We start from the raw sequence: 55,617 nt of genomic DNA, 5'->3' as shown, positions 1-55,617 counted from the left end.
CCGGCTCGACGAGGACAACCCGTTCCTGATCGTCGACACCGGCGGCATCGCCGAGGAAGAGGAGGGCCTGGCCGGCGCCACCGCGCGGCAGGCGCGCGCCGCCGCCGCCGAGGCGGACCTGATCCTGTTCGTGGTCGATGCCCGCGATGGCACCTCGGCGCTGGACGACGAGATTCTGGCGTGGCTGCGCAAGCTGTCGCGGCCCACGCTGCTGCTGATCAACAAGATCGACGGCACCGACGAGCAGGACGTGCGCTCGGAATTCGCGCGCTACGGCTTCGGCGAGATGCTGACGGTCTCGGCCGCGCACCGCCAGGGCCTGGACGACCTGCTCGAGGAGATCGTCGAGCGCCTGCCGGAAGAGGGCACGACCGAGACTTTGGACGACGACCCGGCACGGGTCCGCATCGCCTTCGTCGGCCGCCCCAATGTCGGCAAATCGACGTTGGTGAACCGCCTGCTGGGCGAGGAGCGCATGATCGCCTCCGACGTGCCCGGCACCACCCGCGATTCGATTTCCGTGGATCTCGAGCGTGACGGACGCCTGTACCGGCTGATCGATACCGCGGGCCTGCGCCGCAAATCGCGCGTGGACGAAGTGGTCGAGAAGTTCTCGGTGGTCAAGACCCTGCGCTCGATCGAGGAGTGCCAGGTCGCGGTGCTGATGCTCGATGCCAGCGAAGGCGTCACCGACCAGGACGCCAGCGTGCTGGGCGCGGTGCTCGATGCCGGGCGCGCGCTGGTGATCGCGATCAACAAGTGGGACGGGCTGACCGACTACCAGCGCGAACAGGCCGAAACCCTGCTGTCGCTCAAGCTCGGCTTCGTGCCCTGGGCCGAGGTGGTGCGGATCTCCGCCAAGCACGGTTCGGGCCTGCGCGAGCTGTTCCGCGCGGTGCACCGCGCGCATGCCTCGGCCACCCACGAATTCAGCACCAGCGAAGTGAACAAGGCGCTGGAAATCGCCTACGAGAGCAACCCGCCGCCGAGCATCCGCGGCCATGTCTCCAAGCTGCGCTACGTACACCCGGGCGGCACCAACCCGCCGACCTTCATCGTGCACGGCACGCGCCTGAAGGAGCTGCCGGACTCGTACAAGCGCTACCTGGAGAACTTCTTCCGCAAGCGTTTCAAGCTGGTGGGCACGCCGGTGACGTTCCTGTTCCGCGAGGGCGCCAACCCCTACGAGGGCAAGAAGAACGTGCTGACCGAGCGCCAGGTCAAGGCCAAGCGGCGGCTGATGAAGCACGTTAAAGGCAGGAAGTGATCACGCAGGGGCGGCCGCAGGGCCGCCCTTTTCGTTTGGTAATTCCCCTCACTTCTGGACCAAAAGTGGGGAGAGTTTTGTGATTGGGATTTCGCGTAGAAGCTTGTATAGCAGGGTTTGCAGGTCTTCGTTGCGGTGATTGAAGCGGTAGCAAACCTCGCCCAGATAGAGGTGGAAGTATTTGCTGGGCACGCCACGGTACGGATACAGCCAGTTCTTGGCGTAGCTCCAGAAGCCCTCAATGCCGTTGATATGGTCACGCCCGACCGGTCGCCCCTTCTCCTTGCGGATGACCACATGGTCTCCGCGCAGTTTCAGGGTGGCGTAGGCCTGCCACTGGTCGGTGTAGTAGAGCGAGCCCTCGCGGGTGTGAGCGTCGATCTGCTGCATGACCGCCTTACGATCATGGGTGGCGATCGGCATCGCCTTGACCTGACCGTTGCGCTTGATGATCCCGAACACGATCACCTTGCCCAGGGCGCCCCAGCCGCGCGGGCCGTGGCGAGCACCTCCGAAGGTGGTTTCGTCGCATTCCAAGGCGCCGGTGAATGGCTCTCGCCACTACTCGGCATGTGCACAACAGGCTCGCAGTAGCCGGTACATCTTCTCGGCCGTGTTGGCCCCGCAGACTGACCGGAAACGCTGCCGATAGACCGGCACACCAAGCACGAAGCGCTCGATCAACTGGCGCTTCTGGGCATCGCTGAGCCACAGGCTATCCCACGCTGCCAGCGCGTCTCGCTGACGGCGACCGCAGGACCGGCACTTGTACCGGCCGTCGGCCAAGGCCCAGAACCGGGCACGTCCACAGGCAGTGCATTTGCGCATGAGAACCAGCCTAAGCTGGTCCAGAACCTAGGGGAATTACCTTTCGTTTGTGCCCTGCCGATGGCGGAATGAATCCCGGCGCGCGCCGGAGCCATGGCCGATAATCGCGCCATGAGCATCCGCGAGCTGACCCCGCAACAGGCCCGTGCCCGCCAACTGGCCGGCGCGGTGATGATCGACGTGCGCGAAGCGCACGAGCGCGCCGCCGGCATGGCCGAAGGCGCGCACGGGGTTGCCGCTGGCGAACTGCTGGCGGCGCCCGCCAGCGCCCTGCCGTCGCCGCAACAGGACATCATCCTGATCTGCCAGAGCGGCAGGCGTTCGCTGGATGCGGCGGTGGCCTTGCAGACGGCCGGCTACACGCAGCTGGCGTCGGTTGCCGGCGGAACGCTCGCGTGGCGGGCGGCGGGCCTGCCGCTGGTGCAGCCGCTGCTCGACGCGGGCGAACGCGACTTCTACGACCGCTATTCGCGGCACCTGCTGCTGCCGCAGGTGGGCGAGGCCGGGCAGCGGCGCCTGCAGCGCGCCCGCGTGCTGGTGGTCGGTGCCGGTGGGCTGGGCGCGCCGGCCGCGTTCTACCTGGCCGCGGCCGGGGTGGGGCGGCTGCGCATCGTCGACGACGACGTGGTCGAGCGCAGCAACCTGCAGCGCCAGATCATCCACACCGATGCCGCCATCGGCAGCGCCAAGGTGGAGTCGGCGCGCGCGCGGCTGCTGGCGTTGAATCCTTACATCGAGGTGGAGGCGATCGCGCAGCGGGTGACGTCGGCCAATGTCGACGCGTTGATGGAGGGCGTGGACGTGGTGCTGGACGGTTCGGACAACTTCCCGCTGCGCTACCTGCTCAACGACGCCTGCATCAAGCACGCGCGGCCACTGGTGTACGCCGCCATCGAGCGTTTCGACGGCCAGGTCGGGGTGTTCGATGCCGGCCGCCGGCGTGGCCAGGCGCCGTGCTACCGCTGCCTGTTTCCGGAGCCGCCGCCGCCCGCATTCGCGCCCAACTGCGCCCAGGCCGGGGTGCTCGGCGTGCTGCCGGGGCTGGCCGGGGTGATCCAGGCCACCGAAGTGCTCAAGCTGCTGCTGGAGATCGGCCAGCCCCTGGCCGGGCGGCTGCTGCGCTTCGACGCGCTGGGCATGCGCTTCCGCGAGACCCGGGTGCCGGCCGATCCGGACTGCGCGCTGTGCGCGCCGGGCCATGCGTTCCCGGGGTACGCCGATTACGCCGCATTCTGCGCCGATCGCGGGTGAGCGCGGGCGGGCCGCCGTGCGGGATGTCGCGCCGCGCCGAATCGGGGACAATAGCCGGCCCGTCCCCGCCTCCACGCCCATGACCCTGCCTGCCGACGCCTCCGCGGCCACTGCCCGCATCCTCGATGGCCGCCGCATCGCCGAAGAACTGCTCGACGACCTGAAGCTGCGCGTGGACGCGCGGATCGCGGCCGGGCGCTCGCGGCCGGGGCTGGCGGTGGTGCTGGTCGGCGGCGACCCGGCTTCGGCGGTGTACGTGCGCAACAAGCGTCGTGCCGCGCAGAAGGTCGGCATCGAGGCGTTCGACCATGACCTGCCCGAGGGCACGACCGAGGCGCAGCTGCTGGAGCTGATCGACCGGCTCAACGCCGACCCCAAGATCCACGGCATCCTGATCCAGCTGCCGCTGCCGGGCATCGCCGACGCCAACCGGCTGATCCAGCGCATCGACCCGCGCAAGGACGTGGACGGCTTCCATCCGCAGAACGTGGGGCACCTGGCGCTGCGCGAGTTCGGCCTGCGCCCGTGCACGCCGCGCGGCATCATCACCCTGCTGGCGCATACCGACCAGCCGGTGCGCGGCCGCAATGCCACCATCGTCGGGGTCAGCAATCACGTCGGCCGCCCGATGGGGCTGGAACTGCTGATTGCCGGCTGCACCGTCACCAGCTGCCACAAGTTCACCCCGCGCGAGGAGCTGGAGCGGGCGGTGCGCAACGCCGACATCCTGGTGGTGGCGGTGGGCATCCCGCAACTGGTGCCGGGCGAGTGGGTCAAGCCGGGGGCGGTGGTGATCGACGTCGGCATCAACCGCATGGACGATGGCCGCCTGGTCGGCGACGTCGGGTTCGAAGCGGCGTCGCGTCGCGCCAGCTGGATCACCCCGGTGCCGGGCGGCGTCGGCCCGATGACGGTGGCCACGCTCATGCAGAACACCATCGAGGCGGCCGACGCGGCCGGCTGAACGGCCACCGGCGGCGGCCATCGCCCTGCCGGTTCATACCGGTGCCTGCCGCGCGGGCGCAGGCCGGCCGTGGCCGCGGCCCTGAACCATCGGTGCCGGCGCGACACTGCGTCGCACCGGCCCCCTGCCATCGGCGCCCGAACAAGGGTAAAATGACGCGCTTCCCCACATCTCGGGTATGCCGATGCTGCGCATCCAGGCTGAAGCACTGACCTACGACGACGTCTCGCTCGTCCCCGCCCACTCCACGATCCTGCCCAAGGATGTCGACCTCGGCACGCGCCTGACCCGCGACCTGCGGCTGCGGCTGCCGATTGTCTCGGCGGCCATGGATACGGTCACCGAGGCGCGCCTGGCCATCGCCATGGCCCAGCTCGGCGGCATCGGCATCATCCACAAAAACCTGCCGCTGGAGCAGCAGGCGGCCGAAGTGGCCAAGGTCAAGAAATTCGAATCCGGGGTGATCCGCGACCCGATCACGGTCGGCCCCGAGACCAGCATCCGCGAAGTGCTGGCGCTGACCCGCGCTCACAACATCTCCGGCGTGCCGGTGGTGGGCAGCGACGGCCTGCTGGCCGGCATCGTCACCCACCGCGACATGCGCTTCGAGACCGAACTGGACGACCCGGTCCGCCACATCATGACCAAGAAGGACCGGCTGGTCACGGTGAAGGAGGGCGCGGCCTCGGACGAGGTGCTGTCGCTGCTGCACAAGAACCGCATCGAGAAGGTGCTGGTGGTCAACGACGCGTTCGAACTGCGCGGCCTGATCACGGTCAAGGACATCCAGAAGAAGACCGACAACCCCAACGCGGCCAAGGACGCGGCCACGCGCCTGCTGGTCGGTGCCGCGGTCGGCGTCGGTGGCGACACCGACCGCCGGGTCGAGGCGCTGGTCGCCGCCGGGGTGGACGTGCTGGTGGTGGATACCGCCCACGGCCACTCGCAGGGCGTGCTGGATCGCGTGCGCTGGGTCAAGAAGCACTTCCCGCAGGTACAGGTCGTCGGCGGCAACATCTGCACCGGCGAGGCGGCGCTGGCGCTGCTGGACTGCGGTGCGGACGCGGTCAAGGTCGGCATCGGCCCGGGCTCGATCTGCACCACGCGCGTGGTCGCCGGCGTCGGCGTGCCGCAGGTCACCGCGATCGATCTGGTCGCCGAGGCGCTGCAGGACCGCATCCCGCTGATCGCCGACGGCGGCATCCGCTATTCCGGCGACATCGGTAAGGCGCTGGCCGCCGGCGCGTCGACGGTGATGATCGGCGGCCTGCTGGCCGGCACCGAGGAATCGCCGGGCGAGACCGAGCTGTTCCAGGGTCGCTCCTACAAGAGCTACCGCGGCATGGGTTCGCTGGCGGCGATGGAGAAAGGCTCCAAGGACCGTTATTTCCAGGACGCGGCCACCGCCGACAAGCTGGTGCCGGAAGGCATCGAGGGCCGCGTGCCGTACCGTGGCCCGGTCGGCGGCATCATCCACCAGCTGGTCGGTGGCCTGCGCGCGACCATGGGCTACGTGGGCTGCGGCACCATCGAGGAGATGCGCAGCAAGCCGAAGTTCGTGAAGATCAGCGGCGCCGGCCAGCGCGAGAGCCACGTCCACGACGTGCAGATCACCAAGGAACCGCCGAACTACCGCGCCTGACGCGGAACGAGCGAAGAGGAACGAGGACCGCTGTCCCGTTCCTCTTTCTCTATACGCCGCCGGCATCCGCATCGCCCCGTTTTCCGACTCATCGTTCCAGGCCCCATGACCAACATCCACAACGACAAGATCCTCATCCTCGATTTCGGCGCGCAGTACACCCAGCTGATCGCGCGTCGCATCCGCGAGTTCGGCGTGTATTGCGAAATCTGGGCCTGGGACCACGATCCGGCCGAGATCGCCGCGTTCGGCGCCAAGGGCATCATCCTGTCCGGTGGCCCGGAATCGACCACGCAGGACGGCGCGCCGGCCGCGCCGCAGGAAGTGTTCGACAGCGGCCTGCCGCTGCTGGGCATCTGCTACGGCCTGCAGACCATGGCCAAGCAGCTGGGTGGTGGCACCGAGGCCGCCGACCAGCGCGAGTTCGGCCATGCCGAAGTGAAGCTGCTGGGCCACGACGGCCTGCTCGGCGGGCTGTCCGACCATAACGGCGAACCGCGCCTGGATGTGTGGATGAGCCATGGCGACCACGTCACCCACGTGCCGCCGGGCTTCGTCATCACCGCGGTGACCGACCGCATCCCGGTGGCGGCGATGGCCAACGAGGAAAAGCGCTGGTACGGCGTGCAGTTCCACCCGGAAGTGACCCACACCAGGCAGGGTTCGGCGCTGCTCAAGCGTTTCGTCACCGGCATCTGCGGCTGCGCCACGCTGTGGACCGCGGCCAACATCATCGACGACCAGATCGCCCGCGTGCGCGAGCAGGTCGGCAGCGACGAGGTGATCCTCGGCCTGTCCGGCGGCGTCGATTCGTCGGTGGTCGCCGCGCTGCTGCACAAGGCCATCGGCCCGCAGCTGACCTGCGTGTTCGTCGACACCGGCCTGCTGCGCTTCCAGGAAGGCGACCAGGTCATGCGCATGATGGCCGAGAACATGGGCGTGAAGGTGGTGCGGGTGAACGCCGCCGACCGCTATTTCAAGGCGCTCGAAGGGGTCAGCGACCCGGAAGCCAAGCGCAAGATCATCGGCAACCTGTTCGTCGAGATCTTCGACGAGGAATCGGCCAAGCTGAAGAACGCCAAGTGGCTGGCGCAGGGCACGATCTACCCCGACGTGATCGAGTCGGCCGGCAGCAAGACCGGCAAGGCGCACGTGATCAAGAGCCACCACAACGTGGGCGGCCTGCCGGAAGACATGAAGCTCAAGCTGGTCGAGCCGCTGCGCGAGCTGTTCAAGGACGAAGTGCGCCGCCTCGGCGTCGAGCTCGGCCTGCCGCGCGCCATGGTCTACCGCCACCCGTTCCCGGGCCCGGGCCTGGGCGTGCGCATCCTCGGCGAAGTGAAGCGCGAGTACGCCGAGCTGCTGGCCAGGGCCGATGCGATCTTCATCGAGGAACTGCGTGCGGCCGACCTGTACGACAGGACCTCGCAGGCGTTCGCGGTGTTCCTGCCGGTGAAGTCGGTCGGCGTGGTCGGCGATGCACGCGCCTACGAATGGGTGATCGCGCTGCGTGCGGTGGAAACCATCGACTTCATGACCGCGCACTGGGCGCACCTGCCGTACGACTTCCTCGGCCGCGTGTCCAACCGCATCATCAACGAACTGCGCGGCGTCTCGCGCGTGGTCTATGACATCTCCGGCAAGCCGCCGGCGACGATCGAGTGGGAGTGACGGGCACTGGCTGGCAATGTCTAGCAACGGCAGGCATTTCGGCTGAGGGTAAAAGAACTTTCCGCTAAGCGATAGACTGTATGTAAACACAGTATTGCAAGGACGCGGAACATGCCTCATGTGGCGGCCAGGACGGCCAGCCGGGATCGGGATACTGGTCGTTACCAGAGCCACCGACCCGAGCAAACCCTTCTCTATCAGATCGTTGACGAGTATTACCCGGCATTCGCTGCGCTTATGGCAGAGCAGGGAAAGGAATTGCCGGGCTATGTGCAACGGGAATTTGAAGAATTTCTCCAATGCGGGCGGCTGGAGCATGGCTTTCTACGGGTTCGCTGCGAGTCTTGCCACGCCGAGCACCTGGTCGCTTTCAGCTGTAAGCGTCGCGGTTTCTGCCCGAGCTGTGGGGCGCGGCGGATGGCCGAAAGTGCCGCCTTGCTGGTTGATGAAGTACTGCCTGAACAACCCATGCGTCAGTGGGTGTTGAGCTTCCCGTTTCAGCTGCGTTTCCTGTTTGCCAGCCGGCCCGAGATCATGGGGTGGGTGCTGGGCATCGTTTACCGCGTCATTGCCACGCACCTGGTCAAGAAAGCGGGCCATACCCACCAAGTGGCCAAGACGGGCGCGGTCACCCTGATCCAGCGTTTTGGATCGGCGCTCAATCTGAATGTTCACTTCCACATGCTGTTTCTCGACGGTGTGTATGTCGAGCAATCCCACGGCTCAGCGCGTTTCCGCTGGGTCAAGGCGCCGACCAGCCCAGAGCTCACCCAGCTGACGCACACCATCGCCCACCGGGTGGGTCGCTATCTGGAACGGCAAGGCCTGCTGGAACGGGATGTCGAAAACAGCTATCTGGCCTCGGATGCGGTGGATGACGACCCGATGACACCCCTGCTGGGGCACTCGATCACTTACCGTATCGCTGTCGGTTCACAGGCGGGGCGAAAGGTGTTCACTTTGCAAACTCTGCCGACCAGTGGTGATCCGTTCGGTGACGGGATTGGCAAGGTAGCCGGGTCCAGCCTGCACGCCGGCGTGGCGGCCAGGGCCGATGAACGCAAGAAGCTCGAACGGCTGTGCCGGTACATCAGCCGCCCGGCGGTATCCGAGAAGCGGCTGTCGTTAACACGAGGCGGCAACGTGCGCTACCAGCTCAAGACGCCGTACCGGGACGGCACCACGCACGTCATTTTCGAACCATTGGATTTCATTGCAAGGCTGGCCGCCCTGGTACCGAAGCCCAGAGTCAACCTAACCCGCTTCCACGGGGTGTTCGCACCCAACAGTCGGCACCGGGCGTTGGTCACGCCGGCAAAACGGGGCAGGGGCAACAAGGTCAGGGTGGCTGATGAACCGGCAACACCAGCACAACGGCGAGCGTCGATGACATGGGCGCAACGGCTCAAGCGTGTTTTCAATATCGACATCGAGACCTGCAGCGGCTGCGGCGGCGCCATGAAAGTCATCGCCTGCATTGAAGACCCTATAGTGATCAAGCAGATCCTTGATCACCTGAAGCACAAAGCCGAAACCAGCGGGACCAGGGCGTTACCCGAAAGCCGGGCGCCACCGGCTGAGCTGCTCCTGGGTCTGTTTGACTGACGAGCCTGAAGGCCAACGATACCAATCAAAATGCTGCGTTCACAGCGCCGCGGCAGGGATCCGCCGTGCTGGTTGTCGGAAAAGGAGCCGCTAGTGGGAAAGAGGAGGGTAAATTTTCAGCGTTGCTGGCTCCCCGTCAGCCGGATTGGGTTGCATCGCAGGGGTGTCGAAAGAGTCAACTGCGGTCCAAAGCTGTTGGACTTGGGTGAAAAGGGCGTTTATTCTTCCTATACGTGAAACCGAAGACCATTCATGTTGTTGCTCAGGTCGCAGACGTTTTGCAGCAGCAGTCGCTTCACGTTCGCTCGCGTATCGGTGATTCATTCTGCTAACCAGTAAGGCAACCCCGCCAGCCTAGCCGGGTCCTCAACGACAGGAGCACGATCATGCGCACCCGTGGCCAGGACCCAACGCTGCCCGAGATGCGCCGCGTGCGGCTGCTGGAGATGGCGGACGCGATGGATATGTTCTGCCAAGGGTTGGTTTGCGCATTCACAGTTCTCCGCAAGAATTGATTGGCTCCAATTCTTGGAGTGGTGAATCCGTTAGCGAGGTGCCGCCGGCTTCCATTCAGGTCGAGGTGGCCCGGCTCCATGCACCGCGACGCAACGCGGGGAGGCAGACAAGGTATAGGGCGGCGCCTACAATCCATGCCAACCCGTTCCATGTGCTCGCCGAGGCGGCATAAATCGCCGTGAAGATCAGCGGTCCAATGATCGAAGTTAGGCTGGTAAGAGCCGCGAGCGATCCTTGAAGCTGTCCCTGATGGTCGTCATCTACCTGCCTGGACAGCATGGCCTGCAACGCGGGCATCCCGATGCCGCCGGAAGCGAGAAGAATCATAATGGGGAAGGCCATCCAGCCTCGCGTCGCGAACGCCAGCAAGACGTAGCCCAGCGCGTCGGCCGCCATGCCGGCGATAATGGCCTGCTTCTCGCCGAAACGTTTGGTGGCGGGACCAGTGACGAAGGCTTGAGCGAGGGCGTGCAAGATTCCGAATACCGCAAGCGACAGGCCGATCATCGTCGCGCTCCAGCGAAAGCGGTCCTCGCCGAAAATGACCCAGAGCGCTGCCGGCACCTGTCCTACGAGTTGCATGATAAAGAAGACAGTCATAAGTGCGGCGACGATAGTCATGCCCCGCGCCCACCGGAAGGAGCTGACTGGGTTGAAGGCTCTCAAGGGCATCGGTCGACGCTCTCCCTTATGCGACTCCTGCATTAGGAAGCAGCCCAGTAGTAGGTTGAGGCCGTTGAGCACCGCCGCCGCAAGGAATGGTGCATGCAAGGAGATGGCGCCCAACAGTCCCCCGGCCACGGGGCCTGCCACCATACCCACGCCGAAACAAGCGCTCATGAGCCCGAAGTGGCGAGCCCGATCTTCCCCATCGGTGATGTCGGCGATATAGGCGCCAGCAACCGCACCTGTGGCGCCGGTGATGCCGGCCACGATGCGTCCGGCGTAGAGGATCCACAGGACGGGTGTGGTCGCCATGATCGCGTAGTCGATAGTGGCTCCAAGTAGCGAAGCGAGCAGGACTGGGCGGCGGCCAAAGCGGTCGGACAGTGCTCCGAGAACGGGTGCGCATAGAAATTGCATCAACGCATATAGCGCTAGCAGCACGCCATAGTGACTGGCGATGCTGTCGGAATGGACGATATCCCGCAAGAGGCCCGGCAGTACCGGCATAACCAAGCCTATGCCTACAGCATCCAGGGTGACGGTGCCGAGGATGACGATGAGCGCATTGTTAGATTTCATACACGGTGCCTGACTGCGTTAGCAATTTAACTGTGATAAACTACCGCATTAAAGCTTATCGATGATAAGCTGTCAAACATGAGAATTCGCGAATGAACAAGCTCCAACGCGAGGCCGTGATCCGAACCGCGCTCGAACTGCTTAACGACGTGGGCATGGAAGGTCTAACGACGCGCCGACTGGCTGAGCGCCTCGGGGTGCAACAGCCAGCGCTCTACTGGCATTTCAAGAACAAGCGTGCGTTGCTCGACGCACTTGCCGAAGCCATGCTGACGATAAATCACACGCATTCGACGCCAAGGGATGACGACGACTGGCGTTCGTTCCTGAAGGGCAATGCATGCAGTTTTCGACGGGCGTTGCTCGCTTATCGCGATGGCGCGCGTATTCATGCCGGGACGCGGCCAGCCGCGCCGCAGATGGAAAAAGCCGACGCGCAGCTTCGCTTCCTTTGCGATGCTGGCTTTTCGGCAGGTGACGCGACCTATGCGTTGATGGCAATCAGCTACTTCACCGTCGGCGCTGTTCTTGAGCAGCAAGCTAGCGAGGCAGACGCCGAGGAGCGGGGCGAAGATCAGTTGACCACCTCAGCGTCTACGATGCCGGCGCGCCTACAGAGCGCGATGAAAATCGTCTACGAAGGCGGTCCGGACGCGGCATTCGAGCGAGGCCTGGCTCTCATCATCGGCGGTCTTGAACGGAGTGCTTGCGCAATCTCGCTCCTTTAGGGGCGAGTCAAGCAAGTGGTTTCTACTCTTTTCTTTGCTTCAACGCTTGTGATGTCTTCATGGCTTTTTCGCTGGGCGGTTCGTTCTGGTTGTTGATGTACTCCCGAACAACATCGAGGGCAACCCCTCCGCAAGAAACCACACAGTAGCTTGGCGACCAGAAATGGTTGCCCCAAAGCATTGTTTTTACCCTGTCCCAATACTCTCGCCGGATCATGTAAGACGATTTACCTTTTAACTTGCTGACTAAATTTGAGATTGCCAATTTTGGATGTACGGACACCATCATATGGATGTGATCGTCCTCTCCACCAAACTCCAGTAGCTCACAATCCATCTGCTCACAAGTCTCTTTCATTATTGCCTCAGTCCGTTCAAGCATTTCTTTGGTAAAAACACCACGACGATACTTTGTAACAAAGACTAGATGAACGTTGTTTTTAAAAATGCAGCTTCTACCTGTTCTCCAATCGTACATTATAACCACATGCTAGATTGACAAAGTTTAAGTAAGTGTAATAATTTCAGGTGTAAATAGCAAATAAACGGACATCATGTTAACTGGCATCAAGCTACGCGCTAACCCGACATCTCACCAAAAACTGATCTTGAGTCAGTGGATGGGGTGCGCTCGTAGTATCTGGAATGCCAAGGTAGAAGAAGAGCGTTATTACCGAACCTATGCCCGTAAATATTGCACCATCGGAACTTACGCGCCCATCGACCAGACCACTTCACAATTCAAATCCAAAGAGCTTTCTCCGTGGCTAAGTGAATGCCCTAGTCAAATCTTGCGTAATAGCGCGGTTAACTGGTATCAAACTTATCAGAAATTCATGAGCGGGAAATGCGGCAGGCCAAAGCGAAAACCTAAAACGGACAAAGGAAGCATTTATCTTACCCGTGAAGTGTTCCGTTTCGACCATTGCGATGACGGCAACGTGCGCCTGTTTATTGGGACAAAGACAAGGGTTTTGTGTGCTTGTTTACAATCGAGTGGGAGTGACGGGCACTGGCTGGCAATGTCTAGCAACGGCAGGCATTTCGGCTGAGGGTAAAAGAACTTTCCGCTAAGCGATAGACTGTATGTAAACACAGTATTGCAAGGACGCGGAACATGCCTCATGTGGCGGCCAGGACGGCCAGCCGGGATCGGGATACTGGTCGTTACCAGAGCCACCGACCCGAGCAAACCCTTCTCTATCAGATCGTTGACGAGTATTACCCGGCATTCGCTGCGCTTATGGCAGAGCAGGGAAAGGAATTGCCGGGCTATGTGCAACGGGAATTTGAAGAATTTCTCCAATGCGGGCGGCTGGAGCATGGCTTTCTACGGGTTCGCTGCGAGTCTTGCCACGCCGAGCACCTGGTCGCTTTCAGCTGTAAGCGTCGCGGTTTCTGCCCGAGCTGTGGGGCGCGGCGGATGGCCGAAAGTGCCGCCTTGCTGGTTGATGAAGTACTGCCTGAACAACCCATGCGTCAGTGGGTGTTGAGCTTCCCGTTTCAGCTGCGTTTCCTGTTTGGGGTCGTTTGCGGGAAGGGGCGGAATCCTACGCTAAGGCTTTGGCCAGCGATATTCTCCGGTGAGATTGATGTGTTCCCAGGGGATAGGAGAAGTCGCTTGATATCTAGTATGACGTCTGTCGCACCTGCTTGATCGCGGCCGCGATAGCTAGATCGCGTTGCTCCTCTTCTCCATCCGCGTTCCAAGCTGCGGAAAGGCACCCATAAGCGTACGCCTGGTCGAGCAGGCGACGCGGATCGACGTCCAGCGCACGAGAGAATGCGTCCGCCATCTGTGCAATGCGTCTAGGATCGAGACAAAGGTCGTCTCTGTCAGCCGGATCGTAGAACATATTGGCGGCGCCAAAGCCCACTTCACCGACCAGACCGACGGGATCTATCACCAGCCAGCCGCGACTGGAGAACATGATGTTTTCATGATGCAGATCGCCATGTAGCCCACGCAGTTCCGAGGCATTGCTCATCATTTGATCGGCTATAATCGCCGCGTGGACGTAGTCAGTTTGACAACCTGCGTTTTGATCATCGCGCGCCCGCTGAAACAAAGCTGCAAAGCGATCCCGGATCGGGAGAAGGGCAGAAGGCAGGGGTTCCTCAGATGCGGCATACAGCTTCGCCATTAGTTCCGCTGCAATTTCGGTCGCCTGGTAGTCGCCGTGCTCGGCAACGATGTGAGAGAGCATTCGCTCCCCGGCATATTCGAGCAACATCAGATTGTTCTCACGACCGAGCAACCGGACTGCTCCCCTCCCATTGCGCCATACCAGATAGTCGGCCCCGCGCAGTTCATCAGCAATGTCTTCTATAGGTTTCAATCCCTTGACGATTGCAGGAGTCCCGTCTGGCAATGAAACTTTCCAAACGAGGCTGGAAAAGGTGTCCGCAATGAGAACAGGTTGCGAAACGTGCCAATGAGCAGGAAAAACAGGCGGCATGAACATCAACCCCAAGTCAGAGGGTCCAATCGCAGATAGAAGGCAAGGCGTTCGCGGTCGGGGGCTTCGATCCCCAATACATTGAATAGGACAGCGAAGGCGCGCTCTGCTTCATCTGGCGCTGCCCAGTTCTCTTCGGCGTTAGCAATCATGAGTGCCAAATCGGCATAGCGATCTGCTGTTCCGAGCCGCCCAAGGTCGATCAGACCCGTGCATTGAAGAGTTTTAGGGTCCACCATGAAGTTCGGCATGCAGGGATCACCATGGCAAACAACCATATCGGTGCGCTCTTGGTCGAGCCGCACCGGTAGCTCTCGTTCGACACGAGCCAAAAGATCGAGCTGCGGCGTACTCTTGTCCTCGTCCGGTAAGAAGTCGGGATTGACGGCATTGCGGGACACCACATCAACGGCGCGTCCGAACATTCGCGACAGCCTGCGCTCAAACGGACATTGATCAACCGATAGGCTGTGAACAGCGCCAAGTTGCTGCCCCATTGACGGCCACGCTTTGAGCAAATCCGCTCCAGACAGATCAGCCGCCGGTACTCCCGGAATTGCCGTTATCACCAAGCATGCACCCTCCTGTTCCTCCTGCCAGTTGATGACCTCGGGGCAAGCCACACCTCGACCTTTGAGCCAAATGAGGCGGTCACGCTCTCCAGCGAGCTCACCGCGGCGGGAAGCAGGTGCGATTTTCGCGAAGGCATGCCCGTCACCACGTCGAAAAACAAAATCACCAGATTCTCCGCCTCTGACAGGCAACCAGTCAGAATGCGATTCACCAAAAAAAATATTAGTTCGATTCAATGGAGGTTCCTTCAGTTTTCTGATGAAGCGCGAATATAGAGAAATATCCCGAATGTGCAGTTAACGAATTCTTGCGGTTTCTTTCAGCGCCGCCAATACCGCCAGCCCGTCGCGCAAGGGGCGCGGCTCGTGTGTGCGGATGAAGTCAGCTCCACCTGCGGCGGCGGCAAGCTCTGCAGCGAGTGTCGCGGCCCCGACATCCCCCGGACCACGGCCTGTGAGCGCGCGCAGAAAGGATTTGCGCGAAACAGACAGAAGCACCGGCAAATCGAAGCGCAGCCGCAATTCATCGAACCGCGCCAGCACCGAGAGCGAGGTTTCGGGAGCAGCCCCCAGAAAAAACCCCATGCCGGGATCAAGGACAAGGCGGTTGCGTTTGATACCGGCACCCGTCAGCGCCGCGATGCGCGCGTCAAAGAACGCCGCAATGTGATCCATGATGTCGCCAGCGGGTGCCTCGCGCCGATCTGCCTGCCCGTCTTGCACCGAATGCATAACGACGAGTTTGGCAGATGATTTCGCCAATTGCGGATAGAACGCAGCGTCTGGAAAACCGCGAATATCATTGAGATAGGCCACACCACGCGACAAGGCATAGGCTTGCGTCGCGGGTTGATAACTGTCGAGCGAGACGGGAATGCCATCTGCCTTGAGCGCGTCCAGCACCGGCGCGATACGCGCGATTTCTGTGTCGGACGAAACAGGCGCGGCGTCGGGATTGCTGGATGCCGGACCGAGGTCGATCACATCTGCCCCCTCGGCCATCAGCTTACGCGCCTGCGCAATGGCTGCGTCTGGCGCCAGATACCGGCCTCCATCGGAGAAACTGTCCGAGGTTATGTTGACGATGCCGAAAATGATGAGCGATTTATTCATGGGGGCTTCTATAATAATAATAATCGAGCATGAGTCTCATACGGATGCTCGGGTCGAAAGGGAATCCCCAGGCGAGTAACCTGTTTGCGGTGATCCATTAGCTGCAGGAGCAGAAGAGCATACATCTGGAAGCAAAGCCAGGAAAGCGGCCTATGGAGCTGTGCGGCAGCGCTCAGTAGGCAATTTTTCAAAATATTGTTAAGCCTTTTCTGAGCATGGTATTTTTCATGGTATTACCAATTAGCAGGAAAATAAGCCATTGAATATAAAAGATAAAAATGTCTTGTTTACAATAGAGTGGGAGTGATCCGCGGTTGAGGGTCTGTCCCGGGTAGTGCGCGGGACGGGTGAGCCGGGGCCAACGGCAGGCCCTGGCCTCCGCCCTGTATGGCAGTGCGTACCAACCCGATGCGCAGGGCCGCCTCCGGGGCGGCCACTCAGGGCGCCAGCTTGCGCCGCTGGCGCGCCAGCACCGCTTCGCGGTGGGCGATGTAGGCGTTGGCGGCGAGGATGATCGCCGCGCCGAGCAGGGTCCAGCGGTCCAGGGTTTCGCCGAACAGCAGCCAGCCCAGCAGTACCACCAGCGGCAGCTGGGTGAAGCTGATCGGGGTCAGTGCCGAGACTTCGCCCAGCCGCAGCGCGCGCGTCCACAGCAACTGCCCGATGGTGCCGAGGATGCCGGTGGCCAGCAGCCACAGCCAGGCGATGCCGGTCGGCCAGGTCCACACGAACAGCGCCGGCAGCAGCGACAGCGGCACCCAGAACACATAGGTGTAGAACACCACCGTATCCGGGCCGTCGATGCGGGTGAGCTGCTTGATCTGGATCGATACCAGCGCGCTGAGCATGGCCGCCGACACCGCGACCAGGCTGCCGGCCTGGAAGCCATGCGCGCCGGGACGCACGATCACCAGCACGCCGATGAAGCCGGCGATCACCGCCGCCCAGCGGCGCACGCGCACGGTCTCGCCCAGCCACAGTACCGCGGCGATGGTCACGAACAACGGCGTCGAATAGGACAGCGAGACCGCCTGCGACAGCGGCAGGTGGCCCAGTGCCCAGAAGCCGCACAGCATCGACGCCAGGCCGATCGCGCTGCGCAGCAGGTAGCGCGGCAGTTGCCGGGTGCGCAGCGGCGCGTGGCCCGGGCGCAGCAGCACCGGCAGCAGCGCGAGCAGGCCGAAGGCGTTGCGGAAGAACGCCACTTCCTGGGTGGGCACGTGGGCCGTCGCCAGGCGGATGGCGATGGCCATCAGGCCGAAGGCCATGGCGCTGCCGAACATCAGCAGCGCCGCGCGCAGCGGGGCAGGGCCGGGGGCGGCCGCGACGGCGTTCACCAGCGCGCGCCGACCAGCCGCGGTTCGGGCTCGATCGGCACGCCGAAAGTCTCCAGTACCGAAGCGGAGATGCGGCGGGCGAAGGCCAGCAGTTCGGCGCCACTGGCGTTGCCATGGTTGACCAGCACCAGTGCGTGGTCGGGCGAAACGCCGGCATCGCCCTCGCGCCGTCCCTTCCAGCCGCAGGCCTGGATCATCCATGCCGCCGACAGCTTGCGGTGGCCTTCGTCCTCCCCCGGGAACACCGGCAGCGCCGGGTGCTGGCGTGAGAGCAGTTCGGCCTGCTCGCGCGGCAGGATCGGGTTCTTGAAGAAGCTGCCGGCATTGCCGAGCACGTCCGGGTCGGGCAGCTTGCGGCGGCGGATGGCGATGACCGCGTTGGCGACGTCGGCCGCCACCGGCAGTTCCACGGCCATGGCCTTCAGTTCTTCACGGATGCCTGCGTAGTCCAGCCGCAGTTCGTGCAGCAGCGGCAGCCGGAACTGCACCGCGGTGATCAGGTAACGGTCGGCCTCGTGCTTGAACAGGCTGTCGCGGTAACCGAAGCGGCAGGCCGCCTGGTCCAGCTGCACCCATGCGTGCCGCACGGTGTCCCAGGCCTCGACCAACTGGATGAACTCGCCGACCTGGGCGCCGTAGGCGCCGATGTTCTGGATCGGCGCGGCGCCGACGGTGCCGGGAATCAGCGCCAGGTTCTCCAGCCCGGACAGGCCTTCGGCCAGCGACCACATCACCAGTTCGTGCCAGACCACGCCGGCCCCGGCGCGGACCACGGCATGGTCGGCGCGGTGCTCGAGGATCGCGATGTCGCGGTTGTCGAAGCACAGCACGGTGCCTTGCGGGTCGGCGGCGAGCAGCACGTTGCTGCCGCTGCCCAGCACCAGCAGCGGCGATGGCGCCACCGCGGCCAGGGCCTCGGGCAGCGCGGCCGTATCGTGCACGCGCAGCAGCCGTGGCGCGCGGGCAGCGACATGGAAGGTATTGAGGGATCGCAGCGGGGCGTCTGTGGTCAGCGACCAGGGTGCAGCGGTTGTCATAGCGGGGCGACGGCGCCTCGGGAAGGCGCCTCGCGGCGGCGGCGGATGGCATCGACGCACTCGCCGATCAGTGCCGGGCCGCGGAAAATCAGGCCGCTGTAGCACTGCACCAGGGTCGCGCCGGCGGACATCTTGGCCACCGCGTCGGCGCCGGACTGGATGCCGCCCACGCCGATCAGCGGGATGCGCTCGGGCAGGCGCGCGCGCAGCCGGCGCAGCACCAGGGTGGACTGCCCCAGCAGCGGCGCGCCGGACAGGCCGCCGGTCTCGGCCGCGCGCCGGTCATGCTCCACGCCTTCGCGGCCGATGGTGGTGTTGGTGGCGATCACGCCGTCCACTTCCAGTTCGCTCAGCACCCGGGCGGCGGCTTCGATGTCGCGGTCGCTCAGGTCCGGCGCCACTTTGACCAGCATCGGCACGCGCCGGCCGTGCTGGGAGGCCAGGCGTTCCTGCGCGTCGCGCAGGCCGCCGACCAGCCGCCGCAGCGCCTGCTCTTCCTGCAGCTCGCGCAGGCCGGCGGTGTTGGGCGAGGAGATGTTGACGGTGACGTAGTCGGCCAGCGGGTACACCTTCTCCAGGCACACCAGGTAGTCGGACAGCGCGTCCTCGTTGGGGGTGTCCTTGTTCTTGCCGATGTTGATGCCCAGCGGCCCGGTGCGCTGGCTGCTGCGCTCGACGTTGCGCACCAGCGCGTCGACGCCGGCATTGTTGAAGCCCATGCGGTTGATGATGGCCGCGTGCTGCGGCAGCCGGAACAGCCGCGGCTTCGGGTTGCCTGCCTGCGGCCGCGGGGTGACGGTGCCGATCTCGACGAAGCCGAAGCCCAGGCCGAACAGCGCGTCGATATGCTCGCCGTTCTTGTCCAGGCCGGCGGCCAGCCCCACCGGGTTGGGGAAGTCCAGGCCGAACACCGTGGTCGGCATCGGCGCCGGCCGCGCCGCGAGCAGCGGCGTGGTGCCGGTGCGCCACGCCAGCTCCAGCGCGGACAGCGCCAGGCCATGGGCGCGCTCGGCGTCGAAGGCGAACAGGAAGGGGCGTACGAGCGGATACATGGGGTTCAGTCCAGCGTGCCGACGAAGGCACGGGTTCGGTATTCGAAGGCGACCCGTCCGTCCACCGCATGGGTGTCGAACAGGGCGCGCAGGGCGCGCAGCATCGGCTCGTGGCGCGGATGGCCGGCCTGCGGTGCATAGGAGGAGGACAGCAGGCGGCCGCGCAGGCCGTCGAAGTCCAGGTGTTGCGTGTTGGGCAGCTGCAGCTGGCCGCGCAGGCCGCGGCCGAACCACGCGCGCATGGCGTCGTCGTCCGGGTAGCGTTCGGCCACCGCGTCGTAGTCGGTGCCGTAGTCGAGCAGCAACTGCTCATAACCGGACAGGAAGGGAGAGGCGTCGAGCAGGCGCGAGTTCCAGTACACCAGCGCCATGCCGCCCGGGCGCAGGATGCGGCGCCATTCCGGCCGCAGCGCGTCGGTGTCGAACCAGTGGAACGCCTGGGCGGCGCTGACCAGGCCGACGCTGGCGTCGGCCAGCGTGGTCGCTTCGGCGGTGCCGGCCACGAAGGTCAGCTGCGGATGATCGGCGGCCAGCCAGTGCTCGGCGGCCGCGCGCATCGCGGCGTTGGGTTCGACCGCGACTACCGGGTGGCCGGCGTCGAGCAGCAGGCGGGTGGAGATGCCGGTGCCGGCACCGATGTCGGCGACCGGCGTGGTGGCCGGGACGCCGATGTCGCGATGCAACCAGTCCAGCAGCGCCGGCGGGTAGCCGGGGCGGTAGCGGACGTAATCGGCCACCCGGCTGCTGAAACGCGCGGTTGGATCGTTCGGCTGCACGCCTGCCTCAGGCGTTCAGCGTGGCCAGCCAGGCCAGACCGCCGAAGAACAGGATGAAGGCGAGGATGGCGATCACCCACAGCGCCACCGACGCCCAGCCCAGCACCAGCCCGGTGATGGCCAGGCCGTCGCCGTCGAGCTGGCCGTTGCTGCGGCGGATCTCGCCGCGCGCCATGTGGCCGAAGATGATGCCGCCGAGGCTGCCCAGGAGCGGCAGCAGGGTCCAGCCGAGGATGCCGGCGACCAGGGCGATCACGGCATAGCTGCTGGTCTGTCGTGGTGCGGGAATGCTCATGGTTGGACTCCATTGCTGGGGTTGGGGTCGCTCTCCCGGTGGAAGAGGGAAGCAGCGGCGGGTGGCCCGCCGTTGCCTTTGTGCTGCCGTCTGCCGCCCCGATCCGGCGCGGCACCAGCCTGGTTCGGCTACCGGCAGTACCAGGCGCCGCGGCCATGCCGCCGCGGCGCCGTCGTCAGCAGCCGAAGGCCGACGCCATCACAGGTCGAACTTGATGCCTTGGGCCAGCGGCAGCGAGTCGGAGTAGTTGATGGTATTGGTCTGGCGGCGCATGTAGACCTTCCACGCGTCCGAACCGGACTCGCGGCCACCACCGGTTTCCTTCTCGCCGCCGAACGCGCCACCGATCTCGGCGCCGGAGGTGCCGATGTTGACGTTGGCGATGCCGCAGTCGCTGCCAGCCGCGGACAGGAACTTCTCGGCCGACTTCAGGTTGGTGGTGAAGATCGACGAGGACAGGCCCTGCGGCACGCCGTTCTGCATGTCGATGGCCTCGTCCAGGGTCGTGTACTTCATCACGTACAGGATCGGCGCGAAGGTCTCGTGCTGGACGATCTGGTCGCTGTTCTTCAGGCCGGTGACGATCGCCGGCAGCACGAAGTTGCCCGGGCGGTCGATGGCGGTGCCGCCGGTCTCCACGGTGCCGCCCGCGGCCTTGGCCTGCTCGATCGAGGCCAGGAACTGCTGCACGGCCTCGGGGCTGTTCAGCGGGCCCATCAGGTTGGCCGGGTCGGTCGGGTCGCCGATCTTGCCTTCCACCTGCTTGTACGCCTTGACCAGGGTGGCCAGCACGTTGTCGTAGATCGATTCGTGCACGATCAGGCGGCGGGTGGTGGTGCAGCGCTGGCCGGCGGTGCCGACGGCGCCGAACACGATGCCCGGCACGGCCAGCTTCAGGTCGGCGGTCTCGTCGAGGATGATGGCGTTGTTGCCGCCCAGTTCCAGCAGGCAGCGGCCCAGGCGATGGGCGACGCGCTCATTGACGATGCGCCCGATCTGGGTGGAACCGGTGAAGGAGATCAGCGGCACGCGCTTGTCGTCCACCAGCTTCTCCGACAGCGCGGTGCCGGCATCGTTGATCAGGAAGAAGATGTCCGGGAAGCCGCCTTCCTTGAGCGCCTCGTTGCAGATCCTCATCGTGGCGATGGCGGTCAGCGGGGTCTTGTTGGACGGCTTCCAGATGCAGACGTCGCCGCAGATCGCGGCCAGGAACGCGTTCCAGGCCCACACCGCGACCGGGAAATTGAACGCCGAGATGATGCCGACCAGGCCCAGCGGGTGGTACTGCTCGTACATGCGGTGGCCCGGGCGCTCGGAGTGCATGGTGTAGCCGTACAGCATGCGGCTCTGGCCCAGCGCGAAGTCGGCGATGTCGATCATCTCCTGTACTTCGCCGTCGCCCTCCGGCTTGGACTTGCCCATTTCCAGGGCGACCAGCGAACCCAGCGCGTCCTTGTGCCTGCGCAGTGCCTCGCCGCACAGGCGCACGGCCTCGCCACGGCGCGGGGCCGGGGTGGTCCGCCACGCCTTGAAGGCTTCCTGCGCGCGGGCGATCACGGTCTCGTAATCGGCTTCGGTGGTGGCCTGCACCTGTGCGATGACTTCACCGGTGGTCGGGTTGCGCGGCGAGAGCACGCCCGCGCCGGTGGCCGCTGACCACTGGCCATTGCCCAGGTAGGTGCCAGCGTTGGAAGCCTCGAGGCCGAGCGCCTTGAGCATTTCGAAGGACATGAAATCTCCTGATTGCTTTGCGTTGGGGGGGCGCAGCCGCTGGCAACGGTGGGGTGCGGCGTGCAGAACGGCGATTTTAGCAGAGCCGCGCACGCTTCTTGGCCCGGGTGGATGCCGGATGCGGGGGCGGCATGCCACAATACGCGTCCGCAGGCCCCGTAGCTCAGCTGGATAGAGCGGTCCCCTCCTAAGGGACAGGTCGCACGTTCGAATCGTGTCGGGGCCGCCATTGATCCGCCTGCCGCGCGATGCCCGCGGCGCTCCCTGCGCAGACCGCCCGCATGTCCGCCAGCGCCAGCACCCCCCACCTGCGTCGCTACCTCCGGCCCACCGGGCTGGAATGCCACGACCATGCGCAGTGGGTGTTGCCGGTGCGCGGCGAGTTGCCGTTCGAGGTGGGTGGCGCCGGTGGCCACCTCGACTGCTTGCTGGGCGCCTTCGTCGCGCCCGGGCAGGCCCACGACCTGGACGTGCTTGGCGACAACTGCTGTCTGGTCGTCGATTGTGCGCCCGGGGTGCTCGACGACGACACGCTCGAACATCTGTACCGCCGCCCCTGGCTGGCGCTGCCGGCGGCCATGCGCCAGCGCCTGCAGGGATTGCCTGGCAGCCGCACCCTGGGCGACCCGCTGCCGCACCTGCTGCGGCATTTCGCCCCGGCCGGCAGTGGCGCGCGGCTGCAGGGCGTGTGCGGCGCGGTGGTGGCCGCGCCGGGGCTGGACTGGTCGGTGGCGCGCATGGCGGCCCTGGCCGGGGTCGGTTGCAGTCGCCTGCACGCGCTGTTCGTGCGCGAGTTCGGGCTGCCGCCACTGGCCTGGGTCAGCGCCGCGCGGCTGCGCTGGGCCAGGCGGCAGCTGCTGTGCAGCGACGCCAGCATCAGCGACATCGCCCAGCGTGCCGGTTACTCGGAGCACAGTGCGTTCACCCGTGCGCTGCGTCGCGAGAGCGGGCGAACGCCACGGCAATGGCGGGCCCGGCAGTAGTCCGGGTCAAGACGCGGCCCGCCGCGGTGCCTACACTGCGCGCCGTTCTCCAGGGCAAGGGTGCGGCAGGCGTGAATCGTTCGATGAGTGTCGGGATCGCCAACGGCGTGGCTTCCGGGGCGCTGTGGGGCGTGGTGTTCCTGGCCCCGGCGGTGCTGTCCGGGTTCGCGCCGCTGCAGCTCGCGGCCGCGCGCTACCTGGTCTACGGCGCCCTGGCGCTGCTGTTGCTGGTGCCGCGCTGGCCGGCCCTGCGTTCGCGCATCGGGCTTACCGAATGGACCGCGCTGGCCTGGCTCAGCCTGCTGGGCAACCTGCTGTATTACGTGTTGCTGTCGGTTTCGGTGCAGTGGAGCGGTGGCGCGGCGGCATCGCTGATCGTGGGCATGGTGCCGGTGTTGGTGGCGGTCACCGCCGCGCGCGAACCGGGCGCGGTGCCGCTGTCGAAGTTGGCCCCGGCGCTGGCGCTGTGCGTGGCCGGGGTGGTGCTGATGGGCTGGGCGGCGATGGCGTCCTCGCACGTGCATGCCAGTACCGGGCGGCGCCTGGTCGGCCTGCTGTGCGCGGTGGGCGCGCTGCTGTCGTGGACGGTGTATTCGGTCGGCAATGCGCGCTGGCTGGCACGCTGCCCGGAGGTGTCCGGGCATGACTGGTCGTTGTTGACCGGGGTGGCCACCGGCGCGTTGGCTCTGCTGGTGGCGCCGCTGGCATTCGCGGGGGGCGGGCAGGGCCGTCCTGCCGCCGAGTGGGGCCTGTTCTGGCTGGTCGCCGCGGCGGTGGCGGTGCTGGCCTCGATCCTCGGCAATGCCTGCTGGAACCGCGCCAGTCGTGCGCTGCCGCTCAGCCTGGGCGGGCAGATGATCGTGTTCGAGACGCTGTTCGGCCTGCTTTACCGCTTTCTCTGGCAGCAGCGCTGGCCGTTGCCGCTGGAGCTGCTGGCCGCCGGCTGCCTCCTGGCCGGCGTGGTGCTGGCCGCGGCCGCGCACCGGCCCGCGGCCGAGGCGCTGGCACAGCACTGACGGCGCCGCGACCCGGGCGCAGGTGCGCGTTCCGCGCAGATCCGGCGGGCGCCGTGCCGGCGGGGGCGCCCCCCGGGCGCAGCCGTGCACCCGTCGCAGGGCAGGGCCGCTGCGGCCACTCCGGCGCCCGGGCGCGGCTTTTGCCGGTGCTTGCGGGCCTGATGGCCGATGATCGGCGTTGATGACATTTGCAACCGATGCATGCGTGTTCGCCGACGATCCTTGCAAGTCGTGTTTTGCATCGCAGCACTTGACAGCGCATTCATCGCTGGTGTCCTCTTGGTCGCATGCACATGCCGTCGCCCTTCTTCGCCATCGACCCGCCGCCCGCAGGCGCGCTGCCGGGCGATCGCTGCGGCCTGTCCATTACCACCACCACCATTACCGTCACCACTCGCCCGGTGCGGCCCGTCGTCTTCGCGTAATTTCCGAAAACCACGGCCCCGCACCCGGATCAGGATGCGGGGGCTCCCATCCTGATGCGTGTCGGGGCCTCCAGCCGAGGTCCATCCGATGTCGCCAGTTGCCGCTCCGCTCCCCGCTCCCGCTCCCGCCACCGACGCCGTCGTCCGCAGCGTGGTCCATAAATTCGGCGGCACCTCGGTGGCCGACGCCGACCGCTACCGCCATGTCGCGCGGCTGCTGCTGGCGCGCGACGAGGACCTGCAGGTCGCCGTGGTGTCGGCGATGAAGGGAGTGACCGACGCACTGATCGACCTGGCGCGGTCGGCAGCGGCCGCCGACGCCGGCTGGGACGAGCGCTGGCATGAGCTTCGCGCCCGCCACCGTGCCGCGGCGGTGTCGCTGCTGGCCGAGAACGCCGGGCCGACCATCGAGTGGCTGGATGCGCGCTTCAACCGCCTGCGCGAGATCCTGGCCGCGTTGGCGGTGATCGGGGAGCTGCCCCGGGAAGTGCTGGACCGCGTGCAGGGCCTGGGCGAGGTGTTCTCGGCGCACCTGCTCGGCCATCACCTGCAGGCGCTGGGCGAAGACGCCGACGTGCTGGACGCGCGCGAGGTGCTGGTGGTCGACCACGGCGAGCTCGGGGTCGACGTGGACTGGAAGGCCAGTGCCGCCAAGCTGGCGCTGTGGCGCGACGCGCACCCGGCGCGGCGGCTGGTGGTCACCGGCTTCGTCGCCCGCGACCGCCGGGGCAACATCACCACGCTCGGCCGCAACGGCAGCGATTTTTCCGGGGCGATCTTCGCCGCGCTGTTCGCCGCCGACGAGCTGCACATCTGGACCGACGTGGACGGTGTCCTGTCGGCCGACCCGCGGGTGGTGCCCGAGGCCGTGCAGCTGGAGGCGCTGAGCTACGACGAGGCCTGCGAGCTGGCCTATTTCGGCGCCAAGGTGGTGCACCCGCAGACCATGTCCCCGGCGATCGAACGCGGCCTGCCGATCATCATCCGCAACACGTTCCACCCCGAGCATCCGGGTACCCGCATCACCGCGGTCAGTGCCGGCAGGGGGCCGATCAAGGGGCTGACGCTCAGCCCCGAGCTGGCGGTACTGAACGTTGAAGGCACCGGCCTGATCGGCGTGCCGGGCACCGCCGAGCGCGTGTTCGCGGCCCTGCGCAACGCGCATGTATCGGTGGTGATGATCTCGCAGGGCTCGTCCGAGCATTCGATCTGCTGCGTGGTGCGCCAGGCCGAGGCGGCGCGCGCCCGCGATGCGCTGGTGCAGGCGTTCTCGCACGAACTGGCCGCCGGCCAGGTGCAGCGGGTGCAGCTGACCGAGGGCGTGAGCGTGCTGGCCGCGGTGGGCGACGGCATGGCCGGCCAGCCGGGCGTGGCCGCGCGCCTGTTCGAGGCGCTGGGGCGGGCGCAGGTCAATATCCTGGCCATCGCCCAGGGCTCGTCGGAGCGCAATATCTCCGTGGCCATCGATGCCGGCGACGCGACCAAGGCGCTGCGCGCCGCGCATGCCGGATTCTGGTTGTCGCCGCAGACCTTCTCGGTCGGGGTGATCGGCCCGGGCAACGTCGGCGCCGCGCTGCTGCAGCAGCTGCACCTGGCGCAGCCGCAGTTGCTGGCGCGGGCAAAGCTGGACCTGCGCCTGCGCGCGGTGCTGTCGCGCAACCGCATGCTGCTGGACGCACGCGGCGTGCAGGGCGACTGGAAGGCCGCGTTCGAGGCCAGCGCCGAGCCGGCCGACCTGGACCGCTTCACCGAGCACCTGCTGTCCGCGCGCCTGCCGCATACCCTGGTCATCGACTGCAGCGGCAGCGCGGACGTGGCCGACCGCTATGCCGGCTGGCTGGCCGCCGGCATCCACGTGGTCACGCCCAACAAGCAGGCCGGTTCCGGCCCGCTGGCGCGCTACCAGGCGATCCGCGAGGCGACCACCGCCACCGGCGCGCGTTTCCGTTACGAGGCGACCGTGGGGGCCGGGTTGCCGGTCATCACCACCCTGCGCGACCTGGTCGATACCGGCGACGAGGTGACGGCGATCGCCGGCATCTTCTCCGGCACCCTGGCCTGGCTGTTCAACAAATACGACGGCAGCGTGCCGTTCTCGCAGCTGGTCGCGCAGGCGCGGGCGATGGGCTACACCGAGCCGGATCCGCGCGACGACCTGTCCGGGGTGGACGTGGCGCGCAAGCTGGTGATCCTGGCGCGCGAGGCTGGGCACGCGCTCAGCCTGGAGGACGTGGCGGTGGAGGGCCTGGTGCCCGCGGACCTGCAGCAGGGCGGCGTGGAAGCCTTCATGGCGCGCCTGCACGAGGTCGATGCCGGCTTCGACCAGCGCCTGGCCGACGCCCGCGGGCGCGGCAATGTGTTGCGCTATGTCGCGCGTTTCGAGCCCGGGCAGCGGCCCACGGTCGGCCTGGTCGAACTGCCCGGCGATCATGCCTTCGCCAATCTGCGCCTGACCGACAACGTGGTGCAGTTCCGCACCCGCCGCTACTGTGACAATCCGCTGGTGGTGCAGGGGCCGGGCGCTGGCCCGGAAGTGACGGCCGCCGGGGTGTTCGCCGACGTGCTGCGGGTGGCTGCGGGGGAGGGGGCGCGACTGTGAGCAGGCAGGCAATGCAGTCCGCCGCCGGCCGGGACGAGGCGCGCGCCTTCGCCCCGGCCTCGGTGGCGAACGTGGCGGTCGGATTCGACCTGCTCGGCTATGCCGTGGCCGGTGTCGGCGATACGGTGACGGTGCGCCGCATCGACGCCCCGGAGGTCCGCATCGCGGCGATCCGCGGCACCGCCGTGGACCTGCCCAGACAGGCGGCGGCCAACACCGCCGGCGCGGCGCTGATCGCGCTGCGGCAGGCACTGGCGCTGCCGTTCGGGTTCGAGATCGAGATCGACAAGGGCATCCCGCTCAGTTCCGGCATGGGCGGCTCGGCGGCCTCGTGCGTGGCCGCGCTGGTCGCGGCCAATGCGCTGCTGGATGCGCCGTTGGGCCGGGACCAGCTGTACCTGCATGCGCTCGACGGCGAGGCCGTGGCCAGTGGCAGCCGCCATGGCGACAACCTCGGGCCGATGTTCCTGGGCGGACTGGTGCTGTCCACCCTGGAGCGGCTGGTGCCGGTGCCGGTGCCGCCAAACTGGCACAGCCTGCTGGTGCATCCGGATGCGCAGCTGGAAACCCGTCGCGCGCGCGCGGCGCTGCAGGGAAGCTATGCGCTCGGGGAATTCGTCGCGCAGAGCACCAACCTGGCGCTGGTGCTGGCCGGTTGCCATGCCGGCGACGCCGGGCTGGTCCGCGCGGGCCTGCGCGATGTGCTGGTCGAGCCGCGCCGCGCCCCGCTGATCGCCGGCTTCGCCGCCGCCCAGCAGGCGGCACTGGCGGCCGGCGCCATGGGCGCCAGCATCTCCGGCGCCGGCCCCAGCGTGTTCGCATGGTTCGAGACCGCCGAAGCCGCGCAGGCCGCCGCAGCGGAGGTGCGGGCCGCTTTCGCCGCTGCCGGCTTCGACAGCCAGAGCTGGGTGACGCCGCTGGACAGCCCGGGCGCGCGCCTGCTTTGAATCCCCGCCCTCCCGCGGGGCGCTTTCACGGAATCCTCTCCCAATGCACTTCATCTCCACCCGCAACAACGCACCCGCCGCCACGCTCAGCCAGGCCATCGCCGCCGGCCTTGCGCCCGATGGCGGTCTCTACGTGCCGCAGCAGATGCCGGCGCCCCGGACCCTGCAGGCGGGCGCTTCGCTGGCCGATACCGCATCCACGCTGCTGCAGCCATTCTTCGCCGGCGACGGACTGGAGCCGGAGCTGCCGCGGATCTGTGCCGAGGCGTTCGACTTCCCCGCGCCATTGCGCCGCCTGGTCACCCGCAACGATCACGTGCTCGAGCTGTTCCACGGCCCCACGGCCGCGTTCAAGGATTTCGGCGCGCGCTTCCTGGCCGCCAGCCTGTCGCGGCTGCGTGCCGGCCACGAGCGCCTGTTGACCATCGTGGTCGCGACCTCCGGCGACACCGGCGCGGCCGTCGCCGCCGCGTTCCATGGGCAGCCCGGGCTGGAGGTGGTGGTGCTGTACCCGGACGGACGGGTGTCGCCGCGCCAGGCGCACCAGCTGGGCTGCCTGGGCGGCAACATCCGCGCGCTGCGCGTGGCCGGCGCGTTCGACGATTGCCAGGCCATGGTCAAGCAGGCGTTGAACGACCCCGAGCTGCAGGCGCGGGTGCCATTGAGCTCGGCCAACAGCATCAGCCTCGGCCGCCTGCTGCCGCAGATGGCGTACTACGCCCACGCGGCGCTGGCCCACCAGGCCGCACAGGACACGCTGCTGAACGTCGTCGTCCCCACCGGCAACCTCGGCAACGCCATGGCCGCGGTCATGGCGCGTGCGCTGGGCGTGCCGTTGGGCCGCATCGTGCTGGCCACCAACGCCAACCGCGTGCTGCCGGACTACTTCGCCGGTGCCGCTTACCAGGCCCGTACCAGCGTGGCCACGCTGGCCAACGCCATGGATGTCGGCGCGCCCAGCAACTTCGAGCGGCTGCGCTGGCTGCATGCCGGCGACGACGCCGTGCTGCGTGCCCAGTTCGTCGCGCGCGCGGTCGATGACGACGCCATCGCCGACACCATCGCCACGCGCCACCAGCGGCATGGCGAGGTGCTGTGCCCGCACACCGCCACCGCGGTGCGGGTGCTCGAGCAGCTGCGCGCCAGCGGCGAGGCTGCCGCGCACGAGCACTGGGCGGTGGTGGCGACGGCGCATCCGGCCAAGTTCGAGGCCGTGGTCGAGCCGCTGATCGGCCGCGAGGTGGCGGTGCCGCCGGCGCTGGCCGAACTGCTGCGGCGCCCGGCCCAGGCCGAGCCCTGCGCGCCGGAGTACGCCGCGCTGCGCGACGCGCTGCTGCGCTGATGCATGCGGTCGCCGCGTTGTCCACAGCGGATGTGGAGCGTGGCGAGGAAAGCCTGTGGACAAGTGCCCGCCGCGCCAGCGGCGGCGGGCGTTGGCCCCGGCGTGGCGAAAATGGTGCCAGGCTGGCCCGTGGCCTCAGGCGGCGCGCGGACGCGGCAGGCGGCCGGCCGGCCGGTGCCGGTTGCGCCCCGACAGGCCCAGCAGCCAGGTCGCCACCGGCAGCGCGGCCAGCATCAGCAGCCAGCCGGCGATGACGAAGCCCCCGGCCGCGAACACCGGCAGCCCGGCCGCCGCCGTGAATGCGGTGGCGAACGTCAGCGTCGCCAGCGCGCAATGAAAGCGCAGCCGCCCGCGGCCCAGTCGCCGCAGCAGCCAGGCCGCGGGCAGCGCGAGCAGTACGTTGAGCACGAAGTCCTGCACGGTCAATGCGGCGTACCACGCGTTGCCGGACAGCCCGGCCTGTGCCAGCCGGCTGGGGAGCGTGTTATGGGCGGCGATGGCCGGCCAGGCATTGAGGACCAGCAGCATGAAACCAATGCCGATGGCGATCGAGAGCAGTGTGGCGATAGGGCGCGACATGAGGCCTCCCGGGTCAGCCGCCGGCGGTGGCGCGGCGGTCGCGCCCAGCTTGCAGGGCCGGGGCGGGGGACGTCAAACGCCGTCCGGGCTCAGCCCAGGTCGTCGTTGGCCAGCGTCTGCAGGCCGGTGAAATCGAGGATCTCGACCACGTTCAGCTGCGGCAGGGCGATCAGCCCCTGCTGGCGCAGCTTGGTGAAGGTGCGGCTGACCGTTTCCATGGTCAGGCCGAGGTGGTCGGCGATGTCGCCGCGGCCCATCGGCAGCGCCACGCGGTTGCCGACCTGGCCCAGCGCTGCCTCGCGCGCGGCCAGCCGCAGCAGGAAGTCGGCCAGCCGTTCCGGCGGCTGCAGCCGCGCCAGCGCCAAGGCATTGTCCTGCGCGGCATCCAGTTCCTGGCAGGCGCGTTGCAGCAGCTTGCGCTCCAGGTGCGGGTAGCGCTGGCGCAGGTCGCGCATCTGCGTGGTCGGCACCCGGCATACCCGGCTGTCGGCGATGGCCTCGATATCGTAGCGGTGGTGGTCGCTGCCGCTCAGGCCGACGTAATCGCCGGGCAGCACGAAGCCGTTGACCTGGCGGCGGCCATCGGCCAGCGTGCGCACCAGCCGCAGCGCGCCCTCGGTCACCGTGAACACATGCGCGCGCGGCTCGCCACTGCGGGCCAGGGTGGCCCCCATCGGCACCGGCATGGAGGTGGTGATCTGCTCCAGTGCCCGCACCTCGTCGCAGGACAGCGCCGAGCACACCGACAGGTGCCGCACCGAGCAGTGCAGGCACTCGCGCGCGCCGCTTCCATCGGAAACGGGGGGCGGTACGGAGTTTGGCTCGGAACCGGGGACGGACCGGGTCATGGCGTCGCAGCGGGGGAGGTGGGCGCATGATACTTCATGCGGTCGGCGCGGGCGGCGTGGCGCTAGAATTGGCGTCCGCTCACCCCCACTGTTTGCAGGAGTTTCGCCCGTGATCAAGCCCCGTACCCCGCCCGGCATCATGGAATTGCTGCCGCGCGAGCAGATTGCGTTCCAGCGCATGCTGGACGTCATCCGCCGCAACTACGAGCGCTTCGGGTTCCTGCCGGTGGAGACCCCGGTGTTCGAACTGTCCGACGTGCTGCTGACCAAGTCCGGCGGCGAGACCGAGCGCCAGGTCTATTTCGTGCAGTCCACCGGGGCCCTGGCCAACGCCGCCGGGTCGGCCGACAAGGGCCTGCCGGAGATGGCGCTGCGCTTCGACCTGACCGTGCCGCTGGCGCGCTACGTGGCCGAGCACGAGCACGAGTTGACCTTCCCGTTCCGCCGCTACCAGATGCAGCGGGTCTACCGCGGCGAGCGCGCCCAGCGCGGCCGGTTCCGCGAGTTCTACCAGTGCGACGTGGACGTGATCGGCAAAGACACGCTGAGCATCCGCTACGACGCCGAGGTGCTGGCGGTGATCCATGCGGTGTTCTCCGAGCTGCGCATCGGCCGCTTCGCGGTACAGCTGAACAACCGCAAGCTGATGCGCGGCTTCTTCGAGGCCCAGGGCGTGTCCGACCCGCAGCAGCAGGCGCTGGTGCTGCGCGAGGTCGACAAGCTCGACAAGCGTGGCGCCGATTACGTGCGCGACACTCTGGTCGGCCCGGATTTCGGCCTGCCGACGGCCGCGGTGGAGCGCATCCTCGCCTTCGTCGAGGTGCGTTCGCAGTCGCATGCCGACGCGTTGGCCCGGATCGACGCGGTGCTGGCCGAGGCTGGTGCCGCCGCCAGCGAATCGCTGCGCAGCGGCGCCGCCGAACTGCGCGAGGTGCTGGAGCTGGTGCGGGCGCTGGGCGTGCCGGAGGACGCCTACTGCCTGAATTTCTCCATCGCCCGCGGGCTGGATTACTACACCGGTACCGTCTACGAGACCACCCTGCTGGAGCACCCGCAGATCGGCTCGATCTGCTCCGGCGGCCGCTACGAGGACCTGGCCAGCCACTACACCAAGAGCCGGCTGCCGGGCGTGGGCATTTCCATCGGCCTGACCCGGCTGTTCTGGCAGCTGCGCGAGGCCGGTTTGATCGAAGGCATCGCCGAGAGCAGCGTGCAGGCCATGGTGGCGCTGATGGACGAGGCGGCGATGCCGCAGTCGCTGGACATCGCCCGCCGCCTGCGCGCCGGCGGCATCAATACCGAAGTGCAGATGGAGCCGAAGAAGATCGGCAAGCAGTTCCAGTACGCGGCCAAGGCCGGCATCCGCTTCGTGGTGCTGGCCGGCGACGACGAGCTGGCGCGCGGTGTGGTCGCGGTCAAGGACCTGTTGCGCGAACAGCAGTTCGAAGTCGCCCGCGACGAGCTGGCGTCCACCCTGCAGGTGGAGCTGGAGCAGACCCGGGCGATGGCGCGCTGAGCGCCGCGCAAGCTGAACCGAAGGCCCCGCATCGCGGGGCCTTCTGCTTTCCAGGGGGCGCCGGCGTTTGACCCGGCGCCCTTTTTTGGACTAATGTACTAGCACGCTATTACATTGGTACGTATGAAACCGCGCCCCGACTCCGACCGCGAAAAGGCTTCCGACGCTTCCCTCAGGGCGCTGGCGCGCGCGTTCGCCGCGCTGGAACGGCCGCAGGACGTGCAGGCGTTCCTGCGCGACCTGTGCACGCCGGCCGAGCTGGAGGCGATGGCCGACCGCTGGCGGGTGGTGCCGTTGCTGCGCAAGGGCGTGCCGTATCGCGAGATCTACGACCTGACCGGGGTGAGCGTGACCACCATCGGCCGGGTCGCGCGCTCGCTCGAGCATGGCGCCGGCGGGTATGCCGTCGCCATCGAGCGCCTGTCCGCGCGCAAAGCCGAATCCAACTGAGACAAGACCCATGAGTGCTTCCTCCTCCGCGCCGGCCCGCGACCGGCTGCGCATCGCCATCCAGAAGAGCGGGCGCCTGGCCGACCCGGCACGCAGCCTGCTGGCCGCCTGCGGGCTGAGCTGGCGGCAGAGCCGCGACAAGCTGTTCTGCTTTGGCGAATCGCTGCCGGTGGATCTGCTGCTGGTGCGCGACGACGATATCCCCGGGCTGATCGCAGACGGCGTCTGCGACCTGGGCGTGGTCGGACTGAATGAACTGGACGAGCAGGCCAAGGCGCGCCGCCAGCTGGGCCTGGCCGATGCCTACCAGCCATTGCGCGGCCTGGGCTTCGGCCAGTGCCGGTTGATGATCGCCGTGCCCGAGGACTGGGAGTGGCAGGGCGTGGCGCAGCTGTCCGGCAAGCGCATCGCCACCAGTTACCCGGCCATCCTGGCCGCCTGGTTGCGGGACAAGGGCGTGGACGCGCAGGTGGTGGAGCTGTCCGGTTCGGTGGAGATCGCGCCCAGGCTGGGCACCGCCGACCTGATCTGCGACCTGGTGTCCAGCGGCGCCACGCTCGCGGCCAACCAGCTCACGCCGGTGGAGACGCTGCTGGACAGCGAGGCGGTGCTGGCCGGCCCGGTGCGTGAACTGGACGACGCCCGCGCCGGGCTGATGGCGATGCTGCTGCGCCGCCTGGACGGCCTGAGCAAGGTGCAGGACCGCAAACTGCTGATGTTCTCGGCCGCCGAGGAGCGCGTGGACGCGCTGGCGCGGCTGCTGCCCGACGCCGAACCGCTGCTGCGGCTGCCCGGCGATGGTGGCGCGGTGCGCCTGCAGACCATGTGCAACGGCGCGCTGAGCTGGCAGCGGCTGGAGGAACTGGAGCGCGCCGGTGCGCAGGGGCTGATGGTGCTGGCGGTGGAGAAGTCGCTGGCATGAACATCCTCGACTGGAATGCACTGGATGCCGACGCCCAGGCGCGCGCGCTGACCCGGCCGGCGCAGGCCGTGGCCACCCGGACCCGCGCCGCCGTCGCGGCCTTGATCGAGCAGGTCCGGGAGGGCGGCGATGCCGCGCTGCGCGACATCACCGCGCGCCTGGACGGGGTGACGCTGGAGCGCTTCGAGGTGAGCGAGGCCGAGTTCGCCGCCGCCGAGCTGGCGGTGCCGGCGGAACTGCGCATCGCCATGCAGCAGGCGGCCGCGCGCATCGACACCTACCACCGCGCCGGCATGGCCCAGCCGTACTCGGTGGAAACCGCACCGGGCGTGGTCTGCGGCAAGGTCATCCGGCCGATCGCCCGCGTCGGCCTGTACGTGCCGGCCGGCAGCGCACCGTTGCCGTCGACCGCGCTGATGCTGGGGGTGCCGGCGAAACTGGCCGGTTGCCGCGAGGTGGTGCTGTGCACGCCGCCGCGCCGGGATGGCTCCGCCGACCCGGCGGTGCTGGTGGCCGCGCGCCTGACCGGCGTGCACCGGGTCTACAAGATCGGCGGCGCGCAGGCGATCGCGGCGATGGCCTGGGGTACCGCAACCGTGCCGTCCTGCGACAAGCTGTTCGGCCCCGGCAACGCCTACGTCACCGAGGCCAAGCAGCAGGTGGCGCAGGCCGGCGCCGCCGCGATCGACATGCCGGCGGGGCCTTCGGAAGTGCTGGTGATCGCCGATGCCGGCGCCAACCCGGCGTTCGTCGCCGCCGACCTGCTGTCGCAGGCCGAACACGGCCCCGATTCGCAGGTGCTGCTGCTCAGTGACGACGCCGCGCTGATCGCCGCGGTGCGCGGGGAAGTGGAACGGCAGGTGGCGCGGCTGCCGCGCGAGGCCATCGCCCGCCAGGCGCTGGCCGCCTCGCTGCTGCTGCAGGTCGCGTCGATCGAACAGGCGTTCTCCATTTCCAACCGCTACGCGCCCGAGCACCTGATCCTGGCGCTGCGCCAGCCGCGCGACTGGCTGGAGCGGGTCGAGGCGGCCGGTTCGGTGTTCCTGGGCGACTACACGCCCGAAGCGCTTGGCGACTACTGCTCGGGTACCAACCACGTGCTGCCCACCGCCGGCGCCGCGCGCGCCTACAGCGGGGTCAGCGTGGCCAGCTTCCAGAACCAGATCAGCGTGCAGGCCGCCAGCGCGCAGGGCATTGCCGGCATCGGCCCGTGCGCGCTGGTGATGGCCCGCGCCGAAGGGCTGGACGCGCACGCCAACGCGGTCGCGCTGCGGCTGGAGGTGGCGCCATGAGCGGCGTGCTCGACCTGGTGCGCGACGACCTGCGCGGCTTCGCCGGGTATGCGTCCGCGCGCAGCACCCGGCTGGAGGGCGAGATCTGGCTCAATGCCAACGAATCGGCGTGGCCCAACCCCGGCGATGCCGGCGGGCTGTGCCGGCGTTATCCGGAGCCGCAGCCGCAGGCGCTGCGCGAGCGCCTGGCCACGCTCTATGGCTGTACGTCCGAGCAGTTGCTGGTCGGGCGCGGCAGCGACGAGGCCATCGACCTGCTGGTGCGCGCGCTGTGCGTGCCCGGCCGCGATGGCGTGCTGTACACGCCACCGGTGTTCGGCATGTACGCGGTCAGTGCGCGGCTGCAGAACGCGCCGGCGCTGGAGGTGCCGCTGCGCGACGATGAGGCCGGCCTGGTGCCGGACATCGAGGCCATCATCGCCACCGCCAAGCAGGGCAACGCGCGGCTGGTGTTCCTGTGTTCGCCCTCCAATCCCGGCGGGCGGAGCATCACGCTGGCGCAGGTCGAACAGGTGGCCGTGGCGCTGCGCGGGCAGGCGCTGGTGGTGGTCGACGAGGCCTATGCCGAGTTCGCCGACGAGCCTTCGGCGGCAAGCCTGCTGCCGCGCCACGACAACATCGCCGTGCTGCGCACGCTGTCCAAGGCGCATGCGCTGGCGGCCGCGCGCATTGGCTGCGTGATCGCCGATGCCAGCCTGATCGCAGTGCTGCGCCGTTGCCAGGCGCCCTATCCGATACCGGCGCCGTGCACGGCGCTGGCCTTGGAGGGGCTGTCCGACGCGGCGCTGGCGCGCACGCGCGAACGCATCGCCGTGGTACGCGCCGAGCGCGAGCGCCTGGGCGCCGCGCTGGCACGCCTGCCCGGCGTGCGCCGGGTGTACCCGTCCGACGCCAATTTCCTGCTGGTGCGCCTGGTCGATGCCGAAGCCGCGTTCCAGCGGCTGCTGGTCGCCGGGGTGGTGGTGCGCGACCAGCGCGGCGCGCCGCAGCTGCACGACGCGCTGCGCATCACCCTGGGTACCCCTGAACAGAACGCGCGCGTACTGGGCGTGCTTGCCACGCTGGAGTCCGCACCATGACCCCCATCCTGTTCGTCGACCGCGACGGCACCCTGATCGAGGAGCCGGCCGATTTCCAGATCGACGCCTACGAGAAGATCCGTTTCGTCAGGAACGTGATCCCGGCGATGCTGCGCCTGCGCGATGCCGGCTACCAGTTCGTGATCGTCTCCAACCAGGACGGGCTGGGCAGCGACAGCTACCCGCAGGCCAGTTTCGACGGTCCCAACGACCTGATGCTGCAGATCTTCGCCAGCCAGGGCATCGTGTTCCGCGACGTGCTGGTGGACCCGAGCTGGCCGGCGGACAACAGCCCCAACCGCAAGCCGGGCATCGGCATGATGCTGCCGTACCTGCAGGACCGCTCGATCGACTGGGCACGCTCGGCGATGGTCGGCGACCGGCCCACCGACATCCAGTTCGCGGACAACATGAAGATCCGGGGTTTCCAGCTGCGCACCCCACAGTTCGGCGGCGACTGGGACTGGGACGGCATCGCCCACGAACTGGCCGATGCGCCGCGCCGCGCCGTCGTGCAGCGCGACACCAAGGAAACCCGGATCCGCGTGGCCGTCGATCTGGACAGGGTGGCGGCGTCGAAGATCGACACCGGCCTGCCGTTCTTCGACCACATGCTCGACCAGATCGGCCGCCACGGCGGCTTCGCGCTGGAGGTGCAGGCACGCGGCGACCTGCATATCGACGAGCACCACACCATCGAGGACACCGGCCTGGCCCTGGGCCAGGCGCTGCGCGAGGCGCTGGGCGACAAGCGTGGCATCGGCCGTTACGGCTTCACCCTGCCGATGGACGAAACCCTGGCCAGCGCCGCGCTGGATTTCAGCGGCCGCCCGTATTTCGTGTTCGACGGCGCGTTCAGGCGCGAACGGGTGGGCGACATGCCCACCGAACTGGTGCCGCATTTCTTCCGCTCGCTGTGCGATGCGGCCGGCCTGAACCTCAACCTCAAGGTCGAAGGCGACAACGACCACCACAAGGTCGAAGCCTGCTTCAAGGCGCTGGCGCGCGCGCTGCGCCAGGCGATCCGCCGCGAAGGCACCGAGCTGCCCTCGACCAAGGGGGCGTTGTGAGCACGGTCGGGCTGATCGACGCCGGCGGCGCCAACCTCGGCTCGGTGCGTTATGCGCTGGAACGGCTGGGCATGGCGGTGCGCATGGTGCGCGAGCCTTCCGACCTTGCAGGCACCTCGCGGGTGATCCTGCCGGGCGTCGGTGCCGCGGCCGAGGGCATGCGCCGGCTGCACGCGCAGGGACTGGCGCAGCCGCTGCGCGACCTGCAGGTGCCGCTGCTGGGCATCTGCCTGGGCATGCAGCTGCTGTTCGAGGGGTCCGAGGAGGGCGGGGTGGACTGCCTGGGGCTGTTGCCCGGGGTGGTGCGGCGCCTGCACCCGGCGGTGGGCGTGCGGGTACCGCACATGGGCTGGAACAAGCTGCTTGCGCTGCGCGAGTCGCCGCTGCTGGACGGCGTGACACCCGGCGCCAGCGCCTATTTCGTGCACAGCTACGCCGCACCGGTCACCTCCGATACCGTGGCCGCGTGCCACCACGGTGGACTGTTCACCGCGGTGGTGCAGCGCGGCCGCCTGTGCGGCGCGCAGTTCCATCCCGAGCGTTCGGCCGGGCCGGGCGCGCGCATCCTGCGCAATTTCATCGAGACCGATTTTCCATGAGCTTTACCGTCTATCCCGCACTCGACATCCGCGACGGCCAGGTGGTGCGCCTGCTGCAGGGCGACTACGCGCAGCAGACGACCTATGGCGACGACCCGTTGCCGCGCGCGCAGGCCTTCGCCGCCGCCGGCGCGCAATGGTTGCACCTGGTCGACCTGGATGCCGCCCGCGCCGGTGGCTACACCCTGGCACCACTGCTGTCACGCATCGCCACGAGCACCGCTTTGCACGTGCAGACCGGCGGCGGCGTGCGCGACCGCGACGACGTGGCGCGGATTCTCGACGCCGGCGCCAGCCGCGTGGTGATCGGCTCGCTGGCGGTGCGCGAGCCGGTGCGGGTACTGGCCTGGCTGCAGGAATTCGGCGCCGAGCGGCTGACGATCGCGCTGGACACGCGGCAGGGCGATGACGGCGTGTGGCGCCTGCCGGTGCATGGCTGGACCGAGACCGCCGACGTGACCCTGGACGAACTGGCCGTGCGCTATGCACAGGCCGGCATGCGGCACCTGCTGTGCACCGACATCGCCCGCGACGGCATGCTGTCCGGCCCCAACCTAGGGCTGTACGCCCACCTGTCGCGGTTGTTGCCCGGGGTGGCGGTGCAGGCCTCCGGCGGCGTGCGCGATGTCGATGACGTCGCCGCCGCCCGCGCCGCTGGCTGTGCCGGCGCGGTGCTGGGCAAAGCGCTGCTCGAGGGCCGGATGCGGCTGCAGGAGGCGCTGGCATGCTGAGCCGCCGCATCATCCCCTGCCTGGACGTGCGCGATGGCCGGGTGGTCAAGGGCGTACGTTTCCGCGACCACGTCGACATGGGCGACATCGCCGAGCTGGCGCTGCGCTACCGCGACCAGGGCGCCGACGAACTGGTGTTCTACGACATCTCCGCCAGCCCCGAGGGACGCTCGGTGGACCGCGCCTGGATCGAGCGCGTCGCGCGCCTGATCGACATTCCGTTCTGCGTGGCCGGCGGCATCCGCGACGTGGAAACCGCGCGCGACATCCTCAACGCCGGCGCCGACAAGATATCGATCAATACCCCGGCGCTGGAGCGGCCGGCGCTGATCGGCGAACTGGCCGGAGCGTTCGGCCAGCAGTGCGTGGTGGTCGGCATCGATTCCATCCGCGAAGCCGATGGGCAGTGGCGCGTGCGCTCGTATACCGGCGACCCGGCGCGGACCCGCGACGAGGCGCGGCTGACCCTGGACTGGCTGCGCGAGGCGCAGCAGCGCGGCGCCGGCGAGATCGTACTCAACTGCATGGACAGCGACGGTGTGCGCAAGGGCTACGACATCGCCCAGCTGCGCCAGGCCCGCGCCCTGTGCAGCGTGCCGTTGATCGCCTCCGGCGGCGCCGGGACACCGCGCCATTTCGCCGACGTGTTCGAGCAGGCCGACGTCGATGGCGCCCTGGCCGCCAGCGTGTTCCACTCCGGCGCCATCGGCATCCCGGAACTCAAGCGCTTCCTGCGCGAACAACAGATCGAGGTGCGCGATGTCTATTGAGAAACCGTTCGACCCGGCCGCGCTGGACTGGGACAAGGTCGGCGGGCTGCTGCCGGTCATCGTGCAGGACGCGGCCACACTGTGCGTGCTGATGCTCGGCTACATGGACCGCGCCGCGCTGGACCGGACCCTGCGCGACGGCAAGGTCACCTTTTTCAGCCGCAGCAGGCAGCGCCTGTGGACCAAGGGCGAGACCTCGGGCCACCACCTGGAGCTGGTGACCATCCGTGCCGACTGCGACGGCGATACCCTGCTGGTCACGGCGCACCCGCACGGGCCCACCTGCCACACCGGCAGCAGCAGTTGCTTCGGCGATGCGCCGGGGCAGTTCCTGGGCGCGCTGGACGCGCTGGTGCGGCAGCGCGAGCACGACCGCCCGCTCAACAGCTATACCACCAAGCTGTTCGAGAAGGGCACCCGCCACATCGCGCAGAAGGTGGGCGAGGAAGGCGTGGAGACGGCGCTGGCCGGGGTGGTCCAGCACGACGACGAGTTGTTGGGCGAGTCGGCCGACCTGCTGTTCCACCTGATCGTGCTGCTGCGCGCGCGCGGGCTGTCGCTGGACGACGCGGTGGCGGTGCTGGCGCAGCGCCACGCCAAGGCGGCGGAGAAGGCGGCGCGCTGAGTGATGCGGCCACCGCGGCGGAGCGCCCGGGCGGCCTGGCGCCATGCGCGCGGCGCATGACGGCGCGATAATGCCGGCTTGTCCGTTCGCCTGACGAGGCTTGCATGCGCCATTACCTGTTCGCCGGCCTGCTGCTGGCCTGTGCGCCGCTGACCGCGGCCGCGTCCTGCGTGGAGGGGGCGGTGTTCGACGATGCCAACGGCAATGGCGTGCGCGACCCCGGCGAACAGCCGCTGCCGGGCATCCGTGTTTCCGACGGCGAGCACATCGCCGTCACCGGCCGCGACGGCCGCTACCGCCTGCCGGGTTCGGCGCAGCCCACGGTGTTCGTCATCAAACCTGCCGGCCGCCGCGCCGCGGCGCGCGCCGACGGGCTGCCGGACATCTGGCGCCCGCGTGCAGGCGAGACCGAAGGCGGGCAGTGCCGGCCGTTCGCGCTGGTGCCGCAGCCGGACGCGCCGGCCAGCTTCCAGGCGCTGGTGATGGCCGACAGCCAGACTTCCAGCGCGCTGGACGTGGACTACTTCGAGCGCGACATCGTCGCGCCGCTGCGCGGCCGTCACTCAGCGCGGCTGGGCATGACCCTGGGCGACATCAGCAACGACGATCCGGCGCTGTACCCGTTGCTGGTCAAGGCGGTGACCTCGCTCGGGGTGCCGTGGCTGCACGTGCCGGGCAACCACGACATGGACCTGGGCGCGCGCAGCGATGCCGCGTCGCTGGACAGCTTCCACCGCCAGCTCGGCCCGGATACCCATGCCTGGGAAGAGCCGTCGATGGTGTTCATCGGCCTGGACGACGTCGTCGCCCAGCCGGGGCAGAAGCCGGCGTACGTCGGCGGCCTGCGCGAGGACCAGTTCGCTTTCCTCGAGCGCTACCTGCCGACCGTGCCCAAGGACCGGCTGGTGGTGCTGGGGCTGCATATTCCGCTGTTCGACCACGCGTTCCGCGCCGCGGACCGCGCGCGCCTGTTCGCGTTGCTGGAGCAGGTGCCGCACCCGCTGGTGCTCAGCGGCCACACCCACAACCAGCGCCAGGTGTTCTGGAGCGCGGCGCAGGGCTGGAAGGGCGCGCGCCCGCTGCACGAGTACAACGTGGGCGCGGCCTGCGGTGCGTTCTGGTCGGGAGTGAAGGACGCGCAGGGCATCCCCGACACCACCATGTCCGATGGCACGCCCAATGGCTACGGTCTGCTCAACGTGCAGCCGCAGGGCCGCTACAGCGTGGAGTACCGGGTCGCGCGCGCGCCCGAGGACGAGCAGATCGCGCTGCATGCGCCCAAGGTGCTGCGCCGCGGCGCGTATCCGGCGTGGGGCGTGTACGCCAACGTCTACATGGGCCATGACGGCCTGCCGGTGGAATTCCGCGTCGATGGCGGCCACTGGCAGCCGATGAAACGCGTCGAGCAGCCCGACCCACGGCTGCTGGCCGAGAACGTGGCCGACGACCAGTCCGACAGCCTGCGCGGCTATGACCGCTCGCCCGAAGCCACGCCGTCCACGCACCTGTGGCGCGCGGCGTTGCCGACCCGGCTGGAGGTGGGCGAACACACGGTCGAGGTACGCACCACGCTCAACGGCCGCGAGTACCGCAGCCGCACGACCTACCATCTGCAGGATGCGAGCCCCTGAGCGCGGGGCTCAGGGCTGCGGGCGCTGCAGCCGCCTGTGTACGTCGGGCAGGCCGATCAACGCGGCGCTGCCGTAATAGGCGTGGTATTCGGCCACCATCTCGCCGTTGACCAGCACCGGGTCGGTCGCGGCGAGCCGGCGCGCTTCCTCGATGTCGGCCACGGCGAAGACGAACAGTCCGCGCCAGCCGTCCACGCCGTCCAGCGGGCCGGCGAGCACCAGCTTGCCCTCGTCGGACAGCCGCTGCATGTTGGCGAAGTGGCCACGGAACATCGCATCGCGCTCCGGTCCGGCCGGCATGCGTTTCGGCCCGGTCTTGAGGATGACCAGCACGTAGGCGCGCATGCCGCGCTCGTCGGCGCCGAACCGGGCTGCCAGCGCCGCGTCGTACGCCGGCGGCTCCACCGCGTGCGCGGCCATCGGCAGGGCGGACAGAAGCAGGGCGGCGAGCAGGCCGGCGCGCAGGACGGTCATGGCGTTTTCCCCGGGAGCATGTGCCGGCATCGTAGCGCAGGGCGGCCGCTACACTGCGGCTCCCCCGAACGGCGATCCCTTGCATGCCCACGCTCCGTACCCTCGCGCCCGTCCTGCTTGTCCTGGCCCTCGGTGCCTGCCGCCTGCCCGCGCTGGAAGGCGCGCAGGGAACGGCCGAACCGATGGATGCCGACCGCGTGCTGATCGGCCGGGTGCAGGGGGGAGGGCCCGCCAGCCCGCTTTCCGGGCAGGATGTGGTCATCGAGGCCGTGGTCGTGCGCAGCCTGATGGGCGACGGCGACGACGTCGCCCAGGCCATGGGCGAGACGCTGGGCGAGGGCAACCGCGGCCGGGTGGTGGGCTGGTTCGTGCAGGACGAAGGCGACGGCGATCCGACGACCTCCGACGCGCTGTTCGTGATGGACCAGGGCTACGACACCAGCATCAACCTGCCGGCGGAAGCCGAATACACGCTGCGGCTCGGTTCGCTGGTGCGCACCGGCGACCGCGTCACGGTGCGCGGCACGGTGGCGGAGCTGCCCCTGCAAACCGCCGCCGAGCAGCCGCGCAGCAGCGGCCACCGCGTGGCGCGTGGCGACCCCGCCGGCAGCATGACCGCCGTCCTGGCCCACGCCATCACCCTGCTGGAGCCGCGCGATCGCGCGCGCGCCATCGCGCCGGAAGCCGTAGCCCCCGCGCGGGCGCAAGAGGAAGCGGTGGAGGGCATGCGCCTGCAGGCGCCGGGCCCGGCGCAGCCGCACTGATCCGGCGTCACTTGCCGGCTGTCTAGCGCGACCTGTTGCCGGCTGACGCCGTATCACCGCCGGCCGACGGCGCGTGCACGAACGGGTAGGGTACCGGCGCACTTGCCGGCAGCCCGGCGCGCCAGCGCGCGAGCACCGGCGCGATCGCCCTGCCGGCGGCGAACTGGGGATGCGATGGCAGCTCGCCTTCCTGCTTCTCGCGCCGGCGAACGCTGTCGCGGGCCATGCCGAAGGCGGCGGCGAAGTCGTCGGTGGCGTTCAGCGCCTCGACCAGGAACGCGCGACCGAACCAGGTGGCGCTGTCGGTGTTGCCGCAGCCGAAGGACGGGCGGTCGCTGCGCGCGGCGGTGACGAGCATGCGGTTGGCAGCCTTCAGCACCGGCACGAAGCCCCCCGAATAGCAGGCCGAGACCACGATCACCGCATTGCCGATGCCCGCGTCTTCCAGCAGCTGCGCCAGGTCCTCCGGCGTCAGGTAGTCCTCCTGGTCCGGGCCGGTGTGCAGGTAGAAGCTGCTGTCGTCCAGGCCATGGCTGCTCAGGTACACGAACAACACGTCCTCGCGCGGGTCCAGCACCTGCCCCAGCCCGTCCAGTGCGCGGCCGATGCTCTCGTAGGTCGCCGGCGGCAGCGGCGCCTCGCCGGGCAGCGTGTCCGGCTGGTTGACCAGCGCGACCATGCGGCCGTCGGCGTCCCAGCGCCGCGCCGACAGCTGCCGCAGGTAGAGCACTTCGTTGCGGAACACGTCCTCGTCGGCGTCGCCGGCCACGCCTAGCACGTACAGGTCGGCCACGCCGGGCCGCTGCGGCGGCAGCCGCGCGAGCAGGCCGTCGAGCAGGGCGCGTTGCGGGGCATCCAGTGCCGGCGTGGTCGGCACCCACGGCGGCTGGTCGGCGCTGCCGGCCAGCACCGGCCAGCTGCCGGCCAGCATCACCCCGGCCAGCCACAGCCGGCGCAGCGCAAGGGAACGGGAACGCGGCGGTCGCGGTGTCTCCGGCATCGGCAATCGGCTCTGGTGGGACGCCGGCAGCGTTGCAGGGGGCAGCGCCGGACGCAAGCAGGAGCGCCGCCAGGGCCGCCGCTGCGGCGCGGCGGCGATGGCTCAGCGTCGGTGGCGCAACCCGAAATAGATCGGCAGCCCGGCCACGACCAGGCCCGCGCCCCACAACAGGGCTTCGGTGCCGATGCCGCCCAGCGCGTAGAGGCTGAAAGCGAGTGCGCCGGCGGCGGCCAGCCGCGAGCCCCTGCCGTCGCCGCGCCACAGCCACGCGGCGGCACCGGCGAGGTAGGGCAGCAGGGTGGCGGCGGTGGACAGCAGCACCGAGAACTTGAACAGGTCCACCAGCGAGCGGTTGTAGTTGCTGATCACCAGCACGCTGGCCAGCAGGCAGCTGACGATGACGCCGAACGCCGGGGCGCCGCGCGCGTTCTCGCGGGCGAAGGCGCGCGGCAGCACGCCATCGCGGGCCGCGGCCAACGGCAACTGCGCCGCCAGCAGGGTCCAGCCGTTGAGCGCGCCGACGCAGGACACCGCCATGACCACCGCCAGCAGCACGCCGGCCGCCGGTCCCCACAATGCCGCCGCGGCGTCGGCCATCGGTGCGCTGGAGCGGGCCAGCACGTCGGCCGGCAGCAGGCCGAGCACGGTGGTGCAGGCCAGCACCGTGGCGATGCCGGCGATCGCGGTGCCGGCCACGGTGGCGCGGGCCACGGTCCGCGGCGCATCGTCGACCGATCCGGCCGGCACGGTGGCCGCTTCCAGCCCGATCATCGCCCACAGCGTCAGCGCCACGGTGGCGGCGGCCACGCTGCCCAGCGATTCACCGCTGGGATTGAACGGCACGTAGTGGCGCGCATCGACGAACCACAGCGCCACCAGCCCGAACAGCAGCAGTGGCACCACTTTCAGTACGGTGGTCAGCAGTTGCAGGCGGCCGGCCTCGCGCAGCCCCGCCAGGTTGACGCCGGCGCACAGCCACAACGCGGCCAGGCCGCAGCCGGCCGCGCGCACCGGGGTGGCGGTCAGGGACGGGAAGATGGCACCGACGCTGCCGGCGAAGGCCACCGCGATGGCGGCGATGGCGCACCACATCGAGATCCAGTAGCTCCATGCCACCACGAAACCGGGCAGTTCGCCGAAGGCGTTGCGCGCGAACACATACGGGCCACCGGTCTGTGGCCAGCGCCGCGCCAGACGGGCGAAAGTGACCGCCAGCAGCAGCGCACCGCACAGGGTGATGGCCCAGCCGACCAGGGTGGCGGCGCCGTAGGGGGCCAGCGTGGCCGGCAGCAGGAAGGTGCCGGAGCCGATCATGCTGCCCACGACCAGGGCGGTGGCGGACCAGAAGCCCAGCGGGCGGTGGGGGGTAGTCATCAGGAGCCAGGGAACGGGGCGCGGCCACGGGTACCGGGGCACCGGGTCGGGCGGAAGGGGGAGGCGCCTGCGGCAACGGGCGCGGGAACGGGCGCGGATTATGACGCGTTGCCGGCGCGGCGGCGATGGTCGCCGCGGCAATGACCTTTGGCCCTTTCCCCGGCGGGAGCGCTGCGTGGACGCTGGTGGCTTCCTGCATCCGATGGATTCCCGCATGAAGCTGCGTCCCCTGGCCCTGTCCGTTTCGCTGTCCCTGGCCACCGTGCTGGTTGCCTGTTCCCCCTCCACGCAACCGGCCGCGGGCGACGCCGCCGGCGAGGCGGCGCAGGCCGACAAGGCCGCCCGGCTCAACCAGCTCTATGCCGACTACTGGGAGGGCGTGCTCAAGCTGAACCCGCTGCAGGCCACCTTCCAGGGCGACAACCGCTACAACGATCAGCTGCCGGATTTCGGCTCGGCGCAGTTCCGCAGGCAGAGCCACGACTTCACCGCCGAATGGCTGGCCAAGGCGGAGAAGATCGGCGATGCCGGGCTGGCCGGGCAGGACCTGCTCAGCTACCGCATCTTCGTCCAGGAGCAGAAGCAGTCGCTGGAAGGGGAGAAGTTCCCCGGCTGGATGATGCCGGTCAACCAGATGGGCTCGACCGTGAGCTACGCGGTGATGCTGGGTTCGGGCCAGGTCGCACAGCCGTTCAAGACGGTGAAGGACTACGACAACTGGCTGGCGCGCGCCGCGCGCATCCCGGTGCTGCTGGACACCGAGATCGCCAACATGCGCGAAGGCATGAAGGCCGGGGTGGTGCAGCCGCGCGTGCTGATGGAAAAGGTGGTGCCGCAGTTCGACGAGATCCTGGCGGCCAAGGGCGCCGAGGACAGCCAGTTCTGGGGGCCGATCAAGGCGATGCCGGCCGATTTCGCGCAGGCCGACAAGGAGCGCCTGACCGCGGCCTACCGCACGCTGATCGAGCAGCAGCTGCTGCCGGCGATCAGGAAGCAGCGTGACTTCATCGCCAACGAGTACCTGCCGGCGACCCGCGACACGGTGGGCCTGGACGCGCTGCCCGACGGCAAGGCGTGGTATGCCTTCAACGCTAGGGAGAGCACCACCACCACGCAGACCCCGGAGCAGATCCACGAGATCGGTCTGAAGGAAGTGGAGCGCATCCACGGTGAGATCCGCACGGTGATGCAGCAGGTCGGCTTCAAGGGCTCGCTGCAGGACTTCTTCAAGTTCATGCAGCACGACAAGCAGTTCGAGTTCGGCTCCGAAGCGGCGCTGCTGGAGCATTACCGCGGGCTGGAAGCCAAGATCAACGGCAACGTGCCCAAGCTGTTCTCGCTGACGCCGAAGGCCGGTTTCGAGATCCGCCCGATCGAGGCGTTCCGCGCCAAGTCGGCGGCCGGCGGCGAGTACATGCAGCCCAGCGAGGACGGCAGCCGCCCGGGCATCTTCTACGTCAACACCTACGACCTGCCGACCCGCAAGACCTGGGACGCGGAGGACCTGTTCCTGCACGAGGCGATTCCGGGCCATCACTTCCAGCTGGCGCTGCAGCAGGAACTGCAGGGCGTGCCGGCGTTCCGCCGCTTCGGCGGCGAAACCGCCTTCATCGAAGGCTGGGGCCTGTATGCCGAGAGCCTGGGCAAGGACCTGGGCGTGTACACCGACCCGTACAGCTATTTCGGCCGCCTGCAGGGCGAGCTGTGGCGCGCGGTGCGGCTGGTGGTGGACACCGGCCTGCACGCCAAGGGCTGGAGCCGCCAGCAGGTGCTGGATTACATGTTCGCCAATTCCTCGGTGAGCGAGCCCGATGCGGTGGCCGAGGCCGAGCGCTACATCGCATGGCCGGGCCAGGCGCTGGCCTACAAGACCGGCGAGCTGAAGATCCAGGAGCTGCGGCGGCGTGCCGAACAGAAGCTCGGCGGCAAGTTCGACATCCGCCAGTTCCATGCCGAGGTGCTGAAGGACGGTTCGGTGCCGCTGGACGTGCTGGAAGAGAAGGTCGACGGCTGGATCGCCGCCCAGGGCGGCTGAGCGGCGCCGGGCACCGACGCGGCGGCCACGTGGCCGCCGTCGTCGCCCGGTACCGGAGCTTGCTGCCGTGCCGGCACCGGCCGGCGCCACCCCGCTGCCGCTGCGCCGCGGGAACGCACTGGTGCAACCGGCGCACTCGCCGCATGGCGGGCGCCTGCCGCATCATTGCTCCCCTCCCTTGAACGCCTTTCCGGCTGCCGGACGGCCGCGTCCGCGCCGGCCCGGCTGCTCCCCCGTCGATGACCCTGATCGTATCGTTGCTCCTGCCGCTGCTTGCCCTGTGGTTGTGGTGGCCCGTGCCGTTCCCGGACCGGCGGCAGCGCCGCTGGCACCTTGGCACCAGCGTGGTGCTGGCCCTGCTGGGCGTGGCCCTGGCCGCGCTTTGGCGCATGGATGTCCTGGCGTACGCGGCCGAAGCCTGGATCCAGCTGGTGTTCGGCTGGGTGCTGGCGATGTTCGTGATGCTGCTGGTGTTCCTGCCGTTGCGCGAGCTGGGCTGGCTGCTGTCGCGACGGGCGCCGCGCACTTCGGTGCTGGCCACCGCATGGCACGGCGTGCGTGGCAACCAGCTGGCCGCCGCGGTGATCGTGCTGCTGGCCACGCTCGGCATCGTCAATGGCCTGAAGCCACCAGCGGTGCATGAGCGCGCGCTGGTAGTGCCGGGCCTGCCACAGGAACTGGACGGCCTGCGCATGGCGGTGATCGCCGACCTGCACGCCAGCCCGGTCAAGCGCACCTGGCGCACGCGGAAGGTGGTCGACGCGGTAATGGCCGCGCGCCCGGACCTGATCGTGCTGCCCGGCGACATGGTCGACGGCGAGGTCGGGGACACGGCGGCGTTCGTCGCCCCGCTGGCCGGACTGGCCGCGCCCTACGGCGTATGGGTGGCGCCGGGCAACCACGAGTACTACCACGGCTACCGGCGCTGGATGGCGCACTTCCGCGGCATGGGCCTGGGCGTGCTGGAGAACCAGACCGCGCGGCTCGACATCCACGGCCGCACGCTGGCGGTGTCCGGCGTGGGCGACCTGGCCGCGCTGCGTCCCAGTGCCTACATGCGTGGCGGGCTCGCGCCCGACCTGCCGGCGGTGATCGCCGCCGGCAAGGGGGCCGACGCGCACATCCTGCTCGCCCACCAGCCGAAGCAGGCGCGTGCGGCCGCGGCCACCGGCGCGTTCGACCTGCAGGTATCCGGCCATACCCACGGCGGCCACATGCTGGGGTTCGACCGCTGGGTGGTGGCGCCGGCCAACCACGGCTTCGTCCGCGGCGACTACCGGGTCGGGCCGATGACCCTGTTCGTCAGCAGTGGTGCCGGGCAATGGGACGGCTTCGGCGTGCGCCTGGGCGTTCCCTCCAGCATCGACCTGCTGGTACTGAAGGCCGCGCCCGCCCGCGCCCGTTGAGGGCGTCCGCAGGCTCAGTCGTCGGCGGCCATGCTCCGCCGTTCGGGCATCAGCCGCGGCAGCGCGCTGACCACCGCCAGCGCGGCCACGGTGGTGGCCAGCGCCACCATCTGCATGCCCATGCCCGCGGCCATGCCGATCGCGGCCGTCATCCAGATGCCAGCGGCGGTGGTCAGGCCCTGCACCCGTTCCTCGCGGTCCTGCTTGAGGATGGCGCCGGCACCCAGGAAGCCGATGCCCGAGACGATGCCCTGCATGACCCGGGTGACGTCGGCGCCGCTGATGCCCATCTGCAGCGGCGCCAGCACGAACAGCGCCGAGCCCACCGACACCAGGATGTGGGTCTTCAGCCCGGCCGCACGGCCCTTGCTTTCGCGCTCCAGTCCCAGCGCCCCGCCGAGCACGATGGCGGTGAGCAGGCGGGTGGCGACGACGGTCAGGGTAGCGACGTCGGGTATGGCGAATTCGGCGGCCAGCGCCTGGCCGACCTGTGTGGTGATGCTCATCGTAGGGTTCCGGCACGGGGGGGGGGGGCGTGTCGATGCACGCGATGCCGGCGCACGCTAGCATCGCGCCAATGCAGCCGGGGTGATGGCCGCGTCGATGCGGGCGGGCCGGGCCAGCCGGTCGCCGCGGCGCGCCAATGAAGACGGCCCGCAGGGGGCCGCCGGGGTCATGCATGCCGGATGCGCGGGGCGCTCAGGGCACGATCTGTTCGAACGTCTCCACCCGGGCATGGCCGTGCGTGGCGTCGCCGGTGCGTGGCATCGGGTAGTCGTCGCGGCGGTCCAGCAGCACCGTGCGCAGCCCGGCCTCGCGTGCCGCGTCCAGTTCCTCGACGATGTCCGACAGGAACAGGATGTCATGCGCCGCCACGCCGATGGCCGCGGCGATGCGCGCATAGCTGCCGGCCTCGCGCTTGCCACCGGTCTGGGTGTCGAAGTGGCCCGAGAACAGGCCGCTGAGGTCGCCGGCGTCGCTGTAACCGAAGAACAGCTTCTGCGCCGGCACCGAACCGGAGGAGTACACGTACAGCGGGATGCCGGCGGCATGCCAGCCGCGCAGCACCGCGGCCACCTCCGGGTACAGGTGCGCGGTGTAGTCGCCGTTGCGGTAGCCGGCCTCCCAGATCATGCCCTGCAGCGCCTTGAGCGCGGTGTGTTTGCGGTCCTGGTCGATCCAGCCCTGCAGGGTCTCGACGATGACCTCGTCCTGGCAGGCGCTGGCGGCGATCTCGGTGGCGACCGCGTCGAGCCAGCGGCGAACCTCGGGTTGCTGCCCGTGCGCGCGGACGAAGCCGGGCAGGGCGGCACGGGCATAGGGGAACAGCACGTCCTTGACGAAGGAGATGCTCGAGGTGGTGCCTTCGATGTCGGTGAGGATGGCGCGGGTGGTCATGCGGGGAGTCCAGTTCCTTTGCTTGCGGGCGACAGTTTGGCAGGGCCGCCACGCTGTACGCTGAAGCCGCCGGGTGGGTGGGGCACGGGGAGGTGCCGGGTGCAGGTGCCCGAAGGGCGGGAGGGGTACGGCGCAGTGCGGCTGGCAGGCGGGCGCAGCGGGAACGGCGCACGGGTTTGCTGCATGTGCCCTTGCCCCGTGCCCGGTGTGGCGCCGCGCTCCCGGCGCTGGCGCAGGGGCATTGGCGGGCCAGCGCAGCGGTGGGGCGCGAACGGCCCCTGCCACCCCGAACGGAGCGGGGCTCGAAGCATCACCCCGCGTCGGGCTGGTAGCGCGGGAACTGCCGGGCGATGTCGGTGCCGGTGAAGTGGCCGACCCAGCCATCGGGCGCGGTGAAGAAGCGGATCGCGACGAAGCTCGGCGCGGGCCCCATGTCGAACCAGTGGGTGGTGCCGTCGGGCACCGAGATCAGGTCGTCCTTGACGCATTCCACTTCGTAGACCTTGTCGCCCACGTGCAGGGTGAACAGGCCCGAGCCGGCGACGAAGAAGCGCACTTCGTCCTCCTTGTGGTAGTGCTCGTCGAGGAACTTGAGCCGGATCTGCTCGCGGTCCGGGTTGTCCGGCGCGATCGAGGCCACGTCCACGCTCTTGAAGCCGTGGGTGGCTACCAGGCGGTCGATGTCCTCGCGGTAGGCGGCGAACACTTCTTCCTGGCTGGCGCCCGGCGCGACCGGGTGTTTCGCCTGCCAGCGCTCGAAGGTGACGCCGATCTTCTCCAGTTCGGCGCGGATGACCCCGCCGTCGCGGCTGTCCAGCAGCACGGTGGCGGGATCGGTGTCGTTGAAGATGCGCAGTCGGCTCATGGCGGCGGTTCGAGGCGTGGGGGACGGGAAGGGTAGCAGGGCACCCGGCGCCATCGGCGCCCGCGTGGCCCGCGGTGCGTGGATTCAGCCGCCGGCGCGCAGCCGGCGCAGTTCCAGTTCGCAGTGGAGCAGGAACTCGAACGCTTCCAGGTGGCGGCGCGCTTCGGCCATGTCGCGGCCCCAGGCATACAGGCCGTGGCCGTCGATCAGGTAGCCCCACATCGGGCCCTTGTCGAGTTCGGCCTCCACCTGCGCGGCGAGCACGTCCATGTCCTGGGTGTTGGCGAACACCTTCAGGTCCACCGCGGTCTCGTGGGTGGAATTGCCGTGCAGCGCCTTGAGCAGCTCGTAGCCTTCCAGGCGCACGTGGCCGTCGCCGCCGTACAGGCGCGAGGCGATGGTCTGCACCGGCGAATGCGTGTGCAGCACGCAGTTCACTTCCGGGAAGCGCGCGTAGAGCTGGGTGTGCAGCAGGGTTTCGGCCGACGGGCGCAGCGGCCGGCTCACGGCCTTGCCGTCGAAGTCCACGACCATGATGTCGGCTTCGACCAGCCGTCCCTTGTCCTTGCCGGACACGGTGATGGCTGCATGGCGGTCGTCCAGCCGGTGCGAGAAGTTGCTGCTGGTGGCGGGTGTCCAGCCGGCCCGGGCCAGTTCGCGGATGTTGTCGATCAGCAGCTGCGCCAGTTCGCTCAGCCGCTGGGCGTCGTAGGGGACAGTGGGGGCGTTCATGGCCCGCATTCTACTCAGCCGGCGGCACGCGTAGGGGCCGCCGGACACCCGGCCCGTGGCCGGGCGGCGTCCTCCGTGCCGGATCAGCCGCACCGCGGGCGCCATTGCGCACGGCGCGTGCCGGGCGGCGGAAAAAAAAGGCCCGGGTGTTTCCACCCGGGCCCGGAAGGCTGGCGCGTGGCCGCGCGGTCAGCCGCGGCGGTCGCGCAGCTTGCTGTGGCGCATGCCGTAGGCGAAGTAGACGATGAAGCCGGTGGCGGTCCACAGCCCCATCAGCATCCAGTTGTGCAGGGTCATCGCGGTCAGCAGGGCGATGCAGCTGAGCACGCCGGCGCTGCAGATCAGCCAGGCCATCGGGATGCGGAACGGGCGCGGCAGGTCCGGCTGGGTGCGGCGCAGGACCAGCACGCCGGCGCAGACCGCGGCGAAGGCGATCAGGGTGCCCATCGAGGTCAGTTCGCCGAGGATGTCCAGCGGGAACAGCGCGGCGAGCAGGGCGATGCCGATGCCGGTGATCACCGTGTTGATGTGCGGGGTGCGGTACTTGGGGTGGATCTTGGTGAACACCGGCGGCAGCAGGCCGTCGCGGCCCATGATCATGAAGATGCGCGGCTGGCCGATCACCATCACCAGCACCACCGAGGACAGGCCGATCAGGGCCCCGACCTCGACGATGATGCGCAGCCAGTCCAGCTGCGGATGCGCGGCCACCGCGGTCACCACCGGTTCGGCGGTGCCGAGCAGCTTGTACGGGACCAGGCCGGTCATCACCGCGGCCATGGCGATGTACAGCACGGTGCAGATCACCAGCGACAGCAGCATGCCGATCGGCAGGTCGCGCTGCGGGCGGTGCGATTCCTGCGCGGCCACCGAGACCGCCTCGAAGCCGATGTAGGCGAAGAACACCATCGCCGCGCCGCGCAGCACGCCGTCGAAGCCGTACTTGCCCGGGCCTTCGTTGGCGGGGATGAACGGGGTCCAGTTGGCCGGGTCCACGTACTTCCAGCCGGCGACGATGACCAGCAGGATCAGGCCGGTCTTGAGGATCACCATGGCCATGTTCATCGCCGAGGACTTGCTGATGCCCACGTAGCACAGCCAGGTCAGCAGCAGCACCAGCACCGCGGCCGGAATGTTGGCGATGGCCCCGGTCGGGCGCAGCTGGGCGTCCAGCGGCGCATTGACCAGCGCCGCCGGCAGGTAGATGTCGAAATGGCTGAGCAGGCTGAGGAAGTAACCGGTCCAGCTCACCGCCACCGCCGAGGCGGAGACGCCGTACTCGAGTACCAGCATCCAGCCGATGAACCACGCCGACAGTTCGCCGAAGGTGGCGTAGGTGTAGGTGTAGGCGCTGCCGGAGACCGGCACCATCGAGGCGAACTCGGCGTAGGCCATCGCGCAGAACGCGCAGCACACCGCCGCCAGCACGAACGACAGCATGATTGCCGGACCGGCGTGGTTGGCCGCGGCCTGGCCGGTGATGACGAAGATGCCGCCGCCGATGACCGCGCCGATGCCCAGCGCGGTCAGCCCCCAGGGGCCCAGGGTGCGGCGCAGGCTCAGGCCGTTGGCCTCTTCATGGGCGGCGTGCGGATGTTTGGTGGCCCACAGTTGCTTGAACATGGTGCGTGTTCGCTCGTCGTGCGTACGGGAACGGCCGGCGCGTGGCCGGCCGGAAGGAAGGGAATCAGGCGTTCCGGTTCAGTTTGCTGTGGCGCATGCCGTAGCCCAGGTAGATGGCCACGCCCAGTACATTCCACAGCACGAACACCAGCCAATGGGCGGCGAAGGCCATCGCGAACAGGCCCAGGCAGATCAGCGCGCCCAGCGGCGCGACCAGCCATACCGCCGGCACCCGGAATGCGCGCGGCATCTCCGGGCGGGTGCGGCGCAGGATCAGCACGCCGATGCAGACCGTGGCGAATGCCAGCAGCGTGCCCATGGCGACCAGTTCGCCCAGCACGTTGAGCGGCACCAGTCCGGCCAGGGTGGCGGCCAGCGCGCCGACGATCACGGTGCTCAGGTGCGGCGTGCGGAACTTCGGGTGCACCCGGCCGAACACCTGCGGCAGCAGGCCGTCGCGGGAAATGGTGTAGGCGATGCGGGTCTGGCCCATCATCATCACCAGCACCACCGAGGACAGGCCGGCGATGGCGCCGATCTCCACCCAGGTCTTGAGCCACGCCAGGTTGGCATAGGCCTCCAGCGCGGTGGCCACCGGCTTGTCGGTGCCGAGCTGGGTGTAGTGCATGAGGCCGGTCATCACCGCACAGACCACGATGTAGATGATGGTGCACACGGCCAGCGAGCCGAGCAGGCCGATCGGCATGTTCCGCTGCGGGTCCTTGGTTTCGCCGGCGGCGGTGGAGACCGCGTCGAAACCGATGTAGGCGAAGAACACGATGGATGCGGCGCGGAACACGCCGCTCCAGCCGAATTCGCCGAACACGCCGGTGGTGTTGTCCGGGATGAAGGGCGTCCAGTTCTCCGGGTTGACGTACATCGCGCCGAAGCCGACGAACAGGCAGATCACTGCGACCTTGATCGCGACGATCACCGCGTTGACGAAGGTGGACTGGGTGACGCCGACGTACAGCAGCCCGGAGATCACCGCGATGATCAGTACCGCCGGCAGGTTGAGCAGTTTGCCGGAGGCGACGAACTGGCCGTTCTCCCAGGCGATCGGCGCGGCGGTCAGCGCCTCGGGGAAGGGCAGGTGCAGGGTGCTGGTGAGGAAACTGAGCAGGTAGGCCGACCAGCCCACCGCCACCGAGGAGGAGGCGAACAGGTACTCCAGTACCAGGCACCAGCCGATGAACCAGGCCATGCCTTCGCCCAGGGTGGCGTAGGAATACGAATAGGCGCTGCCGGAAACCGGCATCATCGCCGCGAATTCGGCGTAGCACAGGCCGGCGAAGGCGCAGGCCAGGCCGGCGAGCACGAACGACAGCATGATCGCGGGGCCGGCGTGGTGGGCCGCGGCCTGGCCGGTGATGACGAAGATGCCGGCGCCGATCACCGCGCCCATGCCCAACAGGATCAGGTGCCTGGCTGTGAGGGTGCGCTTGAGCGTGGCTTCGCCCTGCAGGCTGCCTTCGACCGGTTCGCCGGCGTCCACGTGTGCGGCCGGCTCGACCGGTTTGACCCTCAACAGTGTTTTGAGCATTCGCTGTTTTTCCAGACCTGGTGGTGTTTCCGCGCATCCACCGGCAATGCGCATGGGGTGTGGCAAGCTGAACCGCCGGCAACGGCCTACCTTGCCAAAGCCCGGCCAAACCGACAAGCGCAGGTGCAGCATGGCCGGTGATAATGGCCGCCTGGTCGGATCGATGGGATGTGCCTGCAGTCATGTACGAACACGAGGGACGCCTGCGCGACACGTTGCAGGACTACGCGCGGCGGGTGCCGGAGCATGCGCAGGTGGCGGCGGAATTCCTGGACCTGCTCGACGCGCAGGGCGCCGACCCGTTCCAGCGCTCGCGCCTTGCCGGCCACTTCACCGGCAGCGCCTGGCTGGTCAGCGCCGATGGCCAGCGGGTGCTGCTGACCCATCACCGCAAGCTGGGGCGCTGGCTGCAGCTGGGCGGGCATGCCGACGGTGACCGCGACCTGGCCGCGGTGGCGCTGCGCGAGGCGCAGGAGGAATCGGGCCTGCCCGGGTTGTCGTTGCAGGCGCCGGTGCCGTTCGATCTTGACCGGCACTGGATTCCCGGGCGCGGCGACGTGCCCGGCCACTGGCACTACGACGTGCGCTACGTGGTGCGCGCCGGCACCGACGAGCGCTTCCTGGTCAGCGCGGAGTCGCTGGACCTGGCATGGCGCGCGATCGATGCCATCGCCGCCGATGCGCAGGCCGACGCCTCGCTGCGGCGCATGGCGCTGCGCTGGCTGGCGCACGCGCACTGAGGCCGCGCGCCGCGGTCCCGGCAGCGCTCGCCGGGGCGCGCGGCGGGATCGCGCCCGCGGGTCGGCGCCGCGCTCAGTACAGGATGCGGGTACGCAGCGTGCCGTCGATCGCGGCCAGTTCGTCGCGGATCGCGTTGGCCTGTTCCACGG

The 55,617-nt window shown here is 68.5% G+C and carries 53 protein-coding genes, 1 tRNA gene and 2 pseudogenes (2 of these 56 running past the window's edge); 32 read left to right on the top strand and 24 right to left on the bottom strand.

The features are described from left to right. Nucleotides 1-1,267: the 3' portion of a ribosome biogenesis GTPase Der gene (gene der, locus ACJ7VY_RS09330; RefSeq protein ID WP_104938965.1), read on the top strand. The gene continues 134 nt to the left of window position 1, outside the view; only the last 1,267 of its 1,401 coding nucleotides appear in the window; its start codon lies beyond the left edge, outside the window; the stop codon is at nt 1,265-1,267. A gap of 48 nt (nt 1,268-1,315) precedes the next feature. Here der and ACJ7VY_RS09325 read toward each other — a convergent pair whose 3' ends face one another. Next, nucleotides 1,316-1,804, bottom strand: coding sequence for an IS1595 family transposase (locus ACJ7VY_RS09325; protein ID WP_409475479.1), 489 nt, complete (start codon nt 1,802-1,804; stop codon nt 1,316-1,318). A 402-nt stretch (nt 1,805-2,206) separates the two neighbouring features. On the opposite strand from ACJ7VY_RS09325, the gene moeB reads away from it, so the two are divergent. The 6 genes and pseudogenes from moeB to ACJ7VY_RS09295 form a co-directional block, all read left to right on the top strand. Next, nucleotides 2,207-3,346: a molybdopterin-synthase adenylyltransferase MoeB gene (gene moeB / locus ACJ7VY_RS09320; RefSeq protein ID WP_409476803.1), complete on the top strand. Its 1,140-nt coding sequence runs from the start codon at nt 2,207-2,209 to the stop codon at nt 3,344-3,346. Nucleotides 3,347-3,425: 79 nt separating this feature from the next. After that, nucleotides 3,426-4,310 carry a bifunctional methylenetetrahydrofolate dehydrogenase/methenyltetrahydrofolate cyclohydrolase FolD gene (gene folD, locus ACJ7VY_RS09315; protein ID WP_104938963.1) on the top strand — a complete coding sequence of 295 codons (885 nt, stop codon included), beginning with the start codon at nt 3,426-3,428 and terminating at the stop codon, nt 4,308-4,310. Nucleotides 4,311-4,494: 184 nt separating this feature from the next. Next, nucleotides 4,495-5,952: an IMP dehydrogenase gene (gene guaB, locus ACJ7VY_RS09310; RefSeq protein ID WP_104940209.1), complete on the top strand. Its 1,458-nt coding sequence runs from the start codon at nt 4,495-4,497 to the stop codon at nt 5,950-5,952. A 105-nt stretch (nt 5,953-6,057) separates the two neighbouring features. Continuing rightward, nucleotides 6,058-7,623, top strand: a complete 1,566-nt coding sequence (gene guaA, locus ACJ7VY_RS09305; protein ID WP_409475478.1) for a glutamine-hydrolyzing GMP synthase — start codon at nt 6,058-6,060, stop codon at nt 7,621-7,623. Nucleotides 7,624-7,734: 111 nt separating this feature from the next. Beyond that, nucleotides 7,735-9,228, top strand: coding sequence for an IS91-like element ISVsa3 family transposase (locus ACJ7VY_RS09300; RefSeq protein WP_001120888.1), 1,494 nt, complete (start codon nt 7,735-7,737; stop codon nt 9,226-9,228). A gap of 389 nt (nt 9,229-9,617) precedes the next feature. Then, nucleotides 9,618-9,707, top strand: a pseudogene (locus ACJ7VY_RS09295) (type VI secretion protein); the annotation flags it as partial. Between the two features lie 91 nt (nt 9,708-9,798). Here the strand turns inward: ACJ7VY_RS09295 and tet(C) are convergent. Next, on the bottom strand, nt 9,799-10,989 hold the full coding sequence (gene tet(C), locus ACJ7VY_RS09290; protein WP_000841446.1) for a tetracycline efflux MFS transporter Tet(C): 1,191 nt from the start codon (nt 10,987-10,989) through the stop codon (nt 9,799-9,801). Between the two features lie 92 nt (nt 10,990-11,081). On the opposite strand from tet(C), the gene tetR(C) reads away from it, so the two are divergent. Next, nucleotides 11,082-11,717 (top strand): tetracycline resistance transcriptional repressor TetR(C), encoded by a 636-nt coding sequence (tetR(C), locus tag ACJ7VY_RS09285; RefSeq protein ID WP_009873364.1) that lies wholly within the window; start codon nt 11,082-11,084, stop codon nt 11,715-11,717. Nucleotides 11,718-11,739: 22 nt separating this feature from the next. Here tetR(C) and tnpA read toward each other — a convergent pair whose 3' ends face one another. Further along, complete coding sequence (gene tnpA / locus ACJ7VY_RS09280; RefSeq protein WP_009873365.1) at nt 11,740-12,195, bottom strand: IS200/IS605 family transposase; 456 nt, start codon at nt 12,193-12,195, stop codon at nt 11,740-11,742. Nucleotides 12,196-12,271: 76 nt separating this feature from the next. Here tnpA and ACJ7VY_RS09275 point away from each other — a divergent pair, with 76 nt between their 5' ends. Next, nucleotides 12,272-12,769, top strand: coding sequence for a helix-turn-helix domain-containing protein (locus ACJ7VY_RS09275; RefSeq protein WP_261263886.1), 498 nt, complete (start codon nt 12,272-12,274; stop codon nt 12,767-12,769). A 65-nt stretch (nt 12,770-12,834) separates the two neighbouring features. Beyond that, nucleotides 12,835-13,239, top strand: a pseudogene (locus ACJ7VY_RS09270) (IS91 family transposase); the annotation flags it as partial. Between the two features lie 106 nt (nt 13,240-13,345). Here the strand turns inward: ACJ7VY_RS09270 and ACJ7VY_RS09265 are convergent. The 9 genes from ACJ7VY_RS09265 to ACJ7VY_RS09225 form a co-directional block, all read right to left on the bottom strand. Then, on the bottom strand, nt 13,346-14,182 hold the full coding sequence (locus tag ACJ7VY_RS09265) for an aminoglycoside O-phosphotransferase APH(6)-Id (protein ID WP_000480968.1): 837 nt from the start codon (nt 14,180-14,182) through the stop codon (nt 13,346-13,348). Beyond that, nucleotides 14,182-14,985 carry an aminoglycoside O-phosphotransferase APH(3'')-Ib gene (gene aph(3'')-Ib / locus ACJ7VY_RS09260; RefSeq protein WP_001082319.1) on the bottom strand — a complete coding sequence of 268 codons (804 nt, stop codon included), beginning with the start codon at nt 14,983-14,985 and terminating at the stop codon, nt 14,182-14,184. Before aph(3'')-Ib ends, ACJ7VY_RS09265 begins: the two co-directional genes overlap by 1 nt. Nucleotides 14,986-15,045: 60 nt before the next feature. Beyond that, nucleotides 15,046-15,861: a sulfonamide-resistant dihydropteroate synthase Sul2 gene (gene sul2 / locus ACJ7VY_RS09255; RefSeq protein ID WP_001043260.1), complete on the bottom strand. Its 816-nt coding sequence runs from the start codon at nt 15,859-15,861 to the stop codon at nt 15,046-15,048. Nucleotides 15,862-16,298: 437 nt separating this feature from the next. Further along, on the bottom strand, nt 16,299-17,144 hold the full coding sequence (locus tag ACJ7VY_RS09250) for a DMT family transporter (protein ID WP_409476802.1): 846 nt from the start codon (nt 17,142-17,144) through the stop codon (nt 16,299-16,301). Between the two features lie 50 nt (nt 17,145-17,194). Continuing rightward, nucleotides 17,195-18,235, bottom strand: a complete 1,041-nt coding sequence (gene murB / locus ACJ7VY_RS09245; RefSeq protein ID WP_409475477.1) for a UDP-N-acetylmuramate dehydrogenase — start codon at nt 18,233-18,235, stop codon at nt 17,195-17,197. After that, nucleotides 18,232-19,287 carry a quinone-dependent dihydroorotate dehydrogenase gene (locus ACJ7VY_RS09240; protein ID WP_104938952.1) on the bottom strand — a complete coding sequence of 352 codons (1,056 nt, stop codon included), beginning with the start codon at nt 19,285-19,287 and terminating at the stop codon, nt 18,232-18,234. Before ACJ7VY_RS09240 ends, murB begins: the two co-directional genes overlap by 4 nt. A 5-nt stretch (nt 19,288-19,292) precedes the next feature. After that, a complete protein-coding gene (locus ACJ7VY_RS09235) occupies nt 19,293-20,063 on the bottom strand; it encodes a class I SAM-dependent methyltransferase (protein WP_409475476.1) in 771 nt (256 codons plus the stop codon). 7 nt (nt 20,064-20,070) lie between these two features. Next, nucleotides 20,071-20,358 (bottom strand): DUF4190 domain-containing protein, encoded by a 288-nt coding sequence (locus ACJ7VY_RS09230; protein WP_104938950.1) that lies wholly within the window; start codon nt 20,356-20,358, stop codon nt 20,071-20,073. Nucleotides 20,359-20,556: 198 nt separating this feature from the next. Then, nucleotides 20,557-22,089 (bottom strand): aldehyde dehydrogenase family protein, encoded by a 1,533-nt coding sequence (locus ACJ7VY_RS09225; protein ID WP_409475475.1) that lies wholly within the window; start codon nt 22,087-22,089, stop codon nt 20,557-20,559. A 152-nt stretch (nt 22,090-22,241) separates the two neighbouring features. Between ACJ7VY_RS09225 and ACJ7VY_RS09220 the strand changes: the two genes are divergently transcribed. The 7 genes from ACJ7VY_RS09220 to thrC all read left to right on the top strand — a co-directional run bounded on the left by ACJ7VY_RS09220 (nt 22,242) and on the right by thrC (nt 29,401). Then, nucleotides 22,242-22,318 (top strand) — tRNA-Arg (locus ACJ7VY_RS09220). Between the two features lie 52 nt (nt 22,319-22,370). Next, nucleotides 22,371-23,072: a helix-turn-helix transcriptional regulator gene (locus tag ACJ7VY_RS09215; protein ID WP_293763978.1), complete on the top strand. Its 702-nt coding sequence runs from the start codon at nt 22,371-22,373 to the stop codon at nt 23,070-23,072. Between the two features lie 83 nt (nt 23,073-23,155). Beyond that, complete coding sequence (locus ACJ7VY_RS09210; RefSeq protein WP_409475474.1) at nt 23,156-24,088, top strand: DMT family transporter; 933 nt, start codon at nt 23,156-23,158, stop codon at nt 24,086-24,088. 293 nt (nt 24,089-24,381) lie between these two features. Next, nucleotides 24,382-24,513, top strand: coding sequence for a hypothetical protein (locus ACJ7VY_RS09205; RefSeq protein WP_409475473.1), 132 nt, complete (start codon nt 24,382-24,384; stop codon nt 24,511-24,513). 88 nt (nt 24,514-24,601) lie between these two features. Further along, complete coding sequence (thrA, locus tag ACJ7VY_RS09200; protein ID WP_409475472.1) at nt 24,602-27,112, top strand: bifunctional aspartate kinase/homoserine dehydrogenase I; 2,511 nt, start codon at nt 24,602-24,604, stop codon at nt 27,110-27,112. A gap of 11 nt (nt 27,113-27,123) precedes the next feature. Next, complete coding sequence (locus ACJ7VY_RS09195) at nt 27,124-28,059, top strand: homoserine kinase (RefSeq protein WP_104938948.1); 936 nt, start codon at nt 27,124-27,126, stop codon at nt 28,057-28,059. 43 nt (nt 28,060-28,102) lie between these two features. Then, the gene (gene thrC / locus ACJ7VY_RS09190) at nt 28,103-29,401 is read left to right on the top strand and encodes a threonine synthase (RefSeq protein WP_409475471.1); all 1,299 of its coding nucleotides are present in this window, start codon (nt 28,103-28,105) and stop codon (nt 29,399-29,401) included. Between the two features lie 135 nt (nt 29,402-29,536). On the opposite strand, the gene ACJ7VY_RS09185 is transcribed toward thrC, so the two are convergent. Next, nucleotides 29,537-29,980, bottom strand: coding sequence for a hypothetical protein (locus tag ACJ7VY_RS09185; protein ID WP_409475470.1), 444 nt, complete (start codon nt 29,978-29,980; stop codon nt 29,537-29,539). 89 nt (nt 29,981-30,069) lie between these two features. Further along, nucleotides 30,070-30,828 (bottom strand): Crp/Fnr family transcriptional regulator, encoded by a 759-nt coding sequence (locus tag ACJ7VY_RS09180; RefSeq protein WP_161613729.1) that lies wholly within the window; start codon nt 30,826-30,828, stop codon nt 30,070-30,072. Nucleotides 30,829-30,937: 109 nt separating this feature from the next. Between ACJ7VY_RS09180 and hisS the strand changes: the two genes are divergently transcribed. From hisS to ACJ7VY_RS09125, 11 genes are all read left to right on the top strand, one after another. Next, entirely contained in the window at nt 30,938-32,344 is a 1,407-nt protein-coding gene (gene hisS / locus ACJ7VY_RS09175; protein WP_161613730.1) for a histidine--tRNA ligase, read from the top strand. A 123-nt stretch (nt 32,345-32,467) separates the two neighbouring features. After that, a complete protein-coding gene (locus ACJ7VY_RS09170) occupies nt 32,468-32,794 on the top strand; it encodes a YerC/YecD family TrpR-related protein (RefSeq protein WP_161613731.1) in 327 nt (108 codons plus the stop codon). Nucleotides 32,795-32,804: 10 nt separating this feature from the next. Then, entirely contained in the window at nt 32,805-33,716 is a 912-nt protein-coding gene (hisG, locus tag ACJ7VY_RS09165) for an ATP phosphoribosyltransferase (RefSeq protein WP_313231018.1), read from the top strand. After that, nucleotides 33,713-35,008, top strand: a complete 1,296-nt coding sequence (hisD, locus tag ACJ7VY_RS09160) for a histidinol dehydrogenase (protein WP_409475469.1) — start codon at nt 33,713-33,715, stop codon at nt 35,006-35,008. The genes hisG and hisD overlap by 4 nt, the downstream gene beginning before the upstream one ends. Next, nucleotides 35,005-36,087: a histidinol-phosphate transaminase gene (gene hisC / locus ACJ7VY_RS09155; protein WP_409475468.1), complete on the top strand. Its 1,083-nt coding sequence runs from the start codon at nt 35,005-35,007 to the stop codon at nt 36,085-36,087. The genes hisD and hisC overlap by 4 nt, the downstream gene beginning before the upstream one ends. After that, nucleotides 36,084-37,157 (top strand): bifunctional histidinol-phosphatase/imidazoleglycerol-phosphate dehydratase HisB, encoded by a 1,074-nt coding sequence (hisB, locus tag ACJ7VY_RS09150; RefSeq protein WP_313248536.1) that lies wholly within the window; start codon nt 36,084-36,086, stop codon nt 37,155-37,157. The genes hisC and hisB overlap by 4 nt, the downstream gene beginning before the upstream one ends. Next, entirely contained in the window at nt 37,154-37,756 is a 603-nt protein-coding gene (gene hisH / locus ACJ7VY_RS09145) for an imidazole glycerol phosphate synthase subunit HisH (RefSeq protein WP_409475467.1), read from the top strand. Before hisB ends, hisH begins: the two co-directional genes overlap by 4 nt. After that, nucleotides 37,753-38,487 (top strand): 1-(5-phosphoribosyl)-5-[(5-phosphoribosylamino)methylideneamino]imidazole-4-carboxamide isomerase, encoded by a 735-nt coding sequence (gene hisA / locus ACJ7VY_RS09140; RefSeq protein ID WP_409475466.1) that lies wholly within the window; start codon nt 37,753-37,755, stop codon nt 38,485-38,487. Before hisH ends, hisA begins: the two co-directional genes overlap by 4 nt. Continuing rightward, the gene (gene hisF / locus ACJ7VY_RS09135; protein WP_409475465.1) at nt 38,481-39,257 is read left to right on the top strand and encodes an imidazole glycerol phosphate synthase subunit HisF; all 777 of its coding nucleotides are present in this window, start codon (nt 38,481-38,483) and stop codon (nt 39,255-39,257) included. Before hisA ends, hisF begins: the two co-directional genes overlap by 7 nt. Next, nucleotides 39,247-39,882 carry a bifunctional phosphoribosyl-AMP cyclohydrolase/phosphoribosyl-ATP diphosphatase HisIE gene (gene hisIE, locus ACJ7VY_RS09130; protein WP_409475464.1) on the top strand — a complete coding sequence of 212 codons (636 nt, stop codon included), beginning with the start codon at nt 39,247-39,249 and terminating at the stop codon, nt 39,880-39,882. Before hisF ends, hisIE begins: the two co-directional genes overlap by 11 nt. A 104-nt stretch (nt 39,883-39,986) precedes the next feature. After that, complete coding sequence (locus ACJ7VY_RS09125) at nt 39,987-41,513, top strand: calcineurin-like phosphoesterase C-terminal domain-containing protein (RefSeq protein ID WP_409475463.1); 1,527 nt, start codon at nt 39,987-39,989, stop codon at nt 41,511-41,513. Nucleotides 41,514-41,522: 9 nt separating this feature from the next. Here ACJ7VY_RS09125 and ACJ7VY_RS09120 read toward each other — a convergent pair whose 3' ends face one another. Beyond that, entirely contained in the window at nt 41,523-41,987 is a 465-nt protein-coding gene (locus ACJ7VY_RS09120) for a YciI family protein (RefSeq protein ID WP_240212033.1), read from the bottom strand. 83 nt (nt 41,988-42,070) lie between these two features. Here ACJ7VY_RS09120 and ACJ7VY_RS09115 point away from each other — a divergent pair, with 83 nt between their 5' ends. Then, nucleotides 42,071-42,751, top strand: coding sequence for a hypothetical protein (locus ACJ7VY_RS09115; RefSeq protein WP_409475462.1), 681 nt, complete (start codon nt 42,071-42,073; stop codon nt 42,749-42,751). Nucleotides 42,752-42,773: 22 nt separating this feature from the next. Here the strand turns inward: ACJ7VY_RS09115 and ACJ7VY_RS09110 are convergent, their stop codons facing one another. Together ACJ7VY_RS09110 and ACJ7VY_RS09105 are read right to left on the bottom strand one after the other, a co-directional pair. Further along, a complete protein-coding gene (locus tag ACJ7VY_RS09110) occupies nt 42,774-43,751 on the bottom strand; it encodes a C13 family peptidase (RefSeq protein ID WP_409475461.1) in 978 nt (325 codons plus the stop codon). 102 nt (nt 43,752-43,853) lie between these two features. Further along, nucleotides 43,854-45,125: an amino acid permease gene (locus tag ACJ7VY_RS09105; protein ID WP_409475460.1), complete on the bottom strand. Its 1,272-nt coding sequence runs from the start codon at nt 45,123-45,125 to the stop codon at nt 43,854-43,856. Nucleotides 45,126-45,327: 202 nt separating this feature from the next. Between ACJ7VY_RS09105 and ACJ7VY_RS09100 the strand changes: the two genes are divergently transcribed. Together ACJ7VY_RS09100 and ACJ7VY_RS09095 are read left to right on the top strand one after the other, a co-directional pair. After that, nucleotides 45,328-47,160 carry a DUF885 domain-containing protein gene (locus ACJ7VY_RS09100; RefSeq protein WP_409476801.1) on the top strand — a complete coding sequence of 611 codons (1,833 nt, stop codon included), beginning with the start codon at nt 45,328-45,330 and terminating at the stop codon, nt 47,158-47,160. Nucleotides 47,161-47,399: 239 nt separating this feature from the next. Continuing rightward, nucleotides 47,400-48,566, top strand: a complete 1,167-nt coding sequence (locus tag ACJ7VY_RS09095) for a metallophosphoesterase (protein ID WP_409475459.1) — start codon at nt 47,400-47,402, stop codon at nt 48,564-48,566. Nucleotides 48,567-48,580: 14 nt separating this feature from the next. Here ACJ7VY_RS09095 and ACJ7VY_RS09090 read toward each other — a convergent pair whose 3' ends face one another. The 6 genes from ACJ7VY_RS09090 to ACJ7VY_RS09065 form a co-directional block, all read right to left on the bottom strand. Continuing rightward, complete coding sequence (locus ACJ7VY_RS09090) at nt 48,581-49,072, bottom strand: MgtC/SapB family protein (protein ID WP_104938931.1); 492 nt, start codon at nt 49,070-49,072, stop codon at nt 48,581-48,583. Nucleotides 49,073-49,265: 193 nt separating this feature from the next. Then, entirely contained in the window at nt 49,266-49,964 is a 699-nt protein-coding gene (mtnC, locus tag ACJ7VY_RS09085) for an acireductone synthase (protein ID WP_409475458.1), read from the bottom strand. Nucleotides 49,965-50,274: 310 nt separating this feature from the next. Continuing rightward, nucleotides 50,275-50,829 (bottom strand): 1,2-dihydroxy-3-keto-5-methylthiopentene dioxygenase, encoded by a 555-nt coding sequence (locus ACJ7VY_RS09080; protein WP_104938929.1) that lies wholly within the window; start codon nt 50,827-50,829, stop codon nt 50,275-50,277. A gap of 84 nt (nt 50,830-50,913) precedes the next feature. Then, complete coding sequence (locus ACJ7VY_RS09075) at nt 50,914-51,561, bottom strand: methylthioribulose 1-phosphate dehydratase (protein WP_409475457.1); 648 nt, start codon at nt 51,559-51,561, stop codon at nt 50,914-50,916. A gap of 189 nt (nt 51,562-51,750) precedes the next feature. After that, nucleotides 51,751-53,184, bottom strand: a complete 1,434-nt coding sequence (locus ACJ7VY_RS09070) for an amino acid permease (RefSeq protein WP_104938927.1) — start codon at nt 53,182-53,184, stop codon at nt 51,751-51,753. Nucleotides 53,185-53,248: 64 nt separating this feature from the next. After that, nucleotides 53,249-54,727, bottom strand: a complete 1,479-nt coding sequence (locus ACJ7VY_RS09065; RefSeq protein WP_313253071.1) for an amino acid permease — start codon at nt 54,725-54,727, stop codon at nt 53,249-53,251. A gap of 143 nt (nt 54,728-54,870) precedes the next feature. Here ACJ7VY_RS09065 and ACJ7VY_RS09060 point away from each other — a divergent pair, with 143 nt between their 5' ends. Further along, nucleotides 54,871-55,467 carry an NUDIX hydrolase gene (locus tag ACJ7VY_RS09060; RefSeq protein WP_409475456.1) on the top strand — a complete coding sequence of 199 codons (597 nt, stop codon included), beginning with the start codon at nt 54,871-54,873 and terminating at the stop codon, nt 55,465-55,467. A gap of 73 nt (nt 55,468-55,540) precedes the next feature. Here ACJ7VY_RS09060 and serA read toward each other — a convergent pair whose 3' ends face one another. After that, nucleotides 55,541-55,617 carry the end of a phosphoglycerate dehydrogenase gene (gene serA / locus ACJ7VY_RS09055; RefSeq protein WP_104938924.1) on the bottom strand. 1,165 nt of this gene lie beyond the right edge of the window, so only the last 77 of its 1,242 coding nucleotides appear in the window; its start codon lies off the right edge, out of view; its stop codon occupies nt 55,541-55,543.

Origin of the sequence: Stenotrophomonas sp. Y-13, assembly GCF_046267925.1 — a bacterium.
GTDB classification, from domain to species: domain Bacteria; phylum Pseudomonadota; class Gammaproteobacteria; order Xanthomonadales; family Xanthomonadaceae; genus Stenotrophomonas; species Stenotrophomonas acidaminiphila_A.
Note: the sequence above shows the minus strand (reverse complement) of the source record. Positions and strands in the feature narration are given on the sequence as shown.

Bases quoted from the DNA above. Each gene is read 5' to 3' on its own strand.
- moeB (WP_409476803.1), top strand. From the start codon at position 2,207: ATGAGCATCCGCGAGCTGACCCCGCAACAGGCCCGTGCCCGCCAACTG.
- folD (WP_104938963.1), top strand. From the start codon at position 3,426: ATGACCCTGCCTGCCGACGCCTCCGCGGCCACTGCCCGCATCCTCGAT.
- guaB (WP_104940209.1), top strand. From the start codon at position 4,495: ATGCTGCGCATCCAGGCTGAAGCACTGACCTACGACGACGTCTCGCTC.
- guaA (WP_409475478.1), top strand. From the start codon at position 6,058: ATGACCAACATCCACAACGACAAGATCCTCATCCTCGATTTCGGCGCG.
- ACJ7VY_RS09300 (WP_001120888.1), top strand. From the start codon at position 7,735: ATGCCTCATGTGGCGGCCAGGACGGCCAGCCGGGATCGGGATACTGGT.
- tnpA (WP_009873365.1), bottom strand. From the start codon at position 12,195: ATGTACGATTGGAGAACAGGTAGAAGCTGCATTTTTAAAAACAACGTT.
- ACJ7VY_RS09275 (WP_261263886.1), top strand. From the start codon at position 12,272: ATGTTAACTGGCATCAAGCTACGCGCTAACCCGACATCTCACCAAAAA.
- ACJ7VY_RS09265 (WP_000480968.1), bottom strand. From the start codon at position 14,182: ATGTTCATGCCGCCTGTTTTTCCTGCTCATTGGCACGTTTCGCAACCT.
- sul2 (WP_001043260.1), bottom strand. From the start codon at position 15,861: ATGAATAAATCGCTCATCATTTTCGGCATCGTCAACATAACCTCGGAC.
- ACJ7VY_RS09250 (WP_409476802.1), bottom strand. From the start codon at position 17,144: ATGTTCGGCAGCGCCATGGCCTTCGGCCTGATGGCCATCGCCATCCGC.
- murB (WP_409475477.1), bottom strand. From the start codon at position 18,235: ATGACAACCGCTGCACCCTGGTCGCTGACCACAGACGCCCCGCTGCGA.
- ACJ7VY_RS09240 (WP_104938952.1), bottom strand. From the start codon at position 19,287: ATGTATCCGCTCGTACGCCCCTTCCTGTTCGCCTTCGACGCCGAGCGC.
- ACJ7VY_RS09230 (WP_104938950.1), bottom strand. From the start codon at position 20,358: ATGAGCATTCCCGCACCACGACAGACCAGCAGCTATGCCGTGATCGCC.
- ACJ7VY_RS09225 (WP_409475475.1), bottom strand. From the start codon at position 22,089: ATGTCCTTCGAAATGCTCAAGGCGCTCGGCCTCGAGGCTTCCAACGCT.
- ACJ7VY_RS09215 (WP_293763978.1), top strand. From the start codon at position 22,371: ATGTCCGCCAGCGCCAGCACCCCCCACCTGCGTCGCTACCTCCGGCCC.
- ACJ7VY_RS09210 (WP_409475474.1), top strand. From the start codon at position 23,156: ATGAGTGTCGGGATCGCCAACGGCGTGGCTTCCGGGGCGCTGTGGGGC.
- ACJ7VY_RS09205 (WP_409475473.1), top strand. From the start codon at position 24,382: ATGCCGTCGCCCTTCTTCGCCATCGACCCGCCGCCCGCAGGCGCGCTG.
- thrA (WP_409475472.1), top strand. From the start codon at position 24,602: ATGTCGCCAGTTGCCGCTCCGCTCCCCGCTCCCGCTCCCGCCACCGAC.
- ACJ7VY_RS09195 (WP_104938948.1), top strand. From the start codon at position 27,124: ATGCAGTCCGCCGCCGGCCGGGACGAGGCGCGCGCCTTCGCCCCGGCC.
- thrC (WP_409475471.1), top strand. From the start codon at position 28,103: ATGCACTTCATCTCCACCCGCAACAACGCACCCGCCGCCACGCTCAGC.
- ACJ7VY_RS09185 (WP_409475470.1), bottom strand. From the start codon at position 29,980: ATGTCGCGCCCTATCGCCACACTGCTCTCGATCGCCATCGGCATTGGT.
- ACJ7VY_RS09180 (WP_161613729.1), bottom strand. From the start codon at position 30,828: ATGACCCGGTCCGTCCCCGGTTCCGAGCCAAACTCCGTACCGCCCCCC.
- ACJ7VY_RS09170 (WP_161613731.1), top strand. From the start codon at position 32,468: ATGAAACCGCGCCCCGACTCCGACCGCGAAAAGGCTTCCGACGCTTCC.
- hisG (WP_313231018.1), top strand. From the start codon at position 32,805: ATGAGTGCTTCCTCCTCCGCGCCGGCCCGCGACCGGCTGCGCATCGCC.
- hisD (WP_409475469.1), top strand. From the start codon at position 33,713: ATGAACATCCTCGACTGGAATGCACTGGATGCCGACGCCCAGGCGCGC.
- hisC (WP_409475468.1), top strand. From the start codon at position 35,005: ATGAGCGGCGTGCTCGACCTGGTGCGCGACGACCTGCGCGGCTTCGCC.
- hisB (WP_313248536.1), top strand. From the start codon at position 36,084: ATGACCCCCATCCTGTTCGTCGACCGCGACGGCACCCTGATCGAGGAG.
- hisA (WP_409475466.1), top strand. From the start codon at position 37,753: ATGAGCTTTACCGTCTATCCCGCACTCGACATCCGCGACGGCCAGGTG.
- hisF (WP_409475465.1), top strand. From the start codon at position 38,481: ATGCTGAGCCGCCGCATCATCCCCTGCCTGGACGTGCGCGATGGCCGG.
- hisIE (WP_409475464.1), top strand. From the start codon at position 39,247: ATGTCTATTGAGAAACCGTTCGACCCGGCCGCGCTGGACTGGGACAAG.
- ACJ7VY_RS09125 (WP_409475463.1), top strand. From the start codon at position 39,987: ATGCGCCATTACCTGTTCGCCGGCCTGCTGCTGGCCTGTGCGCCGCTG.
- ACJ7VY_RS09120 (WP_240212033.1), bottom strand. From the start codon at position 41,987: ATGACCGTCCTGCGCGCCGGCCTGCTCGCCGCCCTGCTTCTGTCCGCC.
- ACJ7VY_RS09115 (WP_409475462.1), top strand. From the start codon at position 42,071: ATGCCCACGCTCCGTACCCTCGCGCCCGTCCTGCTTGTCCTGGCCCTC.
- ACJ7VY_RS09110 (WP_409475461.1), bottom strand. From the start codon at position 43,751: ATGCCGGAGACACCGCGACCGCCGCGTTCCCGTTCCCTTGCGCTGCGC.
- ACJ7VY_RS09105 (WP_409475460.1), bottom strand. From the start codon at position 45,125: ATGACTACCCCCCACCGCCCGCTGGGCTTCTGGTCCGCCACCGCCCTG.
- ACJ7VY_RS09100 (WP_409476801.1), top strand. From the start codon at position 45,328: ATGGATTCCCGCATGAAGCTGCGTCCCCTGGCCCTGTCCGTTTCGCTG.
- ACJ7VY_RS09095 (WP_409475459.1), top strand. From the start codon at position 47,400: ATGACCCTGATCGTATCGTTGCTCCTGCCGCTGCTTGCCCTGTGGTTG.
- ACJ7VY_RS09090 (WP_104938931.1), bottom strand. From the start codon at position 49,072: ATGAGCATCACCACACAGGTCGGCCAGGCGCTGGCCGCCGAATTCGCC.
- mtnC (WP_409475458.1), bottom strand. From the start codon at position 49,964: ATGACCACCCGCGCCATCCTCACCGACATCGAAGGCACCACCTCGAGC.
- ACJ7VY_RS09080 (WP_104938929.1), bottom strand. From the start codon at position 50,829: ATGAGCCGACTGCGCATCTTCAACGACACCGATCCCGCCACCGTGCTG.
- ACJ7VY_RS09075 (WP_409475457.1), bottom strand. From the start codon at position 51,561: ATGAACGCCCCCACTGTCCCCTACGACGCCCAGCGGCTGAGCGAACTG.
- ACJ7VY_RS09070 (WP_104938927.1), bottom strand. From the start codon at position 53,184: ATGTTCAAGCAACTGTGGGCCACCAAACATCCGCACGCCGCCCATGAA.
- ACJ7VY_RS09065 (WP_313253071.1), bottom strand. From the start codon at position 54,727: ATGCTCAAAACACTGTTGAGGGTCAAACCGGTCGAGCCGGCCGCACAC.
- ACJ7VY_RS09060 (WP_409475456.1), top strand. From the start codon at position 54,871: ATGGCCGCCTGGTCGGATCGATGGGATGTGCCTGCAGTCATGTACGAA.